This window comes from Arthrobacter sp. CJL-S3 (assembly GCF_056711635.1).
Genome location: NZ_CM160046.1, coordinates 679,681 through 737,351 on the forward strand (window position 1 = coordinate 679,681; position 57,671 = coordinate 737,351).

General features: G+C 66.2%; 42 protein-coding genes, 2 tRNA genes, 3 rRNA genes and 2 pseudogenes (1 of these 49 running past the window's edge). 31 read left to right on the forward strand and 18 right to left on the reverse strand.

Features of this window, described 5'->3' with window-relative positions; translation table 11 throughout:
• On the forward strand, positions 1 to 1,376 hold the final stretch of the coding sequence (locus AC06G6_RS03175) for a cation-translocating P-type ATPase (protein ID WP_479826293.1). The gene continues 1,519 nt to the left of window position 1, outside the view; only the last 1,376 of its 2,895 coding nucleotides appear in the window; its start codon lies off the left edge, out of view; the stop codon is at positions 1,374 to 1,376.
• A gap of 22 nt (positions 1,377 to 1,398) precedes the next feature.
• Here the strand turns inward: AC06G6_RS03175 and AC06G6_RS03180 are convergent, their stop codons facing one another.
• Together AC06G6_RS03180 and AC06G6_RS03185 are read right to left on the reverse strand one after the other, a co-directional pair.
• A complete protein-coding gene (locus AC06G6_RS03180; RefSeq protein WP_479826295.1) occupies positions 1,399 to 1,896 on the reverse strand; it encodes a hypothetical protein in 498 nt (165 codons plus the stop codon).
• A 16-nt stretch (positions 1,897 to 1,912) separates the two neighbouring features.
• Positions 1,913 to 2,896 (reverse strand): glycoside hydrolase family 16 protein, encoded by a 984-nt coding sequence (locus tag AC06G6_RS03185; protein ID WP_479826297.1) that lies wholly within the window; start codon positions 2,894 to 2,896, stop codon positions 1,913 to 1,915.
• 441 nt (positions 2,897 to 3,337) lie between these two features.
• Here AC06G6_RS03185 and AC06G6_RS03190 point away from each other — a divergent pair, with 441 nt between their 5' ends.
• Positions 3,338 to 4,678 carry a right-handed parallel beta-helix repeat-containing protein gene (locus AC06G6_RS03190; protein ID WP_479826299.1) on the forward strand — a complete coding sequence of 447 codons (1,341 nt, stop codon included), beginning with the start codon at positions 3,338 to 3,340 and terminating at the stop codon, positions 4,676 to 4,678.
• Positions 4,679 to 4,763: 85 nt separating this feature from the next.
• Here the strand turns inward: AC06G6_RS03190 and AC06G6_RS03195 are convergent.
• The 4 genes from AC06G6_RS03195 to tmk form a co-directional block, all read right to left on the reverse strand.
• Positions 4,764 to 4,836, reverse strand: a tRNA-Thr gene (locus AC06G6_RS03195).
• A 96-nt stretch (positions 4,837 to 4,932) separates the two neighbouring features.
• Positions 4,933 to 6,498 (reverse strand): alpha/beta hydrolase, encoded by a 1,566-nt coding sequence (locus AC06G6_RS03200; protein ID WP_479826301.1) that lies wholly within the window; start codon positions 6,496 to 6,498, stop codon positions 4,933 to 4,935.
• A gap of 109 nt (positions 6,499 to 6,607) precedes the next feature.
• Entirely contained in the window at positions 6,608 to 7,750 is a 1,143-nt protein-coding gene (locus tag AC06G6_RS03205; protein ID WP_307462289.1) for a DNA polymerase III subunit delta', read from the reverse strand.
• Complete coding sequence (gene tmk, locus AC06G6_RS03210) at positions 7,747 to 8,403, reverse strand: dTMP kinase (RefSeq protein ID WP_479826304.1); 657 nt, start codon at positions 8,401 to 8,403, stop codon at positions 7,747 to 7,749. The genes AC06G6_RS03205 and tmk overlap by 4 nt, the downstream gene beginning before the upstream one ends.
• An 88-nt stretch (positions 8,404 to 8,491) precedes the next feature.
• On the opposite strand from tmk, the gene AC06G6_RS03215 reads away from it, so the two are divergent.
• Both AC06G6_RS03215 and AC06G6_RS03220 read left to right on the forward strand, forming a co-directional pair.
• Complete coding sequence (locus AC06G6_RS03215; protein WP_479826306.1) at positions 8,492 to 9,712, forward strand: trans-sulfuration enzyme family protein; 1,221 nt, start codon at positions 8,492 to 8,494, stop codon at positions 9,710 to 9,712.
• Positions 9,713 to 9,721: 9 nt separating this feature from the next.
• Entirely contained in the window at positions 9,722 to 10,078 is a 357-nt protein-coding gene (locus AC06G6_RS03220) for a DUF2516 family protein (protein ID WP_307462298.1), read from the forward strand.
• Between the two features lie 25 nt (positions 10,079 to 10,103).
• On the opposite strand, the pseudogene AC06G6_RS03225 reads toward AC06G6_RS03220, so the two are convergent.
• Positions 10,104 to 10,918, reverse strand: a pseudogene (locus AC06G6_RS03225) (class I SAM-dependent methyltransferase).
• A 231-nt stretch (positions 10,919 to 11,149) separates the two neighbouring features.
• Between AC06G6_RS03225 and AC06G6_RS03230 the strand changes: the two are divergent.
• Positions 11,150 to 11,896 (forward strand): phosphoglyceromutase, encoded by a 747-nt coding sequence (locus AC06G6_RS03230; protein WP_307462301.1) that lies wholly within the window; start codon positions 11,150 to 11,152, stop codon positions 11,894 to 11,896.
• Between the two features lie 132 nt (positions 11,897 to 12,028).
• Here AC06G6_RS03230 and phoU read toward each other — a convergent pair whose 3' ends face one another.
• Complete coding sequence (gene phoU, locus AC06G6_RS03235; RefSeq protein ID WP_307462303.1) at positions 12,029 to 12,691, reverse strand: phosphate signaling complex protein PhoU; 663 nt, start codon at positions 12,689 to 12,691, stop codon at positions 12,029 to 12,031.
• A gap of 207 nt (positions 12,692 to 12,898) precedes the next feature.
• On the opposite strand from phoU, the gene AC06G6_RS03240 reads away from it, so the two are divergent.
• Positions 12,899 to 14,155 (forward strand): sensor histidine kinase, encoded by a 1,257-nt coding sequence (locus tag AC06G6_RS03240; RefSeq protein ID WP_479828519.1) that lies wholly within the window; start codon positions 12,899 to 12,901, stop codon positions 14,153 to 14,155.
• Positions 14,152 to 14,832, forward strand: a complete 681-nt coding sequence (locus AC06G6_RS03245; protein WP_307462304.1) for a response regulator transcription factor — start codon at positions 14,152 to 14,154, stop codon at positions 14,830 to 14,832. Before AC06G6_RS03240 ends, AC06G6_RS03245 begins: the two co-directional genes overlap by 4 nt.
• Before the next feature lie 119 nt (positions 14,833 to 14,951).
• Here AC06G6_RS03245 and AC06G6_RS03250 read toward each other — a convergent pair whose 3' ends face one another.
• Positions 14,952 to 15,503, reverse strand: a complete 552-nt coding sequence (locus AC06G6_RS03250; protein WP_479826312.1) for a hypothetical protein — start codon at positions 15,501 to 15,503, stop codon at positions 14,952 to 14,954.
• A 300-nt stretch (positions 15,504 to 15,803) separates the two neighbouring features.
• Between AC06G6_RS03250 and AC06G6_RS03255 the strand changes: the two genes are divergently transcribed.
• From AC06G6_RS03255 to rlmB, 6 genes are all read left to right on the forward strand, one after another.
• Entirely contained in the window at positions 15,804 to 16,286 is a 483-nt protein-coding gene (locus tag AC06G6_RS03255; protein WP_024367191.1) for a CarD family transcriptional regulator, read from the forward strand.
• A 170-nt stretch (positions 16,287 to 16,456) separates the two neighbouring features.
• Positions 16,457 to 17,290, forward strand: coding sequence for a 2-C-methyl-D-erythritol 4-phosphate cytidylyltransferase (gene ispD, locus AC06G6_RS03260; protein WP_479826314.1), 834 nt, complete (start codon positions 16,457 to 16,459; stop codon positions 17,288 to 17,290).
• 2 nt (positions 17,291 to 17,292) lie between these two features.
• Positions 17,293 to 17,829 (forward strand): 2-C-methyl-D-erythritol 2,4-cyclodiphosphate synthase, encoded by a 537-nt coding sequence (gene ispF / locus AC06G6_RS03265; RefSeq protein WP_479826316.1) that lies wholly within the window; start codon positions 17,293 to 17,295, stop codon positions 17,827 to 17,829.
• 42 nt (positions 17,830 to 17,871) lie between these two features.
• Positions 17,872 to 18,201, forward strand: a complete 330-nt coding sequence (locus AC06G6_RS03270; protein WP_479826318.1) for a hypothetical protein — start codon at positions 17,872 to 17,874, stop codon at positions 18,199 to 18,201.
• 66 nt (positions 18,202 to 18,267) lie between these two features.
• Positions 18,268 to 19,734 carry a cysteine--tRNA ligase gene (gene cysS / locus AC06G6_RS03275; protein WP_479826320.1) on the forward strand — a complete coding sequence of 489 codons (1,467 nt, stop codon included), beginning with the start codon at positions 18,268 to 18,270 and terminating at the stop codon, positions 19,732 to 19,734.
• A 122-nt stretch (positions 19,735 to 19,856) separates the two neighbouring features.
• Positions 19,857 to 20,843 (forward strand): 23S rRNA (guanosine(2251)-2'-O)-methyltransferase RlmB, encoded by a 987-nt coding sequence (gene rlmB / locus AC06G6_RS03280; protein WP_307462328.1) that lies wholly within the window; start codon positions 19,857 to 19,859, stop codon positions 20,841 to 20,843.
• A gap of 488 nt (positions 20,844 to 21,331) precedes the next feature.
• On the opposite strand, the gene AC06G6_RS03285 is transcribed toward rlmB, so the two are convergent.
• A complete protein-coding gene (locus tag AC06G6_RS03285) occupies positions 21,332 to 22,135 on the reverse strand; it encodes a carbon-nitrogen hydrolase family protein (RefSeq protein WP_479826322.1) in 804 nt (267 codons plus the stop codon).
• 117 nt (positions 22,136 to 22,252) lie between these two features.
• Between AC06G6_RS03285 and glgX the strand changes: the two genes are divergently transcribed.
• Genes glgX through AC06G6_RS03300 form a run of 3 tightly spaced genes read left to right on the forward strand, consistent with a single transcriptional unit; the run spans position 22,253 to position 25,230 of the window.
• Positions 22,253 to 24,367: a glycogen debranching protein GlgX gene (glgX, locus tag AC06G6_RS03290; RefSeq protein ID WP_479826324.1), complete on the forward strand. Its 2,115-nt coding sequence runs from the start codon at positions 22,253 to 22,255 to the stop codon at positions 24,365 to 24,367.
• A 34-nt stretch (positions 24,368 to 24,401) separates the two neighbouring features.
• Positions 24,402 to 24,866: a guanyl-specific ribonuclease gene (locus AC06G6_RS03295; protein WP_479826329.1), complete on the forward strand. Its 465-nt coding sequence runs from the start codon at positions 24,402 to 24,404 to the stop codon at positions 24,864 to 24,866.
• A 7-nt stretch (positions 24,867 to 24,873) separates the two neighbouring features.
• The gene (locus AC06G6_RS03300; protein ID WP_479826331.1) at positions 24,874 to 25,230 is read left to right on the forward strand and encodes a barstar family protein; all 357 of its coding nucleotides are present in this window, start codon (positions 24,874 to 24,876) and stop codon (positions 25,228 to 25,230) included.
• A gap of 70 nt (positions 25,231 to 25,300) precedes the next feature.
• Here the strand turns inward: AC06G6_RS03300 and glgP are convergent, their stop codons facing one another.
• Positions 25,301 to 27,919 carry an alpha-glucan family phosphorylase gene (gene glgP, locus AC06G6_RS03305; RefSeq protein ID WP_479826333.1) on the reverse strand — a complete coding sequence of 873 codons (2,619 nt, stop codon included), beginning with the start codon at positions 27,917 to 27,919 and terminating at the stop codon, positions 25,301 to 25,303.
• Between the two features lie 199 nt (positions 27,920 to 28,118).
• Between glgP and AC06G6_RS03310 the strand changes: the two genes are divergently transcribed.
• The 7 genes from AC06G6_RS03310 (at position 28,119) to AC06G6_RS03340 (ending at position 42,335) form a co-directional block, all read left to right on the forward strand.
• Positions 28,119 to 30,143 (forward strand): alpha-1,4-glucan--maltose-1-phosphate maltosyltransferase, encoded by a 2,025-nt coding sequence (locus AC06G6_RS03310; protein ID WP_479828520.1) that lies wholly within the window; start codon positions 28,119 to 28,121, stop codon positions 30,141 to 30,143.
• Positions 30,140 to 31,936: a maltose alpha-D-glucosyltransferase gene (treS, locus tag AC06G6_RS03315; protein WP_479826335.1), complete on the forward strand. Its 1,797-nt coding sequence runs from the start codon at positions 30,140 to 30,142 to the stop codon at positions 31,934 to 31,936. The genes AC06G6_RS03310 and treS overlap by 4 nt, the downstream gene beginning before the upstream one ends.
• A gap of 1 nt (position 31,937) precedes the next feature.
• Positions 31,938 to 35,651 (forward strand): 1,4-alpha-glucan branching enzyme, encoded by a 3,714-nt coding sequence (locus AC06G6_RS03320; RefSeq protein WP_479826337.1) that lies wholly within the window; start codon positions 31,938 to 31,940, stop codon positions 35,649 to 35,651.
• Between the two features lie 479 nt (positions 35,652 to 36,130).
• A 16S ribosomal RNA gene (locus tag AC06G6_RS03325) occupies positions 36,131 to 37,654 on the forward strand.
• 541 nt (positions 37,655 to 38,195) lie between these two features.
• Positions 38,196 to 41,331, forward strand: a 23S ribosomal RNA gene (locus AC06G6_RS03330).
• A gap of 215 nt (positions 41,332 to 41,546) precedes the next feature.
• Positions 41,547 to 41,663 (forward strand): 5S ribosomal RNA (rrf, locus tag AC06G6_RS03335).
• The 16S, 23S and 5S rRNA genes sit together here, the layout of an rRNA operon.
• Before the next feature lie 171 nt (positions 41,664 to 41,834).
• Complete coding sequence (locus AC06G6_RS03340) at positions 41,835 to 42,335, forward strand: SRPBCC domain-containing protein (RefSeq protein WP_479826338.1); 501 nt, start codon at positions 41,835 to 41,837, stop codon at positions 42,333 to 42,335.
• Here AC06G6_RS03340 and AC06G6_RS03345 read toward each other — a convergent pair.
• The 3 genes from AC06G6_RS03345 to AC06G6_RS03355 are packed head-to-tail and all read right to left on the reverse strand — an operon-like array spanning position 42,313 to position 45,568.
• A complete protein-coding gene (locus AC06G6_RS03345; RefSeq protein ID WP_479826340.1) occupies positions 42,313 to 42,738 on the reverse strand; it encodes a hypothetical protein in 426 nt (141 codons plus the stop codon). The two genes, AC06G6_RS03340 and AC06G6_RS03345, sit on opposite strands and share 23 nt — an antisense overlap.
• A 14-nt stretch (positions 42,739 to 42,752) precedes the next feature.
• The gene (locus AC06G6_RS03350) at positions 42,753 to 43,784 is read right to left on the reverse strand and encodes a LacI family DNA-binding transcriptional regulator (RefSeq protein ID WP_479826342.1); all 1,032 of its coding nucleotides are present in this window, start codon (positions 43,782 to 43,784) and stop codon (positions 42,753 to 42,755) included.
• Positions 43,785 to 43,786: 2 nt separating this feature from the next.
• Positions 43,787 to 45,568 (reverse strand): glycoside hydrolase family 13 protein, encoded by a 1,782-nt coding sequence (locus tag AC06G6_RS03355; protein ID WP_479826344.1) that lies wholly within the window; start codon positions 45,566 to 45,568, stop codon positions 43,787 to 43,789.
• A gap of 385 nt (positions 45,569 to 45,953) precedes the next feature.
• On the opposite strand from AC06G6_RS03355, the gene AC06G6_RS03360 reads away from it, so the two are divergent.
• Positions 45,954 to 47,321 carry an FAD-binding oxidoreductase gene (locus tag AC06G6_RS03360; RefSeq protein WP_479826346.1) on the forward strand — a complete coding sequence of 456 codons (1,368 nt, stop codon included), beginning with the start codon at positions 45,954 to 45,956 and terminating at the stop codon, positions 47,319 to 47,321.
• Between the two features lie 97 nt (positions 47,322 to 47,418).
• Here AC06G6_RS03360 and AC06G6_RS03365 read toward each other — a convergent pair.
• The 4 genes and pseudogenes from AC06G6_RS03365 to AC06G6_RS03380 form a co-directional block, all read right to left on the reverse strand.
• A pseudogene (locus AC06G6_RS03365) lies at positions 47,419 to 48,838 on the reverse strand (DUF4032 domain-containing protein).
• A 147-nt stretch (positions 48,839 to 48,985) separates the two neighbouring features.
• A complete protein-coding gene (locus tag AC06G6_RS03370; RefSeq protein WP_479826348.1) occupies positions 48,986 to 50,068 on the reverse strand; it encodes an ABC transporter ATP-binding protein in 1,083 nt (360 codons plus the stop codon).
• Between the two features lie 243 nt (positions 50,069 to 50,311).
• The gene (otsB, locus tag AC06G6_RS03375) at positions 50,312 to 51,139 is read right to left on the reverse strand and encodes a trehalose-phosphatase (protein WP_479826350.1); all 828 of its coding nucleotides are present in this window, start codon (positions 51,137 to 51,139) and stop codon (positions 50,312 to 50,314) included.
• The gene (locus AC06G6_RS03380) at positions 51,129 to 52,538 is read right to left on the reverse strand and encodes an alpha,alpha-trehalose-phosphate synthase (UDP-forming) (protein ID WP_479828521.1); all 1,410 of its coding nucleotides are present in this window, start codon (positions 52,536 to 52,538) and stop codon (positions 51,129 to 51,131) included. Before AC06G6_RS03380 ends, otsB begins: the two co-directional genes overlap by 11 nt.
• Positions 52,539 to 52,827: 289 nt before the next feature.
• Here AC06G6_RS03380 and AC06G6_RS03385 point away from each other — a divergent pair, with 289 nt between their 5' ends.
• The 7 genes from AC06G6_RS03385 (at position 52,828) to AC06G6_RS03415 (ending at position 57,644) form a co-directional block, all read left to right on the forward strand.
• On the forward strand, positions 52,828 to 53,718 hold the full coding sequence (locus AC06G6_RS03385) for a DsbA family protein (RefSeq protein WP_479826352.1): 891 nt from the start codon (positions 52,828 to 52,830) through the stop codon (positions 53,716 to 53,718).
• A 150-nt stretch (positions 53,719 to 53,868) separates the two neighbouring features.
• Positions 53,869 to 53,942, forward strand: a tRNA-Thr gene (locus AC06G6_RS03390).
• 277 nt (positions 53,943 to 54,219) lie between these two features.
• Complete coding sequence (locus AC06G6_RS03395; protein WP_479826356.1) at positions 54,220 to 55,071, forward strand: hypothetical protein; 852 nt, start codon at positions 54,220 to 54,222, stop codon at positions 55,069 to 55,071.
• A 115-nt stretch (positions 55,072 to 55,186) separates the two neighbouring features.
• Positions 55,187 to 55,675 (forward strand): GyrI-like domain-containing protein, encoded by a 489-nt coding sequence (locus AC06G6_RS03400; RefSeq protein ID WP_479826358.1) that lies wholly within the window; start codon positions 55,187 to 55,189, stop codon positions 55,673 to 55,675.
• Positions 55,676 to 55,884: 209 nt separating this feature from the next.
• Positions 55,885 to 56,187: a DUF4193 domain-containing protein gene (locus AC06G6_RS03405; RefSeq protein WP_307463465.1), complete on the forward strand. Its 303-nt coding sequence runs from the start codon at positions 55,885 to 55,887 to the stop codon at positions 56,185 to 56,187.
• 246 nt (positions 56,188 to 56,433) lie between these two features.
• Entirely contained in the window at positions 56,434 to 56,976 is a 543-nt protein-coding gene (locus tag AC06G6_RS03410) for an AMIN-like domain-containing (lipo)protein (RefSeq protein WP_479826361.1), read from the forward strand.
• A gap of 188 nt (positions 56,977 to 57,164) precedes the next feature.
• Entirely contained in the window at positions 57,165 to 57,644 is a 480-nt protein-coding gene (locus AC06G6_RS03415; protein ID WP_479826363.1) for a Dps family protein, read from the forward strand.
• The last annotated feature ends 27 nt before the right edge of the window (positions 57,645 to 57,671 follow it).

Sequence of the window (57,671 nt, forward strand, 5' to 3'; positions counted from 1 at the left end):
TGAAACGCTGCACCGGGCTGCAGCTCGGCGGGGAGGTTGTTCCGATGGACGCGGACCGCCGGGCCCGGGCGCTCCGCGACGTCGAGGAGCTCTCGTCCCAGGCCTTCCGCACGCTCGGCGTGGCCTACCGCCGATACACCGAAGCGGACCGTCACGAAGCGGACATCCTCGACGAGGAGGACGAGAGCACGCTGGTGTATGTCGGCGTCGTCGGAATCCTGGACCCGCCCCGCGCCGAAGCGGCCTCCGCGGTGGCCGAGGCACGGCGGGCGGGCATCCGCGTCGTGATGATCACCGGGGACCACCCGCTCAGCGCGGCCCGGATCGCCCGGGACCTTGGGATCGCCAAGCCGGGGGAGCAGGCGGTGACGGGCGCGGAGCTGGACGAACTGGACGACGACGGGCTGCGCGCGCTCACCCGGGACGCCTCGGTGTATGCGCGGGTGGCACCGCAGAACAAACTGCAGATCATCACTGCCCTGCAGGCCCAGGGCAACGTGGTGGCGATGACCGGGGACGGTGTCAACGACGCTCCGGCGCTGAAAACCGCGGACATCGGCATCGCCATGGGCGTCACGGGCACCGAGGTCACCAAAGAGGCCTCGAACATGATCCTCGGCGACGACAACTTCGCCACGATCGTCTCCGCGGTGCGCCAGGGCCGGGTCATCTTCGAGAACATCGAAAAGTTCCTGCGCTACCTGCTGTCCTCGAACATGGGCGAGGTGTTCACGGTCTTCCTTGGCGTCGTGTTCGCCGGGGCCATGGGCCTGGCCGGAGCGAGCCCCGGCGAAGTCGCGGTGCCGCTGCTGGCGACGCAGATCCTGTGGATCAATCTCGTGACCGATTCAGGCCCCGCCCTAGCGATGGGTGTGGACCCGGAAATTGACGACGTCATGGCGCGCCGGCCCCGTCGGCGCGGCGACCGGATCCTGGGCACGCGGATGTGGCTGGGTATCCTGAGCATCGGCCTGGTCATGGGCGTGGCGTCGCTGCTGACCATCGATATCTTCCTGCCCGGCGGGCTGGTCCCGGGCGGCAGCGACTCCCTCGACGTCGCACGGACCGCCGGCTTCACCACCCTCGTGTTCGCCCAGCTGTTCAACGCCTTCAACTCCCGTTCGGAGACGACGTCGGCCTTCCGCCGGCTCTTCGTGAACAAATGGCTCTGGGGGTCGGTGCTGCTGGCGACGGTGCTCCAGGTGGCGGTCGTCGAGCTGCCCTTCCTGCAGCGGGCCTTCGGGACGGCGTCCCTGGACTCCGGCCACTGGGCGGTCTGCGTTGCGATGGCCTCGACCGTGTTGTGGTTCGATGAGCTCCGGAAGATCGTCCTGCGGGCGGCCGGCCGGCGCCGGGAGGCGCGGACCGGCGGGTGAAGATCCACCCCGGATCCCGCTGCTAAACGGGCTTGCGGAGATCCAGGAACGCCCACACCGCGACCAGCAGACCGCCGAGCGCCAGCAGGATCGCGCCGGGCAGGCCGCGGACGCCCCGGTCGGAGGCCTGCGTCGCTGTGGCGGCAGGATCCGCCGTCGGGGTCGGCATTGGTGCGCCGCCGGAGGGGGAGGCCGGTGCCACTTCCGCCGGCGGAAGGGCACCGGGTCCGCCGGCCGGTGTTCCCTCCGGGGTAGCTGCCGGGGCTGGGGCCTCGGAAATCGGCGGCGCAGGGGCGGTGACGGACGGGATCGACGGGGCCGCCGGCACGACGGTGGCGCTGGCTGTCGGAACAGGTGCCGGGATGGGACGGTTCCGAGGCGTCGGGCAGTCACGCGCCGGCACGCTCACACCCTTGGGATCGCAGGGGGCGGCGGTGGCCGGCAGGGCGAGGAGCAGCTGGGGTAAGGCCAGCATCAGCGCAGCCGTGACGGTGTAGCCGGACCCCTTTGAGGGCTTCACTCCCGTGGTTTGCCTGTTACTGCCAGGCCCGGACGTAGTCGACCTTCATCTCGGAGGCCGGCCCGTACGCGGTGCTGGTGCTCGCCTTACCGACGTTCAACACGAGGTACTGGGGGGCGTTGCCGTCGTCGGTGGGGAAGGACTTCACCTTGACCCCGTCGACGTAGACCTCCGAGAGGTTTCCCTTCCGCCACAGGCCGTACGTGTGGTACTCGTTCCCCCAGTTGCCGGCAATCGTGCCCTGGTTGTGCGTTCCGGAGCCCGAGTGGTAGTTGGACGTCAGCTTTCCCTTGAGCACTTCGGCGATGTCGTTCTCGCCCGTTGCCGGCCAGGACTGTCCGGTGGTCCACCATGCCGGCCAGTTGTGCAGCACCGTTCCGTTGCCGGGGAAGGAGATGCGGGCCTCGGTGTAGCCGGTCCGGAACTCATAACCGGTCTTGGCGGCGTCCTTCGGGTTCGAGGACACCAGGGCGCCGGTGCCGGCGTCCGAGAGTTTCAGGGAGAGGTTTCCGCCGCCGACAGAGACGTTGGCCGGGTTGGTTTTGACCTTGTTCATCGTTCCGCCGCCGAACCAGGAACTCGACCACTTGCCGGTGTCGAGGGTGGTTCCGTTGAAGTCATCGCTGAAGGTCTGCGACCACGCACCGGGGACGCCCAGGGGCATCATTGCGGTGCCGGTCGAAGCCAGCACGACGGCGGCGGGCGGGGCCGCGGCGGGTGCCGGGGCAGCCGCCGCGGGGGCTGGCTCCGCACCGGCTGGTTCCGCCGCCGGTGCGGGAGCCACGGCCGCGGCTTCGATGGCTGCGGCGGCGGGCACGGGCGCCGTCAGGAGGGTGCAGGGCGGCACGCCATCCCTGATCTTGAGGGTGCACGTGTAGGAGCCTGCGGCGGCGGGCGCGGCCGGGGCTGTCGCCGGTGCCGCGGCGGCGCCGAGGGACGCCGTGAGGGACAGCACGGCCGCGACGGCCGCACCGGAAAACAGTGTTGTGCGCTTCTTCATGTACTACTCCTGGAGCTCACGCTCTGTTTGGTGGCTTCGTCCCGCGCAGCGCCGAAGGCGCGGGGCAGGACGGAATGCGCCATTCATGGCCGCGTGGCGGGGCAAAAAGAACGGCCCCGACGAGAAGGCCGGGGCCGATAGGTGAAGACCGGAGCTTCCCGCCAGAATCGAACTGGCAACCTGCTCATTACGAGTGGTTTAGACAGAAGCCCGCGACGTCAGCCAACCATCGGCCGTTGGTGACGAAAGTGACGGACTGATTCCAGCCCGGACTTTATGGTGCAGCGTTGATTCTACCAGCGCGGTCGTGCAGGTCGCGATCGGAGGGTCTGCTGCCGTTGGCCTTCAGCACTCTGCCTATTCATATTTAGGCTTGCGGAGGTGCCCCGGTGTTGTTGCACACTGGCGTTAAGGAATGTCATGCGACCTTCGGGAGGAATCATGGCCACCTTGAATCGGCGTACAGTCCTGCAGGCGGGTGTGGCGCTGGCGGTTGCCGGGGCGATCATGGAGTCGGCAAGGCCGAATGCCGTGCCAAAAGCGCGGTATGTCAGTGCTGCAGGCTCGGATGCCAACCCCGGCACGGAGACCGCACCGTGGGCGTCGTTAGCAAGGATCAGGGCTGCGGTGGCCGGAGGGGAGCTGCGGCGGGGCGATACTGTACTGCTGAAACGCGGGGACACGTTCTACGGGTCTCTCCAGGTCCCCGACGTCCAAGGCTCCGCTGGTGTCCTTGCCTTCGGTGCGTACGGTACCGGTGCGCGGCCCACGATCAATGGCTACAAAGTCAGTAAGGCTGCATGGGTACAGCACGCGCCCGGCGTCTGGAAGCTTAACCTGACGGCAGGTTCCGGGCAGTACACCGGCAACACCACGGCCACCTCCACAGACGTTGGCTTCCTGAAGGTCGCTGGCATCATCAACGGCCACAAGCGGTGGAGTCTCGGCACCTTGGTCAACCAGTGGGACTTCTTCAGCGACGCCACCCATGTCTACGTCAAGGGCGACACCATGCCCGGCGAAGGGGTCTCGTTCGCAGTCAAGCAGAACGGCTTCCAGCCCTCGTCGAACAACCGGGTAACCGGCCTGCACCTGGCAGGGCACGGGGCGCACGGCATGACCAGTATTTCCTCAGAGCACGTCTATATAGGCGACTGTCTGATAGAGGAGATCGGCGGTTCGCAACTGTCCGGGACCACGCGTTATGGCAACGGCCTGGAGGTGTGGATAGGGGCGGCGGACAACCTCTTTGAAAACAACACCATCCGGCAAACCTACGATGTGGGCTACACCATGCAGGGGACAGCGGCGCACGGAAGAGTTGCGTGGACCGACATACACTTCCGCAACAACCGCATTGAGAATTGCAACCAAAGCTTTGAGGTATGGTCCCAGGGCACATCGGCGGCCGGTACCGGGCATATCCGGTGCACGTTCACGGACAACGTATGCGTTGACGCAGGGAAGTCCTGGGCAGCTGACGTCAGGCCCGACAGGGACGGTACGGGAACGCACCTGCTGACCTATGGTGTCCAGCTACCTTGCGAGATTGAGATAACCCGCAACCAGTTCATCCGCGCCAAGGACAACTACGCACGGTGCAGTGGTGACGGGCAGATACCCGCTGGGATGAACACCCATCACAACACCATTACCTTGAACCGCGGGCAGAAGATCGCCTACTGGAACCCAGAAACCACAGAGCAGTACGAAGCGTGGCGCACACGCACCGGCAAGGAACAAGGCACACGGTTCATCGTGGAGGCACAGGAGCTTCGGTAAGGCCCCGGACGGGACCAGAGGAGGCCGTTTGTCAGCGAAAACAACAGAACCCCCGGAAATCATTGATTTCCGGGGGTTCTTCCCGAGCTTCCTGCCAGAATCGAACTGGCGACCTTCTCATTACGAGTGAGACGCTCTACCAACTGAGCTAAGGAAGCAACCGCCTGAAATGTCCGGGCGTTTGCCCGGGCGCTTCAGCCAGAGATAACTGTAGTTGAGTCCTCCGGCCCGGGTCAAAATGAGTGGCGACCGCCTCAGCAGACGGTGTTATCCGCCGGGGTCTTGCCGTCGACCAGGTAACTGTCCACGGCACTGCCGACGCAGTCGTTGGAGCGGCCGTAGGCCGTGTGGCCCTCTCCCTGCCACGTCAGCAGCGAGGCGTTACCGAGCTGCTTGCGCAGCTCGCTCGCCCATTCCACCGGGGTGGCCGGGTCGCCGGTGGTGCCGATCACCAGGATGTCGGTCGAGCCTTGGTACTCCACCGGCGCCGGGGTGCGGACGTTCTGGTACGGCCATTCCTTGCAGCTGGTGCCGCCGTAGGCGAAGTATTTGCCGAACGTGGGCGAATCCAGCCGGAGCTGCTGGTCGTCCGCGCGCATCCCCGCAGTGTCCGTGACCATCGGGTGGTCCAGGCAGTTGATGGCGCTGAAGGCAAAGGTGCTGTTCGACGAATAGCTGCCGTTGGGTTCACGTTCGGCGTTGAAGTCGGCCAGCCGCAGGAACGGCGAGGCGTCATTCTTCAGGGCCGCGCCGAGGGCCTGCGTGAGCAACGGCCAGTTGTCGTCGTTGTACAGCGGGACGATCATGCCGGTGACCAGGGTGGAGGCCGAGACCATCCTGCCGTCCTTGGCGCGCATCGGGTTCGCCTCCACCGCTGCGATCAGGTCCCGGATCTGCCCGATCCCGTCGTCAACCCCGCCGCTGAGCGGGCAGCCATCGGACTGGAGGCAGTTCTCCACGTAGGCGCGGAGGGCTTTTTCAAAGGCCTTGGCCTGACCGCTGGTGAGCTCCTCATAGCTGAGGGAGGGGTCCATCGCGCCGTCCAGGACCATTCTGCCGACGTTGTCAGGGAACAGCGAGGCGTACGTCGAACCGAGGAACGTCCCGTAGGAGAACCCCATGTAGTTCAGCTTCGTGTCGTTCACGGCAGCGCGCAGGATGTCGAGGTCCCTGGCGGAGCTCTCGGTGTCGACCTTGCTGAGGACGGGCCCGGTCTTTTCCTCGCACTTGGCGGCGATCACCTGGTTGTCCGCCAGGGTTTCGGCCAGGCCGGCGTCGGTGTCCAGATCGTAAATCTTCGCGCGGGAGGCGTCGCGTTCCGGATCCGTCAGGCAGGTCACCGGGGCGGAGCGTTTTACGCCGCGGGGGTCGAAGCCCACGATGTCGAAGTTGGCGCGGAGCTTCTCCGAGAAGTGCGTGGCTCCGGCGTCCTTGACGAAGTCATAGCCGGAGCCGCCGGGTCCGCCCGGGTTGATGAGCAGGCTGCCCTTGCTGTTGCCCTTCGTAGAGAGCTTGATCGCCGCGATCTCGATGCTGTCGCCGTCGGGCTTGCTGTAGTCCAGCGGAACCTTAATCTTGGCGCACTCAAGGTCCGACTCGCAGGCCGTCCAGTCGGCCTTTTGCGTGTAGTAGCTGCGGAGTTCGGCGGGCGCGGAGGACGCGATCTCGGGATTGGGGGTGCTGGCGCTTTTTGCCCCGCCGTCACCGGCACCGAACAGGGCGCACGAGGAGAGCACCACGGCCAGGGCCATGGCGCCGGCTGCCCGCATGCCGATCGCAAGGGATCGGGATCTGGCGGGCACTGCTCGTGCAGACTTCATGCGGTTCTCCTTGGAGGATCGGAACGGAGGGGGCTGGCACTGCGCACCGGACAGGTGCTGGGGGCTGGGCTGATGGTCGGTTCATCGGGGAAGGTTACTCTATGATCCCTCAGATGAGGCTGGCGGCCATCGACTCGATGGCCAGCAGCGGTGCCACGTTGGAAGTCGTGATCCGTTTGCGGGCCTTGTTGATGGCGTCCATGCGGGCAAGTGTTGTTTCGGCGGAGGACTGGCGGGCGAACTCCACGAGTTCGCTCCTGAGTTCAACGTTGACCAGCTCGACGGCGTTCCCCATCTGGATGATCAGCACGTCCCGGTAGAAGGACAGCAGATCAGTCAGGGTGCGGTCGAGGGAGTCGGTCACCGAACGCTTGGCGCGGCGCTTCTGGTCGTCCTCGAGCTGCTTGACCTGGCCGCGCATGGCCGGCGGCAGCGTGCCGCTCTCGGGCGCGCCGAGGGTGGCGAGGAGCGCGGCTTTTTCCGCCGCGTCGCGCTCGTCGTTGGAGCTGTTGGCTTCCTCGGTGGCGATCTTGACGAGCTTTTCCGCCATCAGGACCGCGGCGGTGACGCCACGGAGGCCCAGCGGGAACCGCACGGTTTCGAGCCGCCGCTCGCGGGCTTCGGGGTCCCGTGCCAGCCGGCGGGCGATCCCGACATGGCTTTGCGCCGCCCGGGCCGCACGTTCGGCGACGGCGGGGTCGACGCCGTCGCGCTTGACCAGCAGGGCCGCGACGTCGGCCGCGGGCGGGAGCCGCAACGCCACGGCCCGGCACCGGGAGCGGATGGTGACCAGGACGTCGGCCGGCGAGGGCGCGCACAGCATCCAGATGGTGCGGGGGGTCGGTTCCTCGATCGCCTTGAGCAGCACGTTGGTGGTGCGTTCCGCCATGCGGTCCGCGTCCTCCACGACGATGATGCGCCAGCGCGCCGAGGACGGCCGGTTGCCGGCCGTGGAAACCAGCTCGCGGGCCTCGTCGATGGTGATGGTGACCTTCTCGGTCCGCACGAACGCGACGTCGGAGTGGGTTTCCCCCAGGATGGTCAGGCAGGCCGCGCATTCTCCGCAGCCGCGCCGGCTGACATCGTCCTGGTCGCAGTTCAAGGCGGCGGCGAAGGCCTTCGCCGCGTTGGACCGCCCGGAACCCGGCGGACCGGTGAAAAGCCACGCATGGGTCAGGCCGTCGCCCCCGGCAGCCTGGCGCAGTTGGGCCACGACGGCGGGCTGGCCCTGGAGGTCGTCCCAGACGCTCATGCGGTCACGCCCCGGCGGAGCGCCAGCAGCGACTCGACCCGTTCGAGGATCCGCACCGCCAGCTGCTCGACCGGGAGATGGGCGGGAAGGACGAGATACTGCTCGGGCCGGGCGGCGGCGAGGGCGAGGAACGCGGTGCGGATCCTGGCGTGGAACTCGTCCGCCTCGGATTCCAGCCGGTCTTCGGCCGCGTCGCCCGCGGTGCGGCGGCGCCGGCCGACCCCGGGGTCAACATCGAGCAGCACCGTCAGGTCCGGGAGCAGGCCCGAGGTGGCCCACTCGTTGATGTCCCGGACGGCGTCGGTGCCCAGATCCCGGCCGGCGCCCTGGTAAGCGACGGAGGAATCGATATAGCGGTCCGTGAGGACGATCTCGCCGCGCTCCAGGGCCGGGCGGATCACCTGGCTGGCATGGGCGGCGCGGGAGGCCGCGAAGATCAGGGCTTCGGTGTGCGCATCGATGTGGCCGTGCCCGTGGTCCAGGACCAGGGAACGGAGCTTTTCGCCGATGGGAGTGCCGCCCGGCTCCCTGGTCCGCAGCACCTTGAGGCCGCGCGATTCAAGGGCCGACGCCAGCTCGGCTGCCTGCGTGGACTTGCCGGCGCCGTCTCCGCCCTCGAAGGCGATAAACAGTCCGGGGTTATGGGTAGTCACAGCTCTAGCGTACCGACAATCCCTGACAGCCACGTGAGTGCACGTAACGCCTTGGGCGCCCTGCGGGGCGCCGAAGTACCCTGTGACCATGAGTCTTTCCGATGCACAGGCAGCCTCCCTCTCCGCAGAAACGGTTGTGGTGGCGGCGGGCCGCCCGCCGCGTGAACGCGACGAACCGGTCAACCCCCCGCTGGTGCTCTCCTCGACCTATTACGGCACGGGACCGCTGGGCGACGGCGACCGCGGCTACGGGCGGTATTCCAACCCCACCTGGGACCCCTTCGAGGAAGCCCTCGCCCAGCTGGAGGGCGCCGAGCTCCCCGGCCTGCTCTATGCCTCCGGCCTCGCCGCCGTCAGCTCCGCGCTGTCCCTGGTTCCTGCCGGGGGAGTGCTGGTCATGCCGTCCCACAGCTACGCCGGTTCCCTGGTGATGGCCACGGAACTGGCCGCGAAGGGGTTCCTGGAACTACGCACTGTGGACATCGCGGACACCGACGCGGTCCTGGCGCAGCTCGCCCCGGCGGATGGGCGCCCGGCCAGCATGCTCTGGCTGGAGAGCCCCACCAACCCGATGCTGGGCGTCGCGGACATCCGCGCCCTCACAACCGCCGCGCACGCGGCGGGTGCCGTCGTCGTCACGGACAACACGTTCTCCACCCCGCTCGTGCAGCAGCCGCTGGCGCTGGGCTCCGACGTCGTCCTGCACTCGGTGACGAAATACCTCTCCGGCCACTCCGACGTCGTGCTGGGCGCCCTGGTGACGTCCGACGCCGGACTGCGCGCCGCGCTGCTGCACCAGCGCACCATCCACGGCGGGATCGCCGGGCCCTTCGAGGCCTGGCTGGCGCTGCGGGGGCTGCGCACCCTGGCCCTGCGGGTCGAGCGCTCACAGACCTCGGCGGCAGTGCTGGCCGGGCGGCTGAGCACGCACCCCAGGGTCGGCAGCATCCGGTTCCCGGGACTTCCCTCGGACCCCGGCCACGAACGGGCCAAGAGCCAGATGAAGGGCTTCGGCTCCGTGCTGTGCATTGAAATGGCCCCGGTCGCCGGCGGCGGGAACAGCGGCGGCGGCAGTCACATCAGCGGCCTCAGCGGGGCCGATGCCGCGGACAAGATGATCCGGGCCCTGAAGCTGTGGCTGCCGGCCACCTCCCTGGGAGGGGTGGAGTCGCTGATCGAACGGCGGCGCCGGCACACGGCCGAGCCGGCCAGCGTGCCCGACAACCTGGTCCGGATGAGCGTGGGCATCGAAAACGTCGAGGACCTTTGGGCCGATTTGGAGCAGGCCTTGGCCGGTTTGGGCGGCTAGGCTGGGGGCATGGACGGACGAGCGCTTATTTACTATGTCGAGACCGGGATCTACTTTCTCCTGGCCCTCGTAGCCCTGGCCCTAGAGGTATGGGCTTTCTTCGATTGCCTGCGGCACAAGGCGAACGCTTTTGAAGCCGTCTCCAAGCGCACCAAGACTTTCTGGCTGGCCGTCACCGGCGGCGCCATGGCCGTGGGCCTGCTCTCCCTGCTGGGCGGCGGCGGCGGAGGCCTCCTGGGCCCGCTGGGACTGTTCGGCCTCGCCGCCGTGACCGCGGCCTCCGTTTACCTCGCCGACGTCCGCCCCGCCGTCAAGGACGCGGGCCGCGGCGGGAGCCGCAATACGGGGCCCTACGGCCCCTGGTGACGTCAGCGTCCCACTCAGAGTCCTCTTAGGGACCCGGCGCGACGGCGTCCCAGCCCACCGTCAGTTCGCCCAGCCGCCACCGGGCCGGACCATCCTGGACCGGCCAGCCGGCGTCGAGCAGTGCCCGGCACATCGCCGTCCAGCGCTGCCGGTGCCCGAACGACGCCAGCGGCGCGGCCTCCAGCCAGGCCTGGTCCATCGCCTGCAGGAAGGTCTGGATCCGCTCGCCCGGCACGTTGCGGTGGATCAGGGCTTTCGGGAGCCGCTCGGCCACCTCAGAGGGCAGCGCAAAGCTGCCGAACCGCATGGACAGGCTCAGGCTCAGCGGCCGCTCGGCGTCCAGCGCCACCCACGTGACCCGGCGGCCGATCTCGTCGCAGGTGCCGTCGATGAACAGCCCGTCCGGTGCCAGCCGCCCCTGCACCAGGCGCCAGATCGCGGCGACGTCGGCCTCCTCGTACTGCCGGAGCACGTTGAACGCCCGCACCAGGACGGGCCGGCCACCGGCAGTTCGAAGCCGCCCAGCCGGAAGCTTAGCCCGGGCCGTTCCAGGTCCCGGGCCAGCCTGACACGCTCGGGCTCGATTTCGACGCCGACCACCCGCACGTCGGGCCGGACCGCGGAGAGCCGTTCAAAGAGTTCGACGGCGGTGGCCGGGGAAGCGCCGTAGCCCAGATCGACGGCGAGGGGATCAGCCGCCGCCCGCAGGCGCCAGGCCTGCGGGCCGGTCAGCCAGCGGTCCAGCCGCCGCATCCGGTTGGGGTTGGTCGTGCCGCGGGTAATGTTGCCCACCGGCCGGCCCGCCCGGGGTCCGCGCTTTTCCATGCCGCGTTTGTCCATGCCGCGTTTGTCCATGCCGCGTTTGTCCATGACATGGGGTTGCGGGGACGCCACCCGCTCAGCCTTCTGCACCACCAGCCCACCCTATCCTCCATCGCGGTCCCACCCGCGCGGGCCAGTTCCGGCCCCCGCGGCGCCCCGGGACGGGCGCGGAGTGATCCGGCGTTGCGGTGTTGCGCCGGCGTTGTAACGCGCGGCACTGCCCGGGGCCGCTCAGCTAGGATGAAAACCATGACTTATAAGCTGATTTTGCTGCGCCACGGCCACAGCGAATGGAACGCCAAGAACCTGTTCACCGGCTGGGTGGACGTTGACCTCAACGACCAGGGCCGGGCCGAGGCGATCCGCGGCGGAGAGCTTCTCGTGGAGCACAACATCCTCCCGGACATCCTGTACACCTCGCTGCTGAAGCGGGCCATCAACACCGCCAACATGACGCTCGACAAGGCCGACCGCGGCTGGATCCCGGTCAAGCGGGACTGGCGGCTCAACGAGCGCCACTACGGCGCCCTGCAGGGCAAGGACAAGGCCCAGACCCTCGCCGAATACGGCGAGGAGCAGTTCATGACCTGGCGCCGGTCCTACGACACCCCGCCGCCGCCCCTGGACGACGACTCCGAGTTCTCCCAGGCGCACGACCCGCGCTACGCGGACCTCGGCGACGCGCTGCCGCGCACCGAATGCCTCAAGGACGTCCTGGTCCGCCTGCTGCCCTACTGGGAATCGGACATCAAGGAAGACCTCAAGGCCGGCAAAACCGTGCTGGTCACGGCGCACGGCAACTCGCTGCGCGCCCTCGTCAAGCACCTGGACGGCATCAGCGACGAGGCCATCGCCGGACTGAACATCCCCACGGGCATCCCGCTGGTCTACGAACTGGACGAGAACTTCAAGCCGCTGAATCCGGGCGGCACCTACCTCGACCCCGAGGCCGCTGCCGAGGCGATCCAGGCAGTCGCCAACCAGGGCAAGAAGTAGCGCCCCTCCGCACCACGACGGAAACGTACGACGCCGGCCGGTCACCTCGTAAGGTGACCGGCCGGCGTCGTTGTTTCTGCTGCGGTGCTGTCCGGCGCTCCTGTCCGGTCTGCCGCCCCGAACCTGGGAGGGCTAGCTGTGCTCGATGCCGTTCGGCTGCCAGGCGCCGGTGACCAGGTAGGTGACCTTCTGCGCCACGGACACGCCGTGGTCCGCGAAGCGCTCGAAGTAGCGGCTGGCGAGGGCGACGTCGACCGTCGTGGCGGGGGACTCGTGCCAGTCGCTGCGGGCGATCGCCTGGAAGACGCTCAGGTGCAGGTCGTTCACGGCGGTGTTGGCCTTCATGATGTCCCGGGCCACTTCAAGGTCCCGGGTTTCCAGCAGGACCGTGAGCTTCCGGGCGATCAGCAGGTCATACTCGGCGAAGCTTTTGAACGTCTCACGCAGCTGGGCGGGCACCACGGTGGCGGGGTAGCGGAGCCGGGCCAGCTGGGCGAGGTGGCGGGCGAGGTCACCCATCCGCTCCAGGGAGGCGCTCATCCGGAGGGACCCCACGATCATCCTCAGGTCGCTGGCCACGGGGCCCTGCAGGGCGAGGATGTCGATGGCGCGCTCATCCAGGCTGTTCTGCAGGAAGTCGATCCGTGCATCGGCCGCGATGACGTCCTCGGCCAGGTCGATGTCGGCGCCGTCGAAGGCCGTCGTGGCCTTGTCAATGGCTTCACTGACCAGCTTTGAGATTTCGACGAGCTGATCCCCGACTTGGGCGAGCTCTTCCTGAAAAACCTTGCGCACGTGTGCGTCCTTTCCTTGGAAATATTGCCGGCCACCACAGTGGCGGGCCCATTTCGGTTCACCTGTCGGCGCTTCAACTGTCCAGTGTTCCAGCGTCCGGTGAACTGTTACGCCCCAATAGATGAACGTTAGCTGAACCGGAGTGGGAATAGCGGGAGATTACAGTTTCCGACGCGGGGCAGAGCATAAGCTGGAGCCGTGGACCCAATGCTTATCGGCGTGATCGCCGGCCTGATCGGCCTGGCGCTTGGCGTCTTCGGCGTGCTCGCCTTCCGGGTCAGTGAGCAGCAGCGCAAGCTCGTGGATGTTGAGTTCGAGGATCCCTCCCTGCCCGACGGCGCCGCCGAGGTGCTGGCCGCCGTCGGCCGGGCGTTTGTCGTGGTGGACGCGATCGACGGCGTCGTCCGCGCCAGTCCCGCCGCGTACGCCTACGGACTGGTGCGCGGCCACACCCTGGTCCATGAGCAGCTGCTGGAGATGACCGCGAAGGTGCGCCGCGACGGCGTCATCCTCGAACGGCTCCTCGAACTGCCGCGCGGCCCGCTGGGCCAGGGAACCATCGTGGTCCAGGTGCGGGCGGCCGTGATCGCGGAGGAATACATCCTGCTGCTGGCCGACGACCGGACCGAGGTCACCCGCACCGAGGAAGTCCGCAACGACTTCGTCGCCAACGTCTCGCACGAACTCAAGACGCCGGTCGGCGCCATCTCGCTGCTGGCCGAGGCGCTCGAGTCCTCCGCCGATGACCCGGAGGCGGTGCGCCGCTTCGCCCGGCGCACCCACAAGGAATCCGCCCGGCTGGCGGCCCTGGTGCAGGACATCATCGAACTCTCCCGGCTGCAGGGCTCTAACGTCGCGAAGCAGGGCCGGGCCGTGGACATCAACACCGTCGTCACCGAAGCGGTGGACCGGTCCCAGCTGCCGGCGGAAAGCAAGAACATCGACCTCGTCGTGGGCGGCCATACGGATGCAATGGTCTACGGCGACCAGGACCAGCTCGTGACGGCGCTGCGGAACCTGATCGACAACGCCATCCGCTACTCCCCGGAAAACACCCGGGTCGGCATCGGCATCCGGTCCAAGGACGGCCTCGTGGCCGTCTCCGTCACGGACCAGGGCGAGGGGCTCAGCCCCGAGGACCAGGAACGCGTCTTCGAGCGCTTCTACCGCGTGGACGCCGCCCGGTCACGGCATACCGGCGGCACCGGCCTGGGCCTGAGCATCGTCAAGCACGTGGTCGCCAACCATGGCGGCGAGGTGACCCTCTGGTCGCAGCCCGGGCAGGGCTCCACCTTCACCATCCGGCTGCCGGAGCTGGAGGGCCAGGACCTCGACGGCGTTGCAGACGCGGGCGAACCTGCGGACCGGGCGGCCGCCCGGTCCGCGGCCAACGGCCCGACCCAGCACCCCAGACCAACACGACGGGACGCCGCCGGCGCCCATGAGCAAGGAGCTACCGCTTGAGCAGGATTCTGATTGTCGAGGACGAAGAGTCGTTCAGCGACCCGCTGTCCTACCTACTGGGCAAGGAAGGATTCGAGGTGGAGGTGGTAGACAACGGACTGGACGCCATCACCGAGTTCGACCGCAACGGCGCCGACCTGGTGCTGCTGGACCTGCAGCTGCCCGGACAGTCGGGCACCGAGGTCTGCCGGCAGCTGAGGCAGCGCTCGTCCGTCCCGGTCATCATGCTGACGGCGAAGGACGCGGAGATCGACAAGGTCGTCGGGCTGGAACTCGGCGCCGACGACTATGTCACCAAGCCCTACTCGTCGCGGGAGCTGGTGGCCCGGGTCCGGGCCGTGCTGCGCCGCCAGGGCGAGCCCGAGGACTTGGTGCCCAGCACCGTGCAGGCGGGACCGGTCCGGATGGATATCGAGCGGCACGTCGTCACGGTCAGCAGCGAACAGGTGTCCCTGCCGCTGAAGGAATTTGAACTGCTGGAAATGCTGTTGCGGAACTCCGGCCGGGTGCTGACCCGCGGGCAGCTGATCGACCGGGTCTGGGGGTCGGACTATGTGGGGGACACCAAGACCCTCGATGTCCACGTCAAGCGGCTCCGCAGCAAGATCGAACCGGATCCTTCGGCGCCGCGGCACCTCATCACAGTCCGCGGCCTGGGCTACAAGTTCGAGCCCTGAGCCCGGCGGACCGCTGGCCCGGACCGGGCGGACCACATACAGAGCAGGCAGAGCCCACAGAGCCCACAGAGAAGGAGGGGCGCCCGGTGACCGGGCGCCCCTCCTTTTCGGAGTGGAAGCTAGTGGTTCGCGCTGCTCGTCGGAGACGGGGTCGGCGTGGCCGAGCCGGTGGGCTCGCTGCCGGCCGGCAGGTACTGCTTGTAGTCGGTGATCGTTCCGTCCAGCACGGGCACCTTGAACGTGGCCTTCTGGTTGGTGCCGTCCTCGCTGATGCTGACCTCGACGAGGGAACCCGGGATGCCGCCGGTGGTGCTCAGGATGGCCTCGTCGGTGGAGTCGTTGAGCAGCGTGTAGGAGTTCTGCTTGACCGGGACCTCGGTCTGGGAACCGCCGGCACCGGCGATGGTCAGCGTCACGTCTTCGGAGGAGGAGTTGTACACGGCGCCGATCACACGGCCGGGCTTGTCCTCGCCGGCGGAGATGATCATCATGTTGCGCAGCTGAAGCGCGCCAACGTCGGCCTGCGTTCCGTCCGAGGCCGCGTACTCCGCGGCGGTCGCCTGGGGGTTAGTGTAGCCGCAGCCTGTTACGGACAGCAGGCCGATGCCCAGAGCAGCCGTTGCCATTGCCAGCTTGCCGCGCTGGCCCCGGTTCGTCGCAGTGAAACCCACGTCTCGCACTCCTTGAGAGTCTTGGAACATTATTCAGCCATAGCCTATCGGCAATCCCCGCCAAACGATGATTCGGGCCGTACACAATCCCGTGGCTCCGTGGCCGTCCGGGCGCCGGCGGGGGATGGCAGATGACCTTGGCAGGGGCGGGGCAATGCACTAATATCCGCTTTCGTCAAGGGGTCTGAAGGTGCCGTTTAAGGCCATTTTCCCTGTATTCACGCGGTTCTTGGGTGCGTTCCATGGCAGTCGTATGCCTTAAGCGTGATAAACTGGTCTGCGGGAAAGGGGAATGTCCACATGGTTTTTGAGGTCGGCGAGACAGTAGTTTACCCTCACCACGGTGCAGCCAAAATTGAAGAAATCAAGATGCGCACTGTCAAGGGCGAAGAGAAGATGTATCTCAAGCTCAAGGTGGCTCAGGGTGATCTGACCATTGAAGTTCCAGCAGAAAACGTTGACCTTGTTGGGGTCCGGGACGTAGTGGGCAAAGAAGGTCTGGAGCACGTGTTTGAAGTGCTGCGGGCCGAGTTCACTGAAGAACCCACCAACTGGTCACGTCGATACAAGGCAAACCTGGAGAAGCTTGCTTCCGGTGACGTCATCAAGGTGGCAGAGGTCGTCCGCGACCTGTGGCGCCGCGATCACGACCGGGGTCTCTCCGCAGGGGAGAAGCGCATGCTGGCCAAGGCACGCCAGATTCTGATTTCAGAACTGGCGCTGGCTGAAAAGACTGATGAAGAGAAGGCTGCAAGCGTTCTCGACGAGGTCTTGGCTTCCTAAGCAAGTCGAACAGACAAGAATCGAACCCCGGTAGCTCAACGGCTGCCGGGGTTTCTTTTGCCCTTTTCCGGCGTTGAGCTGTCAGCTCTGGTGGTTCACAACGCCCCGGAAGCACCAGGACTGATAGCTCAATGGGATGCGCGGGGGCGCCGGGACGTAGTCTTGTGCGCATGGACTCAGCACCGACCAACACGTCAGCGGACGGCCCCGTCACCGCAGTCATCGTCGTGGCTGCCGGCTCCGGCCAGCGCCTCGGCTACGGCATGCCAAAGGCCAAGGTTCCGCTGGGCGGGGACAGCATCCTCACGCACGCCCTCAGGGGGGTCGCCGCGGCCGGGATCGCGCAGCAGATCTGCGTCGCCATCCCTCCCGGCGATACGGAACTCCACGCCCTTTGTCAGGCCTTCACCAAGGAGCTCAAGGCGGAGCACCGGCGCACGCCCGCGCCCGGCCAGGGCCTGCAGCTCCCGGTCGTGACGGTTGTCGACGGCGGCGCCACCCGCGCCGCGTCGGTCCGGGCCGCGCTGGCCGCGCTCCTCCCGGCCACCGAGGCCGTCCTGGTCCACGACGCCGCCCGCGCCCTGGCTCCGGAGGCTGTCTTCCACCGCGTGTCGCAGGCCCTGGCGGCCGGCGCAGTCGCCGTCATCCCGGTCATGCCAGTGGTGGACACGGTCAAGACGGTGGAACCGACCACGGGCGACGGCGCCGCCATCGCCCCGGAGCTCGTCACCGGCACCGCGGCGCGGGAGAGCCTTCGGGCGGTGCAGACCCCGCAGGGCTTCGAGCTCGCCACCCTCCGGCGCGCCCACGAAACGGCGGCCTCCCTCGACGCCGGCCAGGCGGCCGCTGTCACCGACGACGCCATGCTGGTGGAACTCCTCGGCATCCCGGTCCACGCGGTGCGCGGCGCCAGCCAGTCGCTGAAGATCACCACCCCGCTGGACCTGATCATCGCCGAGGGTCTCCTCGAAGGCCCGCTGGGCGCCCGCTGGGTGGAAGGCTGAGCATGTCCGAGAATCAGAACGTCCCGCTGCCCGTCATCCCGCGGACCGGAATCGGCATCGACGTCCACGCCTACGCCCCCGAGGACGCGCCCCAGCCGCTCTGGCTCGGCGGCCTGTTCTGGGACGGGGAGCGCGGACTGTCCGGCCACTCCGACGGCGACCCCGTCGCGCATGCGGCCGCCGACGCCCTGTTTTCCGCCTCCGGCGTCGGGGACCTCGGCACGCACTTCGGCACCGACCGCCCGGAGTATGCCGGGGCGTCCGGCGTGATCCTGCTGGCCGAGGCTGCGCGGATAGTCCGCGCCGAGGGCTTCGAGATCGGGAACATCGCCGTGCAGTTCGTGGCCAACAGGCCCAAGTTCGGCCCCCGCCGGGAGGAGTCCCAGCGGGTCCTCAGCGAAGCCGCGGGCGCCCCGGTCAGTGTCTCGGCCACGACGAGCGACGGTCTGGGCTTCACCGGCCGCGGCGAGGGCATTGCGGCCACGGCGACGGCCCTCGTCTACCGCACCGGCTCGGCATCTCCGGAGTCCGTCGCCTAGGCTTGACGGAACACCCCTTCCCGCAACACCAGGAGACCCCCTGTGAAAAAGCTGCTGCCCGCCGTCGTCCTGCTGGCCGGAGTCCTGCTGACCGGGTGCACCGCGACGCCGAAGATGAGCATCCCGGAAAGCTGCGCGTTCCTGAACCAGGACACCTTCGTCCCCACCGGCAACCAGCAGCAGCAGGCGGAACAGATCTCCAAGCATTACCAGGAGGTCGCGGACAAGGTGGCGCCCGAGGTGGCCGACCCGATCCAGAAGATGGCGGACATCATGAAGCAGGTGGCCGGCACCTCACTCGGGGCCAGGAGCGATGAGCAGACCAAACAGCTCACCGAACAGAACAACAGGATCGGCGAGTACTGCAAGTAGGACGCGGTATGCCGGGGGAAGCGGTCCCCACGCCGGGGCCGGATCGCCATCGGCTAATCTGGAGCGGTGACCCTGCGCTTCTATGACACTGCATCCGCCGAAGTCCGCGACTTCGTCCCCCTGGTTCCGGGCAAAGTGAGCCTCTACTACTGCGGCGCCACGGTGCAGGGCATGCCGCACGTCGGGCACATCCGCTCCGCCATTGCCTTCGACCAGCTGACGCGCTGGCTGCAGTACCGGAACTTCCGGGTCACCGTGGTCCGCAACGTCACCGACATCGACGACAAAATCCTTGCGAAGTCCGCAGCCTCCTTCGGCCCCGACTTCGAGGACGAGCCCGGCGCCCTCCGGAATGAGGAATGGTGGGCGCTGGCCTACCGTTACGAGCAGGAATTCCTCAAGGCCTACGACACCCTGGGTGTCTCCCGCCCCACCTACGAACCGCGCGCCACCGGCCACATCCCCGAAATGCACGCCCTGATCCAGCAGCTGATCGACCGCGGCCACGCCTACCCGGCCCCGGACGGCTCGGGCGACGTCTACTTCGACGTGCGCTCCTGGGACAAGTACGGCTCGCTGACCCGGCAGAAGGTCGATGACATGCAGGGCGCCCCGGACGTGGAGGCCCAGTTCAGCAGCAGGAAGAAGGACCCGCGCGACTTCGCGCTCTGGAAGGGCCACAAGGACGGGGAGCCGACGACGGCGAGCTGGGCCTCGCCGTGGGGCGCCGGACGCCCGGGCTGGCACCTCGAATGCTCCGCGATGGTCACCAAGTACCTCGGCGCCGAGTTCGACATCCACGGCGGCGGGCTGGACCTCAGGTTCCCGCACCATGAGAACGAGATGGCCCAGTCGCAGGCCGCCGGCCACGGGTTCGCCAACTTCTGGATGCACAACGGCATGGTCACCTACGCCGGCGAGAAGATGTCCAAGTCCATCGGCAACACGGTCAGCCCCGCCGAGATGCTGGAGCTGGCCCCGCCGCGCGTGGTCCGCTACTACCTCGGCCAGGCCCAGTACCGTTCGGTCCTGGACTACCAGCCGTCCTCGCTGCAGGAAGCCGCTGCCGCGGTGGAGCGCGTCGACGGGTTCGTCAGCCGCGCTGCCCGGGCGCTGGCCACGGCGGACGGGAACTTTGTCCACGGCAGCCACGGGGCCGTTCCCGATGCGTTCGCGGCCGCGATGGACGATGACCTCAACGTCCCGCAGGCCCTGGCGGTGCTCCACGAAACCGTCCGCGCCGGCAACACCGCCCTCACCGCCGGGGAGCTCGACGCCGCCCGGCAGGCCCTGCTCAGCGTCACCGACATGCTCCGTGTCCTTGGTCTCAGCGACACCGCTGGGCCCGCCGTGGACGATCAGAGCACCACCGCCCTCGGCGTCCTCGTCGAAGCGCAGCTCGCGGCCCGCGCCCGGGCCCGGGCCAGCAAGGACTGGGCCGCCTCGGACGCCATCCGCGACACCCTCGCCGCCGCCGGCGTCGTCGTCGAGGACGGCCCGGACGGCGCAAGCTGGAGCCTCAAGCGCGGCTGATCCGCCCCAGTTCCCGGCGCTGCCCCGGGGCCGGCCATGCCCTGCGGTCGAGGATTTAACTCGAGTCAGTAGACTGGAGTTCAGACTTGTCAACGAATCGCGTATTTAAAAGGGTGGAACTCATGGCCAACAATGGTCGCCGGTCGGTCAAACTGAAGAAGGGCCCCTCCGTCGGAACCGGCGGTCACGGCCGCAAGGCTCTTGAGGGCAAGGGACCGACGCCCAAGGCGGAGGACCGCCCGTACCACAAGGCCCACAAGAACAAGCAGCTCGCGGAACGCTCCGCGGCCAAGCGCCCGGGAGCCCCGCGCAACCCCGGTGCCCGTTCCGGCCCCAAGGGCCGCGCCACCGAGGAAGTCGTTACCGGGCGCAACTCCGTCGTGGAGGCGCTGCGCGCCGGCATCCCGGCCAAGGCCCTGCACGTGGCCATCCGCATCGAGATGGATGACCGCGTCAAGGAGTCCCTCAAGCTGGCGGCCGAGCGCGGCATCCCGCTGCTCGAAACCGGCAAGCCCGAGCTGGACCGGATGACCGACGATGCCATCCACCAGGGCCTCGTGCTGCAGATCCCGCCGTACGAGTACCAGGACGCCTACGAGCTTGCCGAGGAAACCCTCGCGAGCTGGAAGAAGGGCCACGTCTCCAACGCGCCGCTCTTCGTGGCGCTGGACGGCATCACCGATCCGCGCAACCTGGGCGCGATCATCCGCTCGGTCTCGGCCTTCAGCGGCCACGGCGTCATCGTCCCGGAGCGCCGCTCCGTCGGCGTCACCGCCTCGGCCTGGAAGACCAGCGCCGGCGCAGCCGTCCGCGTCCCCGTGGCACGTGCGGCCAACCTGAACAACACGTTGAAGGCGTTCAAGAACATGGGCATCTATGTTCTGGGGCTCGACGGCGACGGCGACGTGTCGCTGCCCGACCTCGCCCTGGCGACCGAGCCGGTCTGCATCGTCGTGGGTTCCGAGGGCAAGGGCCTCAGCCGCCTGGTCCGCGAGAACTGCGACCAGATCGTCTCCATCCCGATCGACTCCGCGATGGAGTCGCTGAACGCCTCCATGGCAGTGGGCATCTCCCTCTACGAGATCTCCCGCCAGCGCGCCGTCAAGTAACTCGCTGGTTGCTGCGGCTGGGGTTCGCCGTCGCCCGTGTGGTTGGGTCCGCCGTTGCCGGCGTTTGCCGTCGCTTAGACACCTCCCGACGACGCTTCCGGCCGCGGGCGGCCTCGCTCCGCTCTGGTCGGCGATGCGCTCCTTAGCAAAACTCCGGCAACGGCTCTGACGCTCCCGCACCTTTGGCGGAAAGTCAGGAAACGCTCTCTCATGTTTAGTGAGGGAGCGTTTCCGTTTAAACCGCGAAAGGTGAGGGGGCATTCGTTTCTTTCAAGTACCCCGACGCCGGGTGCCGGATAGTCGAGCGGGCGCCGGGGTCTTGCCAGGAGCGCATCGCCGACCAGAGCCGGATGAGGCCGCCCGCGGCCGAGCGCAGCGTCGGGAGGTGTCTAAGCGACGGCAAGGCGCCGGTGTCCGCGGAAGGCGCCGGTGTCCGCGGAAGGCGCCGGTGACACCGGAAGGTGACGAAGGCGGACCGCAGCGGAAGCCTAAAACTTGTGGCGGTTGGCGAGGACCGGGAGTTTGGCTCGGGCTTCTTTGACGACGGCGGGGTCCAGGTCTGCGAACAGCAGGCCGGGGGCGCCGTCGAGCTCTTCGAGGACTTCACCCAGCGGGGAGACGACGACGGAGTGCCCGACGCCGGTGGGCGCCGCACCCTTGGGCTCGATTCCCTGGCTGGCCGGGTCGCCCTGGCCGCAGGCGAGGACCACGGTGGTGGAATCCAGGGCGCGGGCGCGGGCCAGGAGTTTCCATTGTTCGGCCTTGCCGGGGCCGGATCCCCAGGAGGCGCAGACAATGTTCACCTCGGCCCCGCGGTCCGCGTTCTCGGTAAAGAGATCCGGGAACCGGATGTCATAGCAGGTCGCCAGGCCGAACGTCACGCCGTCGAACTCGAAGGTGACCGGCTCGGTGCCGGCGTCGACCGTGTCCGATTCCGCGAAGCCGAAGGCATCGAAAAGGTGGATCTTGTCGTAGCTGGCCTCGATGCCGCGGCCGGTGACCAGGAGGGTGTTGCGCACCTTGCCGCCATCGTCCGCGGTCCCCGGGGTGAACATCCCGGCGACGATTACGATGCCGTGTTCGGCCGCGATGCTGCGCACCCGTGATGCCCACGGCCCGTCCAGCGGCTCGGCGATGTCCAGCAGCGAGTTCCCGAAGGCGCGCATGGTGGCCTCGGGGAACACCACGAGCTCCGCCCCGCCGGCTTTGGCGCGGGCCGCGTAGTCCTCGACGAGGGCTAGATTTCCGGCAAGATCGCGTCCGGTAATGATCTGAGCGAGTGCAATCCGCACTTTTACCTCCAGTTTTCGGCGCTTGTTCAAGTATGCAACGCAGCTTTTCCGTAAACTGCACTTCGTCAGGAAATCAGAAACCGGGTCTATTTGTTCCGCCCCGCTAAACTTTAAGCAATGGTTATGACCTACGTAGACACAGCTTCCACGGTAGACGCCTCACGGGCGTTTCCGCTGGGAATCAGCGTTCCGAGCACCGGTTCGCCGGTAACGGACGATCCTCGGAGTGCCTTCGCGAACGTGGCGGTCTACGCGCCCGGCGTGGCCACCCTGGAAATCGCCTATCAGGCGCCCGGCGGCACCTGGCAGCTCAAGACACTGCCGAACGTGACCGACGGCGTGCACCACGGCATTGTCGAGGGCATCCCGGCCGGTTCGCGCTACGGATTCCGGGCCACCCCCGATCACGAGGCACTCCCGTTGTCCATGCCCGCGACGGACTTCGACAGCAGCGGCGAGCAGCCGCTGCTCCTGGATCCCTATGGCCGGGCCGTGGACGAGCGCGAGGATTTCATCACGAGCGTCCGGATGGACAGTGACTTCGACTGGGGCAACGACCGCGGCCCCCGGACTCCGTGGCGCAACACCATCATCTACGAGGCGCACGTCCGCGGGCAGACCAAGCTGCACCCCGACGTCCCCGAGGACCTCCAGGGCACGTACGCCGGGCTGGCGCACCCGGCCATGGTCGAGCACCTGATCGCGCTGGGGATCACCGCCGTCCAGCTCCTCCCGGTGCACTTCCACGTGGACGAACCGCACCTGCAGAATCTCGGGATGCCGAACTACTGGGGCTACAACACGGCCGCGTTCTTCGCCCCGCACCCCGGCTACGCCACCGAGGCCGCGCAGGCAGCGGGCCCGAAGGCCGTCCAGGACGAGTTCAAAGGCATGGTCAAGCTGCTGCACGCCGCCGGCCTCGAGGTCATCCTCGACGTCGTCTACAACCACACGGCCGAGGGCGGCAGGGACGGCCGGACCCTCAGCTTCCGCGGCCTGGGGGAGATGACCTACTACCGCAACGACGGCCACGGCAGGTACGTGGACACCACCGGCTGCGGCAACTCCCTGAACTTCGGCGAACCCCGCGTGGTGCAGCTGGTGCTGGATTCGCTGCGTTACTGGGTGACCGAGTTCCACATCGACGGCTTCCGCTTTGACCTTGCCGTGACGCTGGCCCGCAACGCCGCCAACGAGTTCGATCCCCGGCACCCGTTCCTGGTGGCGATCGGGGCCGACCCCGTGCTGTCCGCCACCAAGCTCATCGCCGAACCCTGGGACATCGGCTACGGCGGCTGGCAGACCGGCCGCTTCCCGCCCGGCTGGGTGGACTGGAACGACCACTTCCGCGACGCCGTCCGCAGCTTCTGGCTCGCTGACCGCGCCGCGATCGACGCCGGCGGGCAGGGCGGCTCGGTGGCCCGGCTCGCGGACGCGCTCTCGGGCTCCGCGAGCCTGTTTGAGCCGTCCGGCCGCTCCCGGCTCGCCTCGGTCAACCTCGTCACCGCCCATGACGGCTTCACCCTGGCCGACCTCGTGTCCTACGACCGCAAACACAACGAGGCCAACGGTGAACAGAACCGGGACGGCCACGGGGACAACCGCAGTTACAACCACGGCTTCGAGGGCCCCACGGAGGACGAGGACATCCTCGCCCGGCGTGAGCAGTCCAGCCGCAACCTGATGGCGTCGCTGATGATTTCCCAGGGCGTGCCCATGATCACCGCCGGCGACGAGATCGCCCGCACCCAGCAGGGCAACAACAACGCCTACTGCCAGGACAACCCCATTGCCTGGATCGACTGGACCAGCACGCCCGAATCCCACTCGATGCTGCGCACCACCAAGCGGGTGATCCGGCTCCGCAAGGAATTCCTGGCCGGGCAGCCCCATGACTACCCGACCCGCGAAAAACAGTCGTACTTTCACTGGTTCGACGAGCACGGCGAGCCGATGGCCGGGGAGCGCTGGCAGGATCCGGGGCACCGGGTGGTGCAGCTGCTGCTCGGGTCCGACGACGGCCACGTGGACGGGCTCGTGGTGGTCAACGGCGGCGCCAAGGACATCAAGGTCACGCTGCCGCTGCTCACCAATGAGGAGGGGACCGGCAACCGGCTCTTCGAGCTGCGCCTGACCACCTCCGGACTCCACGACCGGCGCCAGGGCGTCCGGGTCGCTTCCGGGGAGCGGGACGTTGTGCAGGCCAATTCCATCAACATCTACCGCACGTAGCCCGGCCCCGGTCCAGGCATAAGGAAAACTACGAATGAAGGTCCAGCGGCTGACGGCCCTGCTTGCCCTGCTGCTCGGACTCGCGGTGCTGGCGTTCGTGCTGGCAGGGGTTCCGGGGACCGGAACGGAGCCGTCCGGCGCCGGCACCACGAGCGCCGTCCCGGCGGAGCCCGCGGCTCCAACGGCTGCGCCGCCCGCCCTCGCCAACCCGTCAGGGCTGCCGGAAGTGAAAGCCTCCGAGCTTCCCGCCGAAGCGCGCCAGACACTCGCGCTCATCGCCAGGGGAGGCCCGTACCCGTACAGCAGGGACGCCGCAACGTTCGGCAATTTCGAGCGCATCCTTCCGCGGAAATCCTCCGGCTATTACAAGGAATACACGGTCCGGACCCCGGGTGAATCCGACCGCGGAGCCCGCCGGATCGTGGCCGGGCAGGCCGGCGAGAAGTACTACACGCCGGACCATTACAACTCGTTCAGATTCATCATCGAAGGCAAGTAAGGACCCTATGAAGATTTACTCCGCAGACACCTGGACCATCGAGGAGCTGCAGGCACTGGTGGCGGACGCCGGACGGCGCGCTGTGCTGATTCCGGCCGCCGATACCAAACGGACGGTCCTCGAGACGTTCGCCGAGACCCTGGACTTCCCGGCGGATTACGGCGTGAACCTCGACGCGCTCAACGACTCCCTGCACGACTTCGCCGACGCCGTCACCGACGACGGCCAGTCGCCGATCACCTTCATCTGGGAGGTCCCTGCGGCCTTCCGCTCGGACCGGTCGTTCGGTGTCATCTGCGAAATCCTGCAGGACGCCGAACGCTACGCCGGCAGCAGCCTGGACGTCATCGCCGTCTGCCTCTAGGCCCGCCACAGACAACAGCGCCGCATCCCGGGCCTCCGGGGTGCGGCGCGTTGTTAGCCAGGCAGCGGCTTCAGGCGTTGACGATCAGGCCCAGTTCCGCCTTGGACGCGAGGGCCTCATGCTTCGGGAGCACCCGGACGGTGTAGCCGAACGAACCGGACCGGTCGATCACCAGGGTTCCGCTGAAGAGGTGACGGCCCTTGCCGAGGTCTTCCACCGCCTTCAGCTCCGCCACGGTGACGTCGGCCAGCTCGTCGCTGTCCTCCGCCTTGCCGTAGGCAACCTCGACCGAAACATCATCCGGGGTGAGGTCGTGTAGGGCCACATAGGCGTTGACCTGGAGGATGTCGCCGATCTGCGGGTCCTCCGAGACGCCCACCGAGTCCACATGTTCCACCTGGATCTGCGGCCAGGCGGCCCGGACCCGGGAAATCCAGGCCGCGAGGGCCTTGGCCTCGGCAAAATTGTCCGCGCCGGCCCGGCGGCCGGCGACGGCGGCCGGCCGGTACAGGACGTTGACGTAGTCCTTGAGCATCCGGTCCGCGGAGACTGCCGGGCCCAGATGGGACATGGTGTGCTTGATCATCGAGACCCAATGCGTGGGGACCGTCTGCGGCCCGGACTGCGAAGGTCCGGCGGCGCCGGCGCCGGCGGACACCGTGAGCCCGTAGAAGCGGGGGGCCACCTGCGTCTCGAGCAGCTCGTACAGGGCGGCCGCCTCGATGTCGTCGCGTTCCTCGGGGGCCGCGTCGTTGTTGGCGGTCGGAATCGCCCAGCCGTTCTCGCCGTCGTACATCTCGTCCCACCAGCCGTCCAGGACCGAGAGGTTGAGCGAGCCGTTCAGGGCCGCCTTCATGCCGGAGGTGCCGCACGCCTCGAGCGGACGCAGCGGGTTGTTCAGCCACACATCGCACCCCGGGAACAGGGTCCGGGCCATGGCGATGTCGTAGTTGGGCAGGAACGCGATCCGGTGCCGCACTGCCGGGTCGTCGGTGAACCGGACGAGGTCCTGGATCATCTTCTTGCCCGCGTCATCGGCCGGGTGGGACTTGCCGGCAATGACCAGCTGGATCGGGTGTGTCTTGTGCAGCAGCAGGGCCTTGAGCCGCTCGGGCTCGCGCAGCATCAGCGTGAGCCGCTTGTAGGTCGGCACACGCCGGGCAAAGCCGATGGTCAGGATGTCCGGGTCCAGCACCGAATCCGTCCACGCGAGCTCGGCGTCGGCCGCCCCGCGCTTCTTCCAGGCGGCCCGCAGGCGGCGCCGGACGTCCTCCACGAGCGAGACCCGCATCTCGCGGCGGAGGGCCCAGACGTCCGCGTCACTGACGTTGTAGGCGAGGTCCCAGCGGCCCTGCGCCTCCGCCTCGGCGCCGAACTGGTCACGCGCCAGCTGGGACACCCGCGGGTCCACCCAGGTGGGCACGTGCACGCCGTTGGTGACCGAGGTGATGGGCACCTCGGAGTGGTCGAATCCCGGCCACAGCGCGGAGAACATGCCGCGGGACACAACGCCGTGCAGCTTGGCCACGCCGTTGGCACGCTGGGCCAGGCGCAGGCCCATCACGGCCATGTTGAACACAAACGGGTTGCCGTCCGTGTAGTCCTCGCGGCCCAGGTTCAGGATCTTCGCCACCGGCACATCCGGCGCCAGCCCGGCGTCGAAGAAGTGCTGGATCTGCGAGACCTCGAAGCGGTCAATGCCGGCCGGAACCGGGGTGTGGGTGGTGAACACGGTGGAGGCACGGCCGGCAGCCAGCGCCTCGTCCCAGCTCAGCGGTTCCGCGGCGGACATCATTTCCTGGATCCGCTCCACGCCCAGGAAGCCGGCATGGCCCTCGTTGGTGTGGAACACCTCCGGTGCGGGGCCGCCGGTGAGCTTCTGGAAGGCGCGCAGCGCCTTGACCCCGCCCATGCCCAGCAGGAGCTCCTGCTGGAGCCGGTGGTCACCGCCGCCTCCATACAGGCGGTCGGTGATGCCGCGGGCGGCGTCGTCGTTGCCCGGAACGTTGGAGTCCAGCAGCAGCAGCGGGACACGCCCGACGTCGGCACGCCAGACGTGCGCCAGCAGCCGGCGGCCGTTGGGGAGCGGCAGGGAGATCTGGATGGGCCTGCCGTTGCCGTCGGCCGAGGCCTCGCGCAACAGGGTCAGCGGCAGCCCGTCCGGATCCAGGACCGGATAGGTTTCCTGCTGCCACGCGTCGCGGGAGAGGGACTGCTTGAAATAGCCCGCCTGGTACAGCAGGCCGACGCCGATCAGCGGCACGCCCAGGTCCGAGGCTGCCTTCAGGTGGTCGCCGGCGAGGATGCCGAGGCCGCCGGAGTACTGCGGCAGCACCTCGGTGATGCCGAACTCGGGGGAGAAGTAGGCGATACACGCCGGTGCGCCGTCGCCGAGGCTCTGGTACCACCGGGGCTGTTCGAGATACCGGTCGAGGTCCTCGGCCGCCGCGTGGACCCGGCGCACCACGTCCAGGTCAGCGGCCAGGCGCTGCAGCTCCTCCCGGCTGACCAGGCCGAGGAAGGACACCGGATCGTGGTCGCTTTCGGCCCACACCTTCGGGTTCAGGCCCTCGAAAAGCTCCCGAGTGGGCCTGTGCCAGGACCACCGGAGGTTGGTGGCCAGCCGGGCCAGCGGCCGGATCGACTCGGGAAGAACGGTTCGGACGGTAAATCTGCGGATTGCCTTCACCTGCGAAACACTAACGGACAAGTTGGGGGCCCGGAACCGGTTTAAGTTTCTTTTGCATAAATGACGGTCCGCCTCCCGGAAAACGCCGGAAAAAAGTGAGCAGCCTTAGCAATCTGGCCGTTTTGTCGATAACGTCGAGGCTGTGACAACTAACTCGCGAACCAGTGCCGTGTCCAAGCAAAAGCCGAAGGCCCTGATTATGGAGGGCCTTCGCTTTGGCCGTTTTCCAATCACCGCCGTGCAGCCTGCAGTCGAAGGCGGCAAATTCCCTGCCAAGGCCGTAGTGGGCGAAACCTTGGTGGTGGGTGCCACCTCCTTCCGTGAGGGCCACGACCGGCTCGGCGTCAGCGCCGTCCTGCTCGACCCCCGGGGGAAGGAACGCCAGCGCGTCCGCCTCGCCCCGCCCCGCGGCCCGCGCGGTATGGGCACCGACCGGTGGGAAGGCCTGCTGACCCCCTCCGGCACCGGCAACTGGTCCTTTGTGATCGAGGCCTGGCATGACAGCTACGGCACGTGGCACCACAACGCCGAGGTGAAGGTGGAAGCCGGCATCGACGTCGAGCTGATGCTCGCCGAGGGCGCCGCGCTGCTCGCCGTCGCCGCCGAGGACTCCGCCCGCCCGTCCGCCGACCGGCGGACCCTGCGGATGGCCGTCGTCGGGCTCAACGACACCAACAAGACCGCCGAGGAACGCCTCGCCGCCGGATTCAGCGCTGACGTGACGGACATCATCAACCGCCAGCCGATCCGCGAGCAGGTCACCGTCTCCGAGCAGTACCCCCTGCTGGTGGAGCGCGAGCTCGCCGGCCGGGGCGCCTGGTACGAGTTCTTCCCCCGGTCCGAGGGCGCCGTCCGAAACCACGACACCGGCGAGTGGACCTCGGGCACCTTCCGCACCGCCGCCCGGCGGCTCGACGCCGTCGCGGCCATGGGCTTCGACATCATCTACATGCCGCCGATCCACCCGATCGGCATCCAGCACCGCAAGGGCCCGAACAACACCCTGCTCGCCGGACCGCATGATCCCGGCTCCCCCTGGGCCATCGGGGCCAAGGAGGGCGGCCACGACGCCATCCACCCGGACCTGGGCACCTTCGAGGACTTCGATGCCTTCGTGGCGCGGGCCGGGGAGCTGGGGCTGGAAGTGGCCCTGGACCTTGCGCTGCAGGCCGCCCCGGACCACCCCTGGGTCGAAAGCCACCCCGAGTGGTTCACCACCCGCGTGGACGGCAGCATCGCCTACGCGGAGAACCCGCCGAAGAAGTACCAGGACATTTTCCCGCTCAACTTCGACAACGATCCCGCGGGCCTGTCCAACGAGATCCTGCGCATTGTCTTCCTCTGGGTGAGCCACGGCGTCAAGATCTTCCGCGTCGACAACCCGCACACCAAGCCGGTGTGGTTCTGGGAATGGCTGATCGCCAAGGTCAACAAGAAGCACCCCGACGTCGTCTTCCTCGCCGAGGCCTTCACCCGCCCGGCCATGATGCACGCTCTGGGCCGTGCCGGCTTCCAGCAGTCCTACACGTACTTCACCTGGCGGAACACCAAGGAGGAGCTGGAGGAGTACTTCCAGGAGGTCAGCCACGAGTCCCCTGCCTACTTCCGGCCGAACTTCTTCGTCAACACCCCGGATATCCTGACCGAATACCTGCAGTACGGCGGCCCGCCCGCGTTCAAGATCCGGGCGGCGCTGGCGGCTACCGCGAGCCCCATCTGGGGCGTCTACGCCGGCTTCGAGCTCTACGAGCACGTGGCCCGTCCCGGCGCCGAGGAGTACATCGACAACGAGAAGTTCGAGTACAAGGACCGTGACTGGGACGCGGCGGCCGAATCCGGCCGGACGCTGGCCCCGTACCTGACCCGGCTGAACGCGATCCGCCGCGCCCACCCCGCCCTGGGGGATCTGCAGAACCTGACCGTGCACGAGAGTACGGACAACGCCACCGTCGTCTACTCCAAGCACAAGACCCTCCCCGACGGCACCAAGGACACCCTGATCATCATCGTCAACGTGGATCCGCACGGCATCCGCGAGAGCACGGTGACCCTGGATCTGGCGGCGCTGGAGCTGGACGCGGACGACCTGACGCACAATGGCCGGTTCATGGTGGATGATCTGTTGACCGGCGAGAGCTGGGAATGGGGGGAGTACAACTACGTTCGGCTGGACGCCCATGTCGAGCCGGCGCACATTCTTAGCATCCGGAGGCACCACCAGTGAGTTTCAGCCCCTCAAACCCCAACCAGCACTACAGCTCGAAGGGATCTTTTGAACTGAACGCGCCCGGCCTCCAGCACGATCCGCACTGGTACCGCAAAGCGGTTTTCTATGAAGTGCTGGTCCGGGGTTTTGCGGACGGAAACGGCGACGGCTCCGGCGACTTCCACGGACTGATCGAAAAGCTGGACTACCTCCAGTGGCTCGGCGTCGACTGCCTGTGGCTCCCGCCGTTCTTCCAGTCCCCGCTGCGTGACGGCGGCTACGACATCTCGGACTACAACTCCGTGCTCGACGAGTTCGGCACCATCAGCGATTTCAAGCGACTCGTCGCGGAAGCCCACGCCCGCGGCGTCCGCGTGATCATTGACCTCCCGCTGAACCACACCTCCGACCAGCACCCCTGGTTCCAGGAATCCCGCAAGGATCCCGACGGACCGTTCGGGGACTTCTACGTCTGGAGCGACACGGACGAGAAGTACGAAGACGCCCGCATCATCTTCGTGGACACCGAGGAATCCAACTGGACCTTCGACCCGATCCGGCGCCAGTTCTTCTGGCACCGCTTCTTCGGCCACCAGCCGGACCTCAACTTCGAGAACCCCAAGGTCATCGATGCCCTCTTCGACGTCGTGCGGTTCTGGCTGGACCAGGGCATCGACGGTTTCCGCGCCGACGCCATCCCGTACCTTTTCGAGGAAGAGGGCACCAACTGCGAGAACCTGCCGCAGACCCACGAGTTCCTGCGCAAGCTGCGCAAGATGGTCGACGAAAGCTACCCGGGCCGCGTGATTATCGCCGAGGCCAACCAGCCGCCGGCTGAGGTCGTGGAGTACTTCGGCACCGACGCGGAACCGGAATGCCACATGGCGTTCCACTTCCCGATCATGCCGCGGCTCTACTACGCGCTGCGGGACCAGAAGGCCGCGCCCATCATCGAGACGATGAAGGACACCCCGAACATCCCCGAAGGCGCCCAGTGGGGCACCTTCCTGCGGAACCACGATGAGCTGACGCTGGAAATGGTCACCGCCGACGAGCGCGCGGCCATGCTCGGCTGGTACGCGCCGGACCCGCGCATGCGCGCCAACATCGGGATCCGTCGCCGGCTGGCGCCGCTGCTGGACAACTCCCGCTCGGAAATCGAGCTCATCAACGCCCTGCTGCTGTCCCTGCCCGGCTCCCCGTTCCTGTACTACGGGGACGAGATCGGCATGGGGGACAACATCTGGCTCGAGGACCGCGACGCCGTCCGCACCCCGATGCAGTGGAACCCGGACCGCAACGCCGGGTTCTCCAGCGCGGACCCCGGCAAGCTGTACCTTCCGGTGATCCAGTCGCTGGTCTACAACTACAGCATGGCCAACGTCGAGGCCGAGGCAGCCCACTCGGGTTCGCTGCTGCGCTGGACGCGGCAGATCCTCAGCGTCCGGAAGAACCACCCCGCCTTCGGGCTGGGCGGATTTGAGCACGTCGAGGCCGACCACGACGTGGTCTTGGCCTACCTCCGCGAACTGCCGGAAGGCAACGCGGCCGGAGAGGACGGCGAAACCATCCTCTGCGCCTTCAACCTGTCCCAGCATCCGGTTGCCACGACCCTGCGGGTGCCGAGATTCGCGGGACGCGGCCTCCGGGACGTGTTCGGCGGCCAGGCGTTCCCGGGGATCTCCGACGACGGAACCCTCACGCTGACCCTGGGCAGCCACGACTTCTTCTGGCTGCGGATCCGTTCCGCTACCTCCAACCCGTCATCGCCCTACACCCAGGCCATGCCGATCCTTTCAATCGAAGGCTGACATGACCCGACCCACCCTTACCCCGGCCCTGAGCGGACTGCTCGGCGGCTGGCTTCCGCGCCAGCGCTGGTTCCCCGTCAAGAGCGCCGCGTTCAGCTTCGAATCCGCCGGGGGACTGCGCCTAACCGCCGGTCCCGGCGGCGCTGCAGCCGGCGCCGAACTCGAGGTGCTGCTGCTGGCTGTGAGCTACCCGACGCCGGACGGCTCGCGCACCAACGTCGTGCAGGTCCCGCTCAGCATCCGCCGCGAGCCCCTGCCGGGGGCGGACGCGGCGCTGATCGGGCAACTGTCAGAACCCGTCCCCGTCGGCGCTGCGGCCGACGACGCCGGATCTCCCGGCGCCCTCTGGGTGTACGACGGCGTCCACGACGCCGAGTTCATCGCGGCCTGGCTGGACCTCATGCGCCACAGCGGCGCCACCCCGGACGGGAACGCCACCGGCCACCTCACGGAGTCCGGCTACGTCCTGCCCCGCGCCACCGGCGTGGTCAAGGTCCTCACCGGGGAGCAGTCCAACAGTTCCGTGATCGTCGACGACGGCGAGTCGGCCGCGATCCTGAAGTTCTTCCGGGTGCTCTCCGAAGGCCAGAACCCCGAGGTGGAAATCGGCGCCGCCCTGACCGCGGAGCGGACCGTCGAAGTGCCTGCCACCCTCGGCTGGGTGACCGCGGAGTGGGCGGAGGCACCCGCCGGATCGCTGGAAACCCGCCCCGCGCGCGGCGAACTGGCCGTGGCGCACGAGTTCCTCGCCGGCGGACTGGATGCCTGGCGGCTCGCCGTCAACGCGGCGAGCGAGGGCCGGGACTTCACCCCCGAGGCCCACGCCCTGGGCGCCGCCACCGCCACGGTGCACCGCCGCCTGGCGCATGCCCTGGGCGTCGCATCTGAATCCGTCCCGGGAACCGACATCGCGCCCGGCGTAGCCCGGCGGGTGCGGCAGTCCTGGGCGCAGGCCGGGACCGCCGTCGGCCCTTACGATGAGGCGCTGGACCGGCTCCTGGAGCGCCTCGAGGGCAGCGGCGCCGGGACCCTGCAGCGGATCCACGGTGACCTCCACCTGGGCCAGATCCTGCAGGTTCCGGGCGGGGCCGGGAAGGCGCCACGCTGGGCCATCCTGGACTTCGAGGGGGAACCCCTCAGGCCCATCTCGGAGCGCAATTTCCCGGACGTTCCGCTGCGCGACGTTGTCGGCATGCTGCGGTCCTTCGACTACGCCGCCGGCGCGGCCGTCCGCGAGCACCCGGAGGCGGACGTCCCGGAGAACTGGGTGGACGACTGCGCCGAGGCCTTCCTGGCCGGGTACGCCGAAGTCATCCCCGGCAGCATCGACCGCGATTCCCCGCTCTTCGTCGCGCTGTGGCTCGACAAAGCCCTTTACGAAGTCATCTACGAACTACGCAACAGGCCCGACTGGCTCTCCATTCCGGTCCACGCATCACGTCGTCTCCTCGGTAGTACAGGTTCCGGCGTTCCTGCCGAAGCCGCAGCGGAAGGTATCAAAATGACAGGCTCAGCACGTATCGATCGTCCCGGAAGTCCACTGCCCGTGGACGCCAACACCCTGGCGAGGGTCGCCGCCGGCGAACACCACGCGCCGCACTCGGTCCTGGGCGCGCATCTCGATGACCACGGCCACGTCACCATCCGAACGGTCAAGCACCTCGCCGAAGCCGTCTCCGTGGTGACCGCGACCGGCACCTTCCCGATGACGCACGAGTCCGGCGGAGTGTGGGTTGCCGTGCTGGAACCGCTGGAAACCGGCCACGTGCCCGACTACCGGCTAGAAGTCAGCTACAAGGGCCACGCGCCGGAGCCCACCGACGACCCGTACCGGTACCTGCCCACCATTGGCGAGCTCGACCTGCACCTGATCGGCGAAGGCCGCCACGAGCGTCTCTGGGATGTGCTCGGCGCGCACGTCCAGCACTACAAGTCCGCCATGGGCGACGTCGACGGCGTCTCCTTCGCCGTGTGGGCGCCGAACGCCCAGGCGGTCCGCGTCAAGGGCGATTTCAACGGCTGGAACGGCCGTCAGCACTCGATGCGGTCCCTCGGCTCCTCCGGGGTCTGGGAACTTTTCATCCCCGGCGTTTTAGCAGGGGCGTGCTATAAATTCGAGATCCGGACTAAAGACGGTTACTGGGTGGAGAAGGCGGATCCGATGGCCTTCGGCACGGAGGTTCCGCCGCTGACGGCATCGCGTGTTGTGGAGCCCTCCTACGCGTTCAAGGATGCCGACTGGATGGAAGCCCGCGCCGCCCGGGATCCGCACAACTCGCCAATGAGCGTTTACGAAGTGCACCTTGGCTCCTGGCGGGTCGGACTCAGCTACCGGGAACTGGCCAAGGAACTGGTCGAATACGTCAAGTGGCTCGGCTTCTCGCATGTGGAGCTCATGCCGGTGGCGGAGCACCCGTTCGGCGGATCCTGGGGCTACCAGGTCACGTCCTACTTCGCCCCGACATCTCGCTTCGGCCACCCCGACGAGTTCCGGTACCTTGTGGATGAACTCCACCAGGCCGGCATCGGCGTGCTGCTGGACTGGGTGCCGGCGCACTTCCCCAAGGACGAATGGGCGCTGGCCCGGTTCGACGGGGAAGCGCTGTACGAGCACTCCGACCCCAACCTGGGCGAGCACCCGGACTGGGGAACGCTCATCTTTGACTTCGGCCGCAGCGAAGTGCGCAACTTCCTGGTCGCGAACGCGCTCTACTGGCTCGACGAATTCCACATCGACGGCCTGCGCGTGGATGCCGTCGCCTCGATGCTCTACCTGGACTACTCCCGCGAGGAGGGGCAGTGGCAGCCGAACCGCTTCGGCGGACGGGAAAACCTCGAAGCCATCTCCTTCCTGCAGGAAGTCAACGCCACGGTCTACAAGACGCACCCCGGTGCGGTCATGATCGCCGAGGAATCCACCGCCTTCCCGGGTGTCACGGCACCCACGAGCCACGGCGGCCTGGGCTTCGGGATCAAGTGGAACATGGGCTGGATGCATGACTCGCTCAAGTACATGTCCGAGGATCCGTTCAACCGCCGGTGGCACCACGGGACCATCACCTTCTCCATGGTCTACGCCTACACGGAGAACTTCCTCCTGCCGATCAGCCATGACGAGGTTGTGCACGGCAAGGGGTCGATGCTGCGGAAGATGCCGGGGGACCGCTGGCAGCAGCTGGCGAACCTGCGCGCCTTCCTGGGCTACCAGTGGGCCCACCCGGGCAAGAAGCTGATCTTCATGGGCACCGAATTCGGCCAGGAAGCCGAATGGTCCGAGCAGCACGGCCTCGACTGGTGGCTGGCGGAAATTCCGGCGCACCGGGGGATACAGCTCCTGGCCAAGGACCTTAACGAGCTGTACCGCGCCACCCCGGCGCTCTACGAACGGGACAACGACCCCGCCGGCTTCCAGTGGATCAATGGCGGGGACTCCAACCGCAATGTCCTGACCTTCATCCGCCGGGACGCCGCGGGCAACCCGCTGGTGTGCGCCTTCAACTTCTCAGGAGCCCCGCACGTCGACTTCCACCTGGGGGTCCCCGCGGTGGGGCAGTGGGAGGAAGTGCTGAACACCGACGCCGACGCGTACGGCGGTTCCGGCGTCCTGAACGAGGGAACGCTCACTGCCCCGGACCTGGCCATCGACGGCCAGCCGGCCACCCTGATTGTCACGCTGCCCCCGCTGGGTGCCGCGTACTTCAAGCCGGTGGGCTGACTATTGACTGCCGTCCCTAACGGCCCGGCGTAGCGTCGTCGAAGAGCCCGGAATCCCCGTGATTCCGGGCTTTTTGATGCCCTGGCGCAGCCCGCTCGGACGCCCCTTTGTCAGCGGGGCGAAGTGGTGGTAGAGTTTATTTCCGCGCTGCTCCCCGGAGTTGAACGGCCACCACGACCCAGATGCCTCACGGCAAGCCTGAGTCGGGGCGCCGAATTGACAAGGGTGAAGCGGCCCGGTAAGTTAGTAAAGTTGCTCCGGAGCGATCCACGGCTGAGGTTGTGGTGGTGCCGGGTGTGTCTGTTGTTTGAGAACTCAATAGTGTGCCAAGTTTGTTGATACCAATTTATTGTATTGAATTGGTTGAATTGATCAGGCCTGCCACCCCGTGGTGTGGTCTGGTTTTTACAGCTGGTTTCAAATTTTGTGCATTGTGTGCATCCCGTTTTCCCGGGGGCGCATGGTGTGTCTGTTTTACTTCAACGGAGAGTTTGATCCTGGCTCAGGATGAACGCTGGCGGCGTGCTTAACACATGCAAGTCGAACGATGATCCCAGCTTGCTGGGGGATTAGTGGCGAACGGGTGAGTAACACGTGAGTAACCTGCCCTTAACTCTGGGATAAGCCTGGGAAACTGGGTCTAATACCGGATATGACTCCTCATCGCATGGTGGGGGGTGGAAAGCTTTATTGTGGTTTTGGATGGACTCGCGGCCTATCAGCTTGTTGGTGAGGTAATGGCTCACCAAGGCGACGACGGGTAGCCGGCCTGAGAGGGTGACCGGCCACACTGGGACTGAGACACGGCCCAGACTCCTACGGGAGGCAGCAGTGGGGAATATTGCACAATGGGCGAAAGCCTGATGCAGCGACGCCGCGTGAGGGATGACGGCCTTCGGGTTGTAAACCTCTTTCAGTAGGGAAGAAGCGAAAGTGACGGTACCTGCAGAAGAAGCGCCGGCTAACTACGTGCCAGCAGCCGCGGTAATACGTAGGGCGCAAGCGTTATCCGGAATTATTGGGCGTAAAGAGCTCGTAGGCGGTTTGTCGCGTCTGCCGTGAAAGTCCGGGGCTCAACTCCGGATCTGCGGTGGGTACGGGCAGACTAGAGTGATGTAGGGGAGACTGGAATTCCTGGTGTAGCGGTGAAATGCGCAGATATCAGGAGGAACACCGATGGCGAAGGCAGGTCTCTGGGCATTAACTGACGCTGAGGAGCGAAAGCATGGGGAGCGAACAGGATTAGATACCCTGGTAGTCCATGCCGTAAACGTTGGGCACTAGGTGTGGGGGACATTCCACGTTTTCCGCGCCGTAGCTAACGCATTAAGTGCCCCGCCTGGGGAGTACGGCCGCAAGGCTAAAACTCAAAGGAATTGACGGGGGCCCGCACAAGCGGCGGAGCATGCGGATTAATTCGATGCAACGCGAAGAACCTTACCAAGGCTTGACATGAACCGGAAACACCTGGAAACAGGTGCCCCGCTTGCGGTCGGTTTACAGGTGGTGCATGGTTGTCGTCAGCTCGTGTCGTGAGATGTTGGGTTAAGTCCCGCAACGAGCGCAACCCTCGTTCTATGTTGCCAGCGCGTTATGGCGGGGACTCATAGGAGACTGCCGGGGTCAACTCGGAGGAAGGTGGGGACGACGTCAAATCATCATGCCCCTTATGTCTTGGGCTTCACGCATGCTACAATGGCCGGTACAAAGGGTTGCGATACTGTGAGGTGGAGCTAATCCCAAAAAGCCGGTCTCAGTTCGGATTGGGGTCTGCAACTCGACCCCATGAAGTCGGAGTCGCTAGTAATCGCAGATCAGCAACGCTGCGGTGAATACGTTCCCGGGCCTTGTACACACCGCCCGTCAAGTCACGAAAGTTGGTAACACCCGAAGCCGGTGGCCTAACCCCTTGTGGGAGGGAGCTGTCGAAGGTGGGACTGGCGATTGGGACTAAGTCGTAACAAGGTAGCCGTACCGGAAGGTGCGGCTGGATCACCTCCTTTCTAAGGAGCACCTACAATCATCTTGCCCCGTGTATGCGGGTGTGGAGGGGTTGTCAGGAGTACGCCCGTTGCGCAGACGCTAGTTCTGCGGCGGGTGCTCACGGGTGGAATATCAGCAAATAGCGGCCGCCGGTTTTTCCCCGGCACCCAGTACGGATACACGCCCCTTTGGGGTGGTGGTCCTGGAACGGTGCCTGGGAGGGTAACGGGCGGTTTAGTGTTTGGCACACTGTTGGGTCCTGAGGCAACAGGACCACGGCACGCAGCTCTGCGCGGGTTCCCTTACGGGGGAGTCCGGCGCGGGGGCGGCGTGGTGTGGGACTTGTGTTTCTGGTTTCCTGGCTGCACCGAGCACACACGAATGCGTGTGTGGGGTGTGTGGTACGGGGTTGTTGTTTGAGAACTACATAGTGGACGCGAGCATCTTTTATAAGAAGCAATTTCCAAGATATATGAACCTGGATCTGTTGTCTCATCCTTAGGGGTGGGGTGATGGTTTCTGTGGTTCTCTCGAAAGAATAGCGTTTTATTGATCTTTTGTGGTCAAGTTTTTAAGAGCACACGGTGGATGCCTTGGCATTAGGAGCCGAAGAAGGACGTAGGAATCTGCGATAAGCCTGGGGGAGTCGATAACCGGACTGTGATCCCAGGGTGTCCGAATGGGGAAACCCCGCCAGGGGCGCGAGCTGCCTGGTGACCCGCATCTGAACACATAGGGTGCGTGGAGGGAACGCGGGGAAGTGAAACATCTCAGTACCCGCAGGAAGAGAAAACAATAGTGATTCCGTCAGTAGTGGCGAGCGAACGCGGATCAGGCTAAACCGTTCCATGTGTGATAGCCGGCGGGCGTTGCATGGTCGGGGTTGTGGGACTTCCCATTCTGTCTCTGCCGGGACAGTGGGGTGTGTAGTACAGGCATAGGTGAACGGTCTTGAAAGGCCGGCCAGAGAGGGTGTGAGCCCCGTAACCGAAATGTTGTGTACCGCCCGGGGAGTATCCCAAGTAGCACGGGGCCCGAGAAATCCCGTGTGAATCTGTCAGGACCACCTGATAAGCCTAAATACTCCCTAATGACCGATAGCGGACCAGTACCGTGAGGGAAAGGTGAAAAGTACCCCGGGAGGGGAGTGAAACAGTACCTGAAACCGTGTGCTTACAATCCGTCGGAGCCAGTCTGATTCTGGTGACGGCGTGCCTTTTGAAGAATGAGCCTGCGAGTTAGTGTTACGTCGCGAGGTTAACCCGTGTGGGGAAGCCGTAGCGAAAGCGAGTCTGAATAGGGCGTTGCAGTGGCGTGATCTAGACCCGAAGCGAAGTGATCTACCCATGGCCAGGTTGAAGCGACGGTAAGACGTCGTGGAGGACCGAACCCACTTCAGTTGAAAATGGAGGGGATGAGCTGTGGGTAGGGGTGAAAGGCCAATCAAACTTCGTGATAGCTGGTTCTCCCCGAAATGCATTTAGGTGCAGCGTTGCGTGTTTCTTACCGGAGGTAGAGCTACTGGATGGCTAATGGGCCCTACAAGGTTACTGACGTCAGCCAAACTCCGAATGCCGGTAAGTGAGAGCGCAGCAGTGAGACTGTGGGGGATAAGCTTCATAGTCGAGAGGGAAACAGCCCAGACCACCAACTAAGGCCCCTAAGCGTGTGCTAAGTGGGAAAGGATGTGGAGTTGCGAAGACAACCAGGAGGTTGGCTTAGAAGCAGCCATCCTTAAAAGAGTGCGTAATAGCTCACTGGTCAAGTGATTCCGCGCCGACAATGTAGCGGGGCTCAAGTACACCGCCGAAGTTGTGGATTTCAGATATTAGCTAAGCCGCCCCTTGTGGGTTGGTTCAGGCGTCTGGAGTGGTAGGGGAGCGTCGTGTGGGCAGTGAAGTCGCGGTGTAAACCAGCGGTGGAGCCTACACGAGTGAGAATGCAGGCATGAGTAGCGAAAGACGGGTGAGAAACCCGTCCGCCGAATGATCAAGGGTTCCAGGGTCAAGCTAATCTGCCCTGGGTAAGTCGGGACCTAAGGCGAGGCCGACAGGCGTAGTCGATGGACAACGGGTTGATATTCCCGTACCGGCGAAAAACCGCCCATGCTGAACAGGGGATACTAACCGCCCGAAACCTGCCCGGCCGCCCTTGTGGCGACCCGGGTTTTGGTGGAGCGCGGGACCTGATCCTGGGAGGCAAGCGTATTAACAGGTGTGACGCAGGAAGGTAGCCGAGCCGGGCGATGGTTGTCCCGGTCTAAGGATGTAGGGCGAACGGTAGGCAAATCCGCCGTTCATGATGCCTGAGACCCGATGGGACTCCCGTAAGGGGGGATTCGGTGATCCTATGCTGCCTAGAAAAGCATCGACGCGAGGTTTTAGCCGCCCGTACCCCAAACCGACACAGGTGATCAGGTAGAGAATACTAAGGCGATCGAGAGAATTATGGTTAAGGAACTCGGCAAAATGCCCCCGTAACTTCGGGAGAAGGGGGGCCCCCATCGTGATGGACACTAGCTGTCCGGAGCGTGCAGGGGCCGCAGAGACCAGGGGGAAGCGACTGTTTACTAAAAACACAGGTCCGTGCGAAGTCGCAAGACGATGTATACGGACTGACTCCTGCCCGGTGCTGGAAGGTTAAGAGGACCGGTTAGCCGCAAGGCGAAGCTGAGAATTCAAGCCCCAGTAAACGGCGGTGGTAACTATAACCATCCTAAGGTAGCGAAATTCCTTGTCGGGTAAGTTCCGACCTGCACGAATGGAGTAACGACTTCCCCGCTGTCTCAACCATAAACTCGGCGAAATTGCAGTACGAGTAAAGATGCTCGTTACGCGCAGCAGGACGGAAAGACCCCGAGACCTTTACTATAGTTTGGTATTGGTGTTCGGAGTGGCTTGTGTAGGATAGGTGGGAGACGTTGAAGCCCGGACGCCAGTTCGGGTGGAGTCATCGTTGAAATACCACTCTGGTCACTTTGGACATCTAACTTCGGCCCGTAATCCGGGTCAGGGACAGTGCCTGATGGGTAGTTTAACTGGGGCGGTTGCCTCCTAAAAAGTAACGGAGGCGCCCAAAGGTTCCCTCAGCCTGGTTGGCAATCAGGTGTCGAGTGTAAGTGCACAAGGGAGCTTGACTGTGAGAGAGACATCTCGAGCAGGGACGAAAGTCGGGACTAGTGATCCGGCGGTACATTGTGGAATGGCCGTCGCTCAACGGATAAAAGGTACCTCGGGGATAACAGGCTGATCTTGCCCAAGAGTCCATATCGACGGCATGGTTTGGCACCTCGATGTCGGCTCGTCGCATCCTGGGGCTGGAGTAGGTCCCAAGGGTTGGGCTGTTCGCCCATTAAAGCGGTACGCGAGCTGGGTTTAGAACGTCGTGAGACAGTTCGGTCCCTATCCGCTGCGCGCGCAGGAAATTTGAGAAGGGCTGTCCTTAGTACGAGAGGACCGGGACGGACGAACCTCTGGTGTGTCAGTTGTACTGCCAAGTGCACCGCTGATTAGCTACGTTCGGATGGGATAACCGCTGAAAGCATCTAAGCGGGAAGCTCGCTTCGAGATGAGATTTCCATACACCTTGTGTGTGAGAGGCCCCCAGCCAGACCACTGGGTTGATAGGCCGGATGTGGAAGCGAGGACTAACGACTCGTGAAGCTGACCGGTACTAATAGGCCGATAACTTACACCACACACTCCCTTCGTGAACGGATTCAAAAGACGTTCACACCATGAAGAGAGTACAAAGATAACAAGACTGCTTGCGTCCACTATGTGGTTCCCAAACAACAAACCCGTTGCTTGAGGAACAAAAACCACAACAAAATAAACAACACCACAGTTGTAACACCACAGATTTCCCACCCGCCACACCCCCAGGGGCCGTGACGGGAACGGGAGCAAGGGTTACGGCGGTCATAGCGTGGGGGAAACGCCCGGTCCCATTCCGAACCCGGAAGCTAAGACCCACAGCGCCGATGGTACTGCACCCGGGAGGGTGTGGGAGAGTAGGTCACCGCCGGAACATCATTAAACGGTCGAGAGCCCCAACCACACGGTTGGGGCTCTCCCGCATTTAACGCCCAAACACTTCCTAGAGAATCGCCGTCATGGTCCTCCAGCCCGGACCCACACCGCCAGCCGCTCTCCTGCCAGGACGTGAGGGAGTGACGGGCCGCGGGTAGAGTTGTTGCCCATGGACAACCTCTTCAGCCACGCAGCCCCTGACGCCGCCGAGACACCGGAGCCGGCAGCAGCCGACGGGCTGGAGCCTGTCGTGTACACCGTTATTGTCCCGGGGGCAGTGGCGCGTGCCTTTGTTGGATTCACCGAACACACGCACCTCTGGTGGCCCCTGGAGGAGCACAGCGTCTTCGGTGCCGGCTCCTATGTTGAATTCGAAGAGAACCTGGTCCTGGAGAGCGCGGACGACGGCAGGACCGCCATCTGGGGGTCCATCGATGACTGGCAGCCCCCGCTCTCTTTCCACGCCAGCTGGCACCCCGGTACGTCCGCCGTCTGGTCCACGGAGCTGCGCGTCGCGTTCCGGGCCGTGGAGGGCGGAACCGAGCTCCGCCTTGTGCACAGCGGGTGGGAAGGTGCCGAGGACCCCGCCGCAACGCGGGCCGAGTACGCCGCCGGCTGGCCGGGAGTCCTGGACCGCTTCGTGCGGTTCATGGGCGGGGCTGGCGCCTAAGGCTTCCGGCCCCAAAGCGTTCCCGAGGCAGCCCGCCAAAGAGACCAGCTAGTGCGAGGGGGAAGGCGGCAACAGCTGCGATGTGGCGGAGGAGACTGTAGGGGGCAAACACTGCGATGCCACCGACCAGGACCGCCGGCGCCGCGACGAACGTAGTGACCCAGCGCGGGTCACCTCGCAACGCCGACCAGAGAGCCGCGCCCAAGGACGCCACGGCTCCGGCGAGGATGAACAGTCCTCCCACGCGTGCATCCTCCACGAGGGCCGGCTCCGGTGTAAAGCCGAAGAACAGCGCTCTCAGCAGCCCTGTGCTCATGAGGGTTATCGACGCGACGACAAGCAGCGCCCAGAGCACAGTTCCGACCCATCCCTCTCGATGTCCGGTGGTGCGTTCCTGGCTCATTAGATTCCCCCGGGCTAGTGGAGCGGCGCCGTGTCCACCGGCGGAACGGTCGTGCTGGAACGGATTACAAAGCGCGTGGGGTACTCGGTGTCCGCCGCCCCGGTGTCCCCGGCGCCGTCGAGCCCGGCCAGCAGGCGGCGGACAGCCAGCGCGCCCTGGCCGCGGGCGTCCTGGTCAATCGTCGTGAGACCAAACACCCCACCGAGTTCGTGGCCGTCGATGCCGATCACGGACAGGTCGTCCGGTACCCGCAGCCCGAAGTCGCGGGCGGCGAGGATGATGCCGATCGCCATTTCATCGGACGCCGCGAAGACGGCAGTCGGCCGCTCCACGGAGCCGCCGAGCAGTTGCCGGGCGCTGGCGTAGGCGCCCTGGATGGTGAAGTCGGCGGAGACCTGCCATTCCGGCCGGATCGCCAGCCCGGCGTCATTCATGGCCTTCTTGAACCCGGCCTGGCGGGTGCCCGGCAGGCGGAAGTCCTGCTCGTAGGCCGCGTCACCGGTCATGTGGGCGATCTTGCTGTGGCCGAGCTGGATCAGGTGGCGGGCCGCGGCCCGGGCAATACCCGAATCGTCGATGCGGATGGTGGAGGCGCCGGGCAGCGGGCCGCCGATGCCGACGATGGGCCGGTGGATCGCGAGCAGCTGCTGGATCTCGGCTTCGCTGAGCTCCAGCGACACGGCAATCACCGCGTCCACCCGCTTGCGCAGCAGGAAGTCGTTCAGCACGCTGTGCCGGCGTTCCTGCCCCTCGCTGACGTTGTAAAGCGTGAGGTCATAGCCCGCGTCCAGCAAGGTGGCCGAGACGCCCTCCACAACCGAGGAAAAGAACCAGCGGTGCACGGACGGAACCACAACGCCCACGTTGTGGTTCCGTCCGGAGGCCAGGCTGGACGCATGGTACGAGAGGACGAAGCCGAGTTCGGCAGCGGCGCTCTGGGCGCGTTCCCGGCTGCGGGCCGAGACATTTCCCTTGCCGCTCAAGGCCCGCGAAACGGTGGCTATGGAGAGGCCAGCCCGCTCAGCGACGTCCTTGATGCCGGGCATTCTTAGCTCTCCGCGTCCTCGATGTAGATTTCCAGCCAAACAGTTTCCCCTGAGCCTAACCGATGCCCCGGGCCGGCCGGATCAGATGACGAGGGACCGTCCCCGGCGGAGGCCTGGGAGCTGCGCAGCAGCACCCGCCCGGCGGGGAGTTCGACAGCCTCATGCCCCACGTTGAGCAGTACCAGGGTGGTGCCGTTCAGGTACGCGAGGCAGCTGTCCGTGCACCACTGCTCCGCCCAGGCCAGGGAACCCTGGCCGAGCCCCAGTTCGCGCCGGACTGCCAGCATGCGCCGGTACAGGTTGAGGTGTGACGACGGCGACGCGGCCTGGGCGTCACGCGCCAGGCCCGTGAAGCTTGCCGGCTGGGGAAGCCACGGGGCGGCCCCGTCGCCGAATCCGGCGTGCAGTTCGGCGGCGCGCCACGGCAGGGGCACGCGGCAGCCGTCGCGGCCCAGGCGTTCGCCGCCGGTGCGCCCGAACGTGGGGTCCTGCCGCTGGCTGTCCGGGATGTCGATCCCGTCGGGCAGGCCAAGCTCTTCGCCCTGGTAAAGGTACGCGCCGCCGGGCAGTCCGAGCATGAACATGGACGCGGCCGCGGCCCGGGAGCGGCCACGGGCCTCGTCCGGCTGGGGATCGAAGGCGCCGATCCCGTCGCCGTCGCGCGGTGCGTGGCCGTCGTAGCCGAACCGGGTGGCGTGCCGGACGACGTCGTGGTTGGAGAGCACCCAGGTGCTGGGTGCCCCGACGGAGTCGAGCGCGGTCAGGGATTCGGTGATGACCCCGCGCATGCGGTGGACGTCCAAGCCGGCGTGCAGGTACGGGAAGTTGAAGGCCTGGTGCATTTCATCCGGCCGGACCCAGTCGGCCAGGCGGGGGAGCGGATCCACGTTCGCTTCGGCGCACAGGATACGGTCCGGGCCGTATTCGGCGAGGATCCGCCGCCATTTGCGGTAGATGTCGTGCAGCGCGGGCTGCCCGAACATCGGAGCGTCATGGCCGGGGTAGCCGTCGCAGCTGTTCCCGTCGGCCCGGCCGCCCCATTCCGGCAGCCCCGGGGCCTTGACCAGGGCATGGGCAACGTCCACCCGGAAGCCCGAAACGCCGCGGTCCAGCCAGAAACGCAGGACCTGCTCGAATTCCTCGTGCACGGCATCGTTGTCCCAGTTGAAGTCCGGCTGGGAAGTGTCAAAGAGGTGCAGGTACCACTGGCCCGGGGTGCCGTCCGGATCGGCGATCCGGGTCCAGGCCGGGCCGCCGAAGTGCGACTCCCAGTTGTTCGGCGGCTCCTCGCCGTACTGGCCGCGGCCGTCGCGGAAGATGAACATGTCCCGCTCCGGGCTGCCGGCGGGCGCGGCCAGCGCAGCCTGGAAAGCGGCGTGCTGGTCCGAGCAGTGGTTCGGTACCAGGTCCACGATCATCCGCAGGCCCAGCCGCGTGGCCTCGGCCATCATGGCGTCAAAGTCTGCCAGCGTGCCGAACAGGGGATCCACATCGCAGTAATCGCTGACGTCGTAGCCGGCGTCGCGCTGCGGGGAACGGTAGAACGGGGAGAGCCAGACGGCGTCGATGTCCAGTTCCGCCAGCTTCGGCAGCTCGGCGGTGATGCCGGCGAGGTCGCCGACGCCGTCCCCGTTCAGGTCCCTGAACGAGCGCGGGTACACCTGGTAGATGACGGCGGAGCGCCACCAGCCAGGGAGATGATCTGCGGGGTGCACCGGCGTCAGGGGGCCGGTCAGGGCCCCGGTCAGTTCGGCGGGGGCGGCGAGTGCTGAGTCAACGGACATGCGGGTAATCGTAAGGCCGAATCAGGCAGATTGAAAACGCTTCCAGCCGGAATCCTGCTGTGCGCTTTCTGCCAGCGTATGGATAGTATCCGTTCGGCGTCTCCTGCCGGCACGCTGACGTGCGGCTATATCGCACAGGACGGTTCTTCGGGTCTCGGGTGGCACCCCGCCTGCTACCCGCCAGTAATGTGACTTTTCAATGTCACATCTCCCGGCACTTTGGAAGCGCTTGCAACTGTGAGCCGCATCACGGACAATGCCGCCGCCCCCAGAGCCTTAGCTGAGGTCTCCGACAGCCCGCCAGGGATGATCCCTTGGCGCCCAATCCGGCGCTCCCGGGTCCGCGCCTTAGACTGAAGGCCGGAGTCGACGAACTGGAGACCGCATGAGCATCATCGACGAGCTCACCTCTGCCCTGGGACCGGCCAAAGTCGCCCTGGACGCGCCCACCCTGACTGTCTACGCCGTGGATCAGGCGCCGGTGCTGGACTACCAGCTGCCGCAGGCCGTGGTCCGGGCCGAATCCATCGAAGACGTCCAGGCCACCGTCCGCGCCTGCGCCGCCCGCGGGGTTCCGCTCGTGGCCCGCGGCGCCGGGACCGGGGTCTCGGGTGGTGCGCACGCGAGCAAGGACTGCGTTGTGCTGAGCCTGGAACGGATGAACCGCATCCTGGACCTCAACGCCGATGACGAAACAGCCGTCGTCGAACCCGGGGTCATCAACGCGGACCTCAATGCGGCCGCCGCAGTCCACGGACTCATGTACGCCCCGGACCCGGCCAGCTTCAAGCAGTCCACGATCGGCGGCAACGTGGCCACGAACGCCGGCGGCCTGCGCTGCGCAAAGTACGGGGTGACCCGCGACTCCGTGCTGGCGCTCGACGTCGTGCTGGCGGACGGTTCGCTTATCCACACCGGCCACCAGACCTTCAAGGGTGTCGCCGGCTACGACCTCACCGGGCTCTTCGTCGGTTCCGAGGGGACCCTGGGGATCGTCGTCGGCATTACCGTCCGGCTCAAGTACCTCCCGCAGGACGTGCACACGATCGCCGCCTTCTACCCGGACTTCCGCAGCGCCGCGGCCGGTGTCCTTGCCGTCGGCAGGGCACGCGTGCAGCCGGCCATCATGGAACTGCTCGACAGCGGCACCCTGGCCCAGCTTGATGCGCTCCACGGCTCGGACCTCGCCGCCCGTGGACAGTCCCTCTTGCTGATCCAGACCGACGGCTTCGGCGCAGCGGCGGAAGCGGCTGCGATCCGGCCCGTCCTCGTGGCCGGCGGCGCGGTCGTGACCATGGAAGCCAGCGCGGAGGCGGAGCGGCTGGTGGAGCTGCGGCGCAACAGCCGCGGGGTGGAGGTCGACGACGAATACCGGGTGGGCGAGGACGTCGCCGTCCCGCGTTCCCGGCTCGTGGACTATGTCGCTGAGCTGGAAGCCATGGCGGCGGCGTACGGGGTCAGGCTCAAGGTGGTGGCACACGCCGGCGACGGCAATCTGCACCCGACGTTCTGGGTGGACCGGGTGGACAACGCTGTGGGAGCCGATGCCATGGGGCGGCTGGGCGAGGCCCTGGACAAATCCATCACCGTGGCGCTGGCGATGGGCGGCACCATCACGGGGGAGCACGGGATCGGCCAGTTTAAGCTGCGCTGGCTCGGGCTGGAACAGAAGGAGCCCGTGCGCGAACTGCAGCGCCGGATCAAGGAGCTCTTCGACCCGGCCGGCATCCTGAACCCGGGCAAGGCGATTTAGCGCGGCCGTGCCACGACCGGCCCCCCCAACTAGCTCGCAGCAAAGGCCGTTTTGAGGGCTCAGAACGGCCCCTGCTGCGAGTGAGTCGGGTGTGCACTCAGTCGTCGGAGTCCGGGTACTCCTCGATGGATTCGTCGGCGCCGTAGCGGGATTCCTCCGTTTCCACCTCCAGGATCTTCAGCAGCCCCGTGTCCGGGTTCAGCATGATGGCCGCCTCGTCCCGGCGGTGGCGCAGCTCGGAGTCGATGTAGGACTGCACGGCTTCGGCCAGCGGAATGTGCCGGTTCTCCTTCTCGGACATGTACCAGCGGTGCTCCAGGATCTCGTGCACGGCCTCCGCGGGCTCCAGCTTCCCGGACAGGTCGCGGGGGATGGAACGAACAATCGGTTCGAAGATCTGGCTGACCCACAGGTGGGCGCTGTATTCCTCGTCCATTCCGGGGTTGTTGTCCGCGCGGAAGGAGTCCATGTCATTCAGCAGCCGGGCGGGCCTGGTTTTCCTGGGCGTCGAGGCCGGTCAGGCGCAGCAGCCGGCGCTGGTGGTGGCCGGCGTCGACCACCTTGGGCTGCAGCTGAATCGTCGAACCGTTCTGCGTCGTCTTGATCGCGTATTCTTCGACGTCGAAGCCGAGCTCGTTGAGCTTCCGGATGCGGGCCGCCACCCGCCAGCGCTCACCGATCTCGAAGGATTCCTTCTCCGTCAGCTCGGTCCAGAGGCGCCGGTAGCTGTCCATGATGAGTTCGCTCGTGGCCACGGGGTCCACTTTTTCCTCGATCAGGCCGCCGTCGAGCAGGTCCATGAGTTCACCGGCGATATTGACCCGGGCGATTTCCAGATCGTATTCGCGCTGGCCCGTTGACAGGTCCGGGTAGAGCTCGCCGGTTTCCGCGTCCACGAGGTAGGCGGCGAACGCGCCGGCGTCGCGGCGGAACAGCGTGTTGGAAAGGGAGACGTCGCCCCAGTAGAACCCGATCAGGTGCAGGCGAACCATGAGCAGGGCCTGGGCGTCGATCAGGCGCGTGAGGGTGTCCTTGCGCAGCATCTGCGAGAAGAGGGCGCGGTAGGGCATGGAGAACTTCAGGTGCCGGGTGACCAGCACTGGGTTCAGCGGCCGGCCCTCCGGCGTCGTGCGGCCGGTGATGACGGCGACCGGTTCCACGCAGGGCACGTCCAGCCGGGCGAGCTTGCGGAGCATGTGGTACTCGTGGCGGGCCACGTGTTCCGAGGTTTCCTTGATGGCGATGACCGAGCCGCCAAGGTGGGCGAAGCGCACGATGTGGCGGGAGATGCCGCGGGGGAGCGCGGCGAGGTATTCCGCCGGCCAGTCCTCCAGCGAGATGTGCCACGGCAGGTCCAGCAGCTCCGGGTCGGTCGCCGCGGCGGTGATGCTCAGCGAGCTCGAGGCCACGGACGACTTGCTGTCATTGGCGCTGGCGGCTTCGAACCGGGGCAGCTTGCCGATCTGACCGTAGTCGGTGGGTTCGTCGTGCCACTGGGCACTGTTTTCCTCGGTGATGTGGTTGTCCTCGGTCATGAGCCAATTCTTCCGTACTAAGGGCGCCGGCCCTAACGAAAGGGTGCTGCCTGGCAGTTAAAGCCCGACGGCGGCCCTCCACTGGGGAGGACCGCCGTCAGTCGTGCAGTGCCGGTGGGTGGGTGGGGACTAGTCGCCCAGGCGCAGGCCGGTCTTGGTGTCGAACAGGTGCACGTGGCCCGACTGCGGGCGGACCCAGATGGATTCACCCTTCATCGGGGGGCGGCGGCCGTCGACACGGGCCACGATATCGTGGCTCTGGCCGTCCAGCGTGGTGTGGCCGTAGACATAGGCGTCGGCGCCGAGTTCTTCGACGACGTCGACCTCAACCTGGAGGCCTTCACCCTGGGCGACCTGCTCGAGGTCCTCCGGGCGGGAGCCGAGCGTGACGGTCTGGCCGTGGGCTTCTTCGAGGACGTTGCGCGGTACCGGGTAGACGGTGCCGCCGAACTGCACGCCGCCGTCGACGACGGGAAGTTCCAGCAGGTTCATGGCGGGGGAGCCGATGAAGCCGGCCACGAAGACGTTCTTGGGCTTGTCGTACAGGTTGCGCGGGGTGTCGACCTGCATCAGCAGGCCGTCCTTCAGCACGGCGACGCGGTCGCCCATGGTCATGGCCTCGACCTGGTCGTGGGTCACGTAGACCGTGGTGACGCCGAGGCGGCGGGTCAGGGACGCGATCTGCGTGCGGGTCTGCACGCGGAGCTTGGCATCAAGGTTCGACAGCGGCTCATCCATGAGGAAGACCTGCGGGTTACGCACGATCGCGCGGCCCATGGCAACACGCTGGCGCTGGCCGCCGGAGAGTGCCTTCGGCTTGCGGTCCAGGTAAGGCTCGAGGTCCAGGAGCTTGGCGGCTTCACGGACACGCTCGGCGCGCTCTTCCTTGCTGACGCCGGCGATCTTCAGGGCGAAGCCCATGTTGTCCGCCACCGTCATGTGCGGGTAGAGGGCGTAGTTCTGGAAGACCATGGCGATGTCGCGGTCCTTCGGGGGGACATCGGTGACATCGCGGTCGCCAATCAGGATCCGGCCGGCGTTGACGTCCTCAAGACCTGCGAGCATGCGCAGGGAGGTCGACTTGCCACAGCCGGAAGGTCCAACGAGGACCAGGAATTCGCCATCGGCGATTTCAATGTTGAGCTTGTCAACAGCGGGCTTATCCGTGCCCGGGTACAGACGTGTTGCGTTATCAAAAGTAACTGTAGCCACAGTTATCAATCCCTTCACCGGCAGGTACGTGCCGGACGATCCGTAGTGAATGGTCTTATTATTCAGTTGTTAATTCAGTTGTCAGCACCTAGTCGTGCGTATACTCCCCGGCCGAAGCCGAGGAGTATCCAATGACGCCGCACGGTACTTGTGCGCCACATCACAACCATACTATGTCATATTTTTGGCAAAAGGGCCAAAATGTTGCGGATGTCACACGTGATCCGGCTTACCCGGGTAGCGCTATGAGGTAAGGTCCGGCAGTCCGAGGGCGCGTCTGCGTTCCCGCAGCAGGGCCTCCAGCAGCTCGGATAGGTGTGCCGGCGCTTCGATCCGGAACTGGGCCTGGGTGAAGTCCAGGCCGACCTTCACGCCGAGATCCCCGGGGAGCAGCCGGGCCAGGGCGTCCTCGTCGGTGGTGTCATCGCCGGCGAAGACCGTGGCTGTGGCGCCGCTGGCCTGGCGCAGGAACGCGATGCCTTCTCCCTTGGAGGAGTGGACCACCGAGGTCTCCAGCACGCGGTTGCCGTTCTTCAGGTACACCCCGGGCCGGTCCTGCAGGACGGCGCGGGCAGCGGCGACGGCGTCTTCGGCAACGTCGTCCGCGGCCAGCCGGGTGTGCAGGACGACGCCGGCCGGCTTGTCCTCCAGCAGGGTTCCCGGTGCCACCTCCACGATGCCCTCCAGCTCGCGCCGGACCTCGGCGAGCAGTTCCCGGCGGGCGTCATCGAGTTCCAGTTTCGAGGACCCAGGTCCCATCCAGACTTCGGCGCCGTGGCTGCCGATCAGCAGCGTCTTCTCCGGGGGGAAGGCGACCGCCCGCAGGCTGTCCAGGGCCCGCCCCGAGATGAGCGCCGTCGTCGTCCGTGGCAGTTCCGTAAGAGCGGCGAAGGCAGCTGCCGAGCGGGGGAGCGCGCGGGCATCCCCGGCATGGTCCACCAGGGGTGCCATCGTGCCGTCGAAATCCATGGCGACCAGCAGGTGCTCGGTGGCGGCGATGTGGCGCAGGGCCTCCAGCAGGTCCGGGGCGAGCGAGAGCGGCGTCTGACCAGGGGAAAGCTCAGGAGTCATCGCGGATCACCTTTTCTTCGAGTGTGCTCAGGAAGTCGGAGGACCAGAGATCGACGTCGTGGTCCAGGATCTGCTTGCGCATCGAGCGCATGCGGCGTGCGGCCTCCGCGGGCTGCATGTGGACGGCCTTCATGATGGTGTCCTTGAGGCCGTCGATGTCGTGCGGGTTCATCAGCAGGGCCTGCTTGAGCTGGTCCGCGGCGCCGGCGAACTCGCTCAGCACCAGCGCGCCGTCATTGTTGGTCCGGGCCGTGACGTATTCCTTGGCCACGAGATTCATCCCGTCCCGCAGGGCGGTGACGAGCATAACGTCCGCCGCCAGGTAGAGCGCCACCATCTCCTCGATCGGGTAGCTGTGGTGCAGGTAGCGCACTGCGGTGTTCTGCATGGTGTCGTAGGTGCCGTTGATGTGGCCTACAGTGCCCTCTACTTCTTCGCGCAGCAGGCGGTAGTGCTCCACCCGTTCCCGGCTGGGACTGGCGACCTGGATCAGGGTTGCGTCCTCGACCGACACTTTGCCGTCCGCCAGGAGTTCCTCGTAGGCCTTGAGCCGGTGCCGGATGCCCTTGGTGTAGTCGAGCCGGTCGACGCCGAGCAGGATGGTCTTCGGGTTACCGAGATCCCGGCGGATCTGCCGGGATCGTTCGACGATCTCCGGGTTCCGTGCCAGCTCGCTGATCTGCTTGACGTCGATGGAGATGGGGAAGGCCTGGGCGCGGGCGATATGGGTGGTCTTCCCGTCAGCGCCCTTGACGTGGATCTGCTGCTGCTTGACGCTGGCGCCGAGGAAGCGGCGGGCGGAGCGCATGAAGTTCCCGGCGTCGCTGGGGCGCTGGAAGCCGACCAGGTCAGCGCCCAGCAGCCCGTCGATGATGGCGCGGCGCCACGGCAGCTGGGCGAAGATCTCCGGCGGCGGGAAGGGGATGTGGTTGAAGAACCCGATTTTCAGGTCCGGACGCGCCTCGCGCAGCATCTTCGGGACGAGCTGGAGCTGGTAGTCCTGCACCCAGACAGTGGCGCCGGGGTTTGCGTGGTGGATGACGGCGTCCGCGAAGCGTCGGTTGACCTTTCGGTAGGAGTCCCACCAGGTCCGGTGGAACTCCGGCGGGGCGATCACGTCGTGGTAGAGCGGCCAGAGGGTGGAGTTGGAGAAACCCTCATAGAAGAATTCGATGTCGTGTGTGCTCAGCTGGACGGGAACGAGGTCGATGCCGCCGTGGCTGAACGGCTGGACATGCTCATCCGGGGCGCCGTGCCAGCCGACCCAGGCGCCGTCGGTCTTGGTCATCATGGGGGCCAGTGCGGTGACCAGGCCGCCGGGGGAACGGCGCCAGCCGTCCTCGCATCCGGGCTCGTCGGGGGAGCAGCGGTCGACCGGCAGACGGTTGGAAACCACCATGAAGTCATACTGCGCGTCCGGGTCAGTGTCGCTGGGGCCGGGTGCGCTGGTGCCGTGCGCGTCCGCGCCGGTGGATTCTGGATCCGATTCGGCGTGTTTGGTTGCCTGCATTGGTGCTCCCTGGGATTCGCTCGTGGCTCCTATCCACCCTAGCCCGGCCGAATCTTCTGTGCTATTCGTCCGGTGGGAGGCGGGGAGGAAGGTTGAAAGCGCAAGTTCCCAGTTTTCTCCCCTAAAATGATGAATTGCCACCCAGTGGATATCACCGGCCGATCGACCCGAGGAACTAATGAGCCCCGCAAACGAACCCCGTCAGTCCAAAACAGAGCGAACTGCCGCGGCCCGCGAGAAAGCCCGTGAAATCCGCGAGGCGCAGGTGAAGAAGGACAAGCGCAACAAGCTGCTCATCGGCTGGGGCATCGTTGCCGCCGTCGTGGCCATCATTGTGGTCGTGGCGCTGGTCGTCACCTCGAACATTCAGAAGAACGCCCCGATTGCGGACGAGGGACCCACCCCGGCCAACGGCAACGTTTACGGCGGCGTCACGCTGCTGGCAAACTCCGAGGTCGCGAAGACCGAGCCTGCGACCGTCCGGGTCGCCGACATTCCCGCTCCGGCGGAAACCCCGCCGGCGGTAGTGACCGCGCCCGGCGCCGAGGCTGAGGCCGGCAAACCGGTCAAGGTGATCCTCTACATCGACTTCATCTGCCCGGTGTGCAAGAACTTTGAGACCCAGTACAACGAGACCCTCACGAACCTTCGCAACGAAGGCAAGATCACCGTGGAGTACCGCCCGCTGGGCTTCTTGGACACACGCTCCACCACGAACTACTCCTCCCGCGCGGCCAACGCCGCTGCCTGCGTTGTGAACGAATCCCCGGAGAAGTACGCGGACTTCGTCAATGCGCTGTTTGAGCAGCAGCCCGCCGAAGGCGGCGCCGGCATCTCGGATGCAGATCTGAAGAAGATGGCCACCGATGTCGGGGCCAAGAGCATCGAAACGTGCGTGGACGAGAAAACGTACCGCCCGTGGGTGAAGTACACCACCCAGCAGGCAGCCTCCATCGGAGTCACCGGCACGCCCACCGTGTTCGTTGAGGGCCAGCAGTGGGGCAAGGGCGAGAGCGCCCAGACCCCGTTCGAGGAGTTCCTCCAGGCCGCCATCGACGCCAAGCAGTAGGCGGCAGGATCCGGCAGCAACTGCGGGCCCGGTTCCGGATTCTTCCGGAGCCGGGCCTGTTTTTATCACCGGGCATCCGTGGGCTAACCTTATCTAGCGCCATGGCGCCAGGCCCCTCATCGCGGCCCGGTGCCACCGGCGCACAGGAATGCCTCCTTAGCTCAGTTGGCCAGAGCACCGCTCTTGTAAAGCGGGGGTCGTCGGTTCGAATCCGACAGGGGGCCCAAGAAGAACCGCGTTGTTACCGGGAACTATCCCGGTGGCGGCGCGGTTTTCGTTGGTCTTCCATGAGGGCCCCCACCTTGCGCCTGCCCACCTTGCATCGTCCGGGCCTTGACCTCTTCGCCGGCAGGACTACCGTGGCAAAGTACGGGACATTTGTGGACAATGTTCTCTACAGCGCGCATCACGTCTTGGGTGGTTCCAGCCATCCAACGCACAGTCTGATTCTCTAGCCGGCGTGCCGGGATTCCGGCAGGCCAGAGTTCTTTGGGGGACACCATGACCGCCAGATACCTGCACCGGCGCGCCGCTGCCGCCGGCCTGACGATGTTCACCCTGGCCGCCCTGCTGTCCGGCTGCATGGCCAGCGCCCCCGCCGAACCGGGCGCCTCCACCCAGCCCGCCGCCCCCACCCAGACCGGTGCAACGGCCTCGGCCGCTGCCCCCTCCGCGCCGCCCGCGGCCCCGGCATCGGCTGCCTTGGCGGACAGTGCGCCGTACCAGGCGCTGACAGCGGAGCAGCAGCAGAAGATCAGCGCGCTGGAGGCCATGGACCAGGCCACGTTCGAGCAGCAGAGCCGGGATGACCAGCTGGCCTTCGGGGCGTTCCTGCGTGAGGTCTACCCGGAGGACGCCGTCCCGGCGTCCGGGAAGGTATCCCGGACAAGCACCGGTGCCGAGATCATCGACGACGAACGGCTCAAGGAAGCGACCGCCCGCGGGAGCGTCCAGCCTGACGGCGCCGCCACAGCCACGCCCGCAGCGACCGGCAGCAACTACACCAAAATGGCGCCGTCGCGTGTCTCGCCGCTTTTTCCCACGGCCTACGCAGAAGTCTCCGCGCCGTCCGGACCGGGCCAGGAGAGTGCCCTCTCCGGGCTCTCGGACCCGCAGCGCATGGTCATTGTTACTGAATCCAACAATTTCATTTTCTATGACGGCTCCTGGGAACAGCTCGAGTTCAAGGTCGTCGAAATGCAAAGCACCGATACCCAGGCCCGCAGCCAGCTGTTTTTCGCTTTCACGCCGTTCACGGACATCCATGGGGCCAAGGACGGGGTCTGGGTCCTGATGTTCAGCGCGCAGGAGGGCCAGGAAAAATGGATCCCCGACCTGTCCGTGATCGACTGAGCAACGGCCGGCTCCCGCGCCGCCGTCGTGGGGCCCCCGGACAAGGATCCCCGACGGGACGCCGGCGGGACGTTAGGCCCTAGCCGACGGAAACCGCGCGGCGGAGTCTGGGCCTATGACTGAATCAAACCCGGACAAGACGCCGGACATCAAAGCCACGCAGCTGCAGGAACAGCCGACGGCGGTGCTGCGCGAGACCGTCCCGATGAAGGGGCTCCGCGAGTTCTTCGGCCGCGCCTACAGCTCGGTGATGAGTGCGGCGGAACAACAGCACGTCCAGCTGGCCGGACCGCCCTTCGCGATGTACCGCGGGATGCCGACCGACGTCGTCGACGTCGAAGCCGGCTTTCCGGTCGCGGCGCCCTTTCCCGGCGGCGGCGACAGCGGTGTGACCGCAGGTTCCCTGCCGGCCGGCCGGGCCTTCGAAGCGATGCACGTCGGTCCTTATGAGACTCTCCCCGAAACGTACGGGGCGATCATGGAGAAGATGCAGGCCGAAGGCCTGACGCCCGGCACCGCGATGTGGGAGTACTACCTCAGCGACCCGGCGGCGGAGCCGGACCCGGCGACCTGGAAGACGCTCATCATCTGGCCCGTCGCCTGAGCGCACAGCCCGTCGTGCAGGCTGCCCGGCGTCGACCCTCGGGGGAGCCGTGGCGCCCGTCGTTGGACCCCTCCCGTCCCAATCGGAGGGCCGTGCGACGCAAAGTGTCTGATTCGGCACACTATTCTTCAACTGCGTGCATAATGTCCTAAACTGCTTCACTGAAGTGCCTGAAATGGCGCGGCGCAGCAACGAAAGTGAACCCCCAAATGGCTACCGATTACGACGCACCACGCAAGACAGAAGAAGAATCTCCCGCCGAGTCGCTGGAGGCACTTCAGGCGTCTCGCAGTGGAGGCGCCCAGACTGCAGTCATCGACGTCGACGAGAACGACACCGCTGAAGGCATCGACCTTCCCGGCGCTGATCTTTCCGGCGAAGAACTGACCGTCGTTGTAGTTCCCGAGCAGTCCGATGAATTCACCTGCTCCTCCTGCTTCCTGGTCCGTCACCGGTCGCAGGTGGCCAAGGAAAAGAACGGCCTGAAGTACTGCCGCGACTGCGAAGGCTAGGGGACTTTCCACCGCGCACCACCACTTCACAACTTCCAGCAAGGCACCGCGAAGCGCCGGATTCCGCAAGGGACCGGCGCTTCGCCGTTGCCGGGAGTTCCCGACCACAGGACGACGGCGGTGCAACCGTCCCGTAACCCGGCGCGGCGCAGCCTAACGGTTCGGCGCAGATCCGGCCGGCCCCTCGATTCGGCCCGGAAACGCTCCTATCCTGTTGCTATCTCATCACTCGAGGGGGCGGCCCAAATGAAGAAGTTCCGGGTGTGGCTGGTAGCGATCCTGATGGCTGTGGGCTCGGGGCTCGTGGCGCCCGGTCCCGCGGCGGCGGCACCCTACTGCGGACTGGTGTGGGGGTCGCTGATGAAGGCCGACCCGCTGATGAGCCAGGCCCAGGTGACGAATGTCCGCACGGGGCAGCACTACTGCTTCGACCGGCTGGTCATCGACCTCAACGGGCCCGTCGCCGGCTACACCGTCCGCTACGTTCCGCAGGTCACGCAGGACGGTTCGGGGTTCCCTGTCCCGCTGCGCGGCCAGGCGTTCCTCCAGGTCACGGCCAACGCCCCGGCCTACGTGAACGGCAACGCCACCTACAATCCGGCCGACCCCAAGGAACTGAGCAACGTCAGCGGTTACCAGACCTTCCGGCAGGTGGCATGGGCCGGCAGCTTCGAAGGCTATTCAAGCCTCGGCCTCGGAGTCCGGGCCCGGCTGCCGTTCCGCGTGTTTACCCTGGAGGGACCGGCCGCGGGCTCACGGCTCGTGATCGACGTCGCGCATTACTGGTGAGGCCTGTCCGGCCAGCCGCCGGCGTCCTGGGCCAGGGGGTGCCCGCCGCGGGTAGTAAGCCGACTTAGTAAGCTGACCGAGAAATTCCTCCGGGACCGTCGCGGTCCCGTTGCGCCCTGCGGTAGCGTCGAAGATATCGGACCTAGCGATACCGGACGCCACGGTATCGCACCTACTCAGGAGGACGCATGAAAGCTTCACCGACCCTCACGACGAACCTGCAGGCGGTGCTTGTTGACCTGATCGAACTTCACGTTCAGGGCAAGCAGGCGCACTGGAACATTGTCGGAACGAACTTCCGGGACCTCCACCTGCAGCTGGACGAGATCATCGACTCTGCCCGTGAGTTCGCGGATGACCTGGCCGAGCGCATGCGCGCACTCCACGCTCTTCCGGACGGCCGCAGCTCCACGGTGTCGAAGTCCACGGCGCTCGCCGAGTTCCCCAGCGGCCTGATCAACACCAAGGACGCCATTGAGCGGATCGTCGCAGCCCTTGAGGCCGCCGTCGGCACCATGCGCAAAGTCCACGACGAAGTCGACGAAGAAGACCCCACCACGGCGGACCTGCTGCACGGGTTCATCGCCAAGTTCGAGCAGTACGCCTGGATGGTCAATGCGGAGACGATGCGGGCCAACTCCAGCGTCACCACGGCGGACAGCAAGTAGCGTTCCCCGGCAGATCCCAGCGCCCGG

What these genes read in the sequence shown, in the direction of transcription:
- AC06G6_RS03410 (WP_479826361.1), top strand. Translation starts at nt 56,434, where the DNA reads ATGAAGAAGTTCCGGGTGTGGCTGGTAGCGATCCTGATGGCTGTGGGC.
- AC06G6_RS03205 (WP_307462289.1), bottom strand. Translation starts at nt 7,750, where the DNA reads ATGAGCGTCTGGGACGACCTCCAGGGCCAGCCCGCCGTCGTGGCCCAA.
- AC06G6_RS03310 (WP_479828520.1), top strand. Translation starts at nt 28,119, where the DNA reads ATGGAGGGCCTTCGCTTTGGCCGTTTTCCAATCACCGCCGTGCAGCCT.
- AC06G6_RS03295 (WP_479826329.1), top strand. Translation starts at nt 24,402, where the DNA reads ATGAAGGTCCAGCGGCTGACGGCCCTGCTTGCCCTGCTGCTCGGACTC.
- AC06G6_RS03400 (WP_479826358.1), top strand. Translation starts at nt 55,187, where the DNA reads ATGACTGAATCAAACCCGGACAAGACGCCGGACATCAAAGCCACGCAG.
- AC06G6_RS03350 (WP_479826342.1), bottom strand. Translation starts at nt 43,784, where the DNA reads ATGCCCGGCATCAAGGACGTCGCTGAGCGGGCTGGCCTCTCCATAGCC.
- AC06G6_RS03255 (WP_024367191.1), top strand. Translation starts at nt 15,804, where the DNA reads ATGGTTTTTGAGGTCGGCGAGACAGTAGTTTACCCTCACCACGGTGCA.
- AC06G6_RS03215 (WP_479826306.1), top strand. Translation starts at nt 8,492, where the DNA reads ATGAGTCTTTCCGATGCACAGGCAGCCTCCCTCTCCGCAGAAACGGTT.
- ispD (WP_479826314.1), top strand. Translation starts at nt 16,457, where the DNA reads ATGGACTCAGCACCGACCAACACGTCAGCGGACGGCCCCGTCACCGCA.
- AC06G6_RS03200 (WP_479826301.1), bottom strand. Translation starts at nt 6,498, where the DNA reads ATGAAGTCTGCACGAGCAGTGCCCGCCAGATCCCGATCCCTTGCGATC.
- ispF (WP_479826316.1), top strand. Translation starts at nt 17,293, where the DNA reads ATGTCCGAGAATCAGAACGTCCCGCTGCCCGTCATCCCGCGGACCGGA.
- AC06G6_RS03190 (WP_479826299.1), top strand. Translation starts at nt 3,338, where the DNA reads ATGGCCACCTTGAATCGGCGTACAGTCCTGCAGGCGGGTGTGGCGCTG.
- otsB (WP_479826350.1), bottom strand. Translation starts at nt 51,139, where the DNA reads ATGACTCCTGAGCTTTCCCCTGGTCAGACGCCGCTCTCGCTCGCCCCG.
- AC06G6_RS03340 (WP_479826338.1), top strand. Translation starts at nt 41,835, where the DNA reads ATGGACAACCTCTTCAGCCACGCAGCCCCTGACGCCGCCGAGACACCG.
- rlmB (WP_307462328.1), top strand. Translation starts at nt 19,857, where the DNA reads ATGGCCAACAATGGTCGCCGGTCGGTCAAACTGAAGAAGGGCCCCTCC.
- glgX (WP_479826324.1), top strand. Translation starts at nt 22,253, where the DNA reads ATGGTTATGACCTACGTAGACACAGCTTCCACGGTAGACGCCTCACGG.
- AC06G6_RS03385 (WP_479826352.1), top strand. Translation starts at nt 52,828, where the DNA reads ATGAGCCCCGCAAACGAACCCCGTCAGTCCAAAACAGAGCGAACTGCC.
- AC06G6_RS03345 (WP_479826340.1), bottom strand. Translation starts at nt 42,738, where the DNA reads ATGAGCCAGGAACGCACCACCGGACATCGAGAGGGATGGGTCGGAACT.
- AC06G6_RS03220 (WP_307462298.1), top strand. Translation starts at nt 9,722, where the DNA reads ATGGACGGACGAGCGCTTATTTACTATGTCGAGACCGGGATCTACTTT.
- AC06G6_RS03300 (WP_479826331.1), top strand. Translation starts at nt 24,874, where the DNA reads ATGAAGATTTACTCCGCAGACACCTGGACCATCGAGGAGCTGCAGGCA.
- AC06G6_RS03230 (WP_307462301.1), top strand. Translation starts at nt 11,150, where the DNA reads ATGACTTATAAGCTGATTTTGCTGCGCCACGGCCACAGCGAATGGAAC.
- AC06G6_RS03415 (WP_479826363.1), top strand. Translation starts at nt 57,165, where the DNA reads ATGAAAGCTTCACCGACCCTCACGACGAACCTGCAGGCGGTGCTTGTT.
- AC06G6_RS03355 (WP_479826344.1), bottom strand. Translation starts at nt 45,568, where the DNA reads ATGTCCGTTGACTCAGCACTCGCCGCCCCCGCCGAACTGACCGGGGCC.
- AC06G6_RS03320 (WP_479826337.1), top strand. Translation starts at nt 31,938, where the DNA reads ATGACCCGACCCACCCTTACCCCGGCCCTGAGCGGACTGCTCGGCGGC.
- AC06G6_RS03395 (WP_479826356.1), top strand. Translation starts at nt 54,220, where the DNA reads ATGACCGCCAGATACCTGCACCGGCGCGCCGCTGCCGCCGGCCTGACG.
- AC06G6_RS03360 (WP_479826346.1), top strand. Translation starts at nt 45,954, where the DNA reads ATGAGCATCATCGACGAGCTCACCTCTGCCCTGGGACCGGCCAAAGTC.
- AC06G6_RS03380 (WP_479828521.1), bottom strand. Translation starts at nt 52,538, where the DNA reads ATGGTGGTTTCCAACCGTCTGCCGGTCGACCGCTGCTCCCCCGACGAG.
- AC06G6_RS03240 (WP_479828519.1), top strand. Translation starts at nt 12,899, where the DNA reads ATGCTTATCGGCGTGATCGCCGGCCTGATCGGCCTGGCGCTTGGCGTC.
- AC06G6_RS03185 (WP_479826297.1), bottom strand. Translation starts at nt 2,896, where the DNA reads ATGAAGAAGCGCACAACACTGTTTTCCGGTGCGGCCGTCGCGGCCGTG.
- AC06G6_RS03405 (WP_307463465.1), top strand. Translation starts at nt 55,885, where the DNA reads ATGGCTACCGATTACGACGCACCACGCAAGACAGAAGAAGAATCTCCC.